The following is a 57,105-nucleotide window of genomic DNA, read 5'->3' as shown; positions in this document are numbered from 1 at the left end:
TTCTCCAGGTCGGCGCGGGCCGCCTCGGCGGTGGCCCGGGGATCCGGGTCGGCGTGCCGCTGCCGGATGTCCCAGCCGTTCGCCGTCCGCCCCATGACCCGCGGAAGCGTGTCGGAGTCGGCCGCCGTGTAGAGCGGTTTGAGCGGAACTCCGTCGTACCCCGTGGTGGTCAACAGCTCCACCGCCTGGGCGGGGGTGGTGTCCTCGGTGGCGGCGCCCGACTTGCGCAGGACACCGAGCACCAGCTTCTGCCACTCCTCCGTCATTAACGCATGTTAAGGCGGGCTCCGCCGGGTCCCCTATCTTTGTGACTTATTCGCTCGTGACCTACTCGGCCCGCACGTTGTCGAGGTCGTGCGTGCCCGCGTTGAAGAACAGGTACAGCGCCTTCACGTCGGCGAGGTTCGGCGCGCACGACATCTCGGTCAGCAGGTCGAACGAGACGGTCGTCGTGGTGCCGGCGTTGATCCACGGGAACGGGCTCTGGCACCAGGTGTAGTCGGCGCCGGTCTGCACCGCGAGCGACACCGACGTACCGGTCGCGCCGGTGTGCAGTTCGAACCGCACGAACTGCTTGCCGGTGAGGTCGAGCGGCGTCGCGAGCGCCGGTCCGAACCAGTGGTCGGCGGTCACGGTCAGCTTGAGACCGTAGTCGCCCTGCGGGTGGAAGTCCTGCGTCTGCGCCACGGTTCCGGCGTCCGGCAGCCAGCTTCCCGGCCCCCAGTTGTCGGTCCCGGACTCGAAGGTCGAAATGACCACCGCCGCACCGGGGTCCGGCTTCACGGTGACGATCAGGTCGGCCACGTTCGACAGCCGCCCCGCCGCGTCGCGGATCGTGTAGGTCGCCTTGTTCTCACCCGTGACGCCGGAGGTCGGCGTGAAGGTCACGGTGCCGTCGGCGTTGAGGGCGAACGCGCCGCCGGTCGTGCTCTTCGTCTTCTGCTGCCCGGCCGTCGCCGGGTCAAGGTCGATGGTGGACGCCTTGACGGTGCTCCGGTAGGCGACGTCGTTCGCGGCCGGGGTCAGCGTGGCCGGCTGGTTGAACTCGGTGACCTTGACGTCGTGGTCGGCCACCGGCGGGCGGGACTGCTGCGGCCCGAGCAGTTCGTCGCGGGCGTTGGTGAGCGTGGTGCAGACCGGGCTCGGGCAGTAGACGGTGAACCCGTCGTAGTCCGGGTACGGCGTGCCGTCGTCCTGCACACCGGACAGGATCCAGTACAGCCAGCCGTCGCCGCCCTCGGCGTCGACCAGGTCGGTCCACTGCTTGTAGACGGGGTTGCGGGTGGCCTTGTCGCGCCAGCCGAACTCGCCGAGCAGCGACGGCTTGCCGATGCGGTTCGCTTCCCGGATGTGCCGCTTGATCCAGTCGAGCGTCCACGGCAGGTCCTTGCCCCACCCGTCCGGGTAGAGGTGGAACGACATGATGTCGATGGCGGCCAGTCTCGTGAGCGCGAGGTTGTCGACGCCGTCGGCGCAGTTCGCGGTCCAGTCCGGGCTCGTCGGGTCGTCGCAGAAGAAACCCTCGTCGCCGACGCCCACCAGGTGCTTGCGGTCGACCGACTTGATGTGGCGGCTGACCTCGTCGGCCCACGCGGTGAGCGTCGCCGGGGTGCAGTTGGGCGAGCGCGGGTACGCGCCGGCCGACAGGCACCGCGGCTCGTTGCCGAGCTCCCAGGCCATCACCGTCGGGTCATCCTTGTAGGCGACGCCGGTGAGCGGGTTGACCCGGTTGAGCACGTGGCTGATCCAGTCCTTGTACCAGCCCTTGATCGTGGCGTTCGTGTAGAAGTCGTCGTGGTAGCTGCCGCCGGCCCAGCGCACGTACTGGTCCATGCCGCCGAAGTCGTTCCAGTTGTTGGTCAACGGGATGATCAGCTTGATCCCGTGCCGCTTGGCGCTCGCGAGCACGTAGTCGAGCCGCTGGAGGCCGTCGGGGCCGTCGTTGTAGGCGGGCTTCGTGCCGTCCCAGTACTGGAAGTAGACGCCGTCGGCCTTGCCGCGGATGCTGTTCGTGCCATCCTGGTTGCCGATGTCGAGGAAGCCCCAGGTGCGCAGCACGTTGAACTTCGCGGCCCGCGCGTCGGCGAACACGTCGTCCACCATCAACGGCGACTTGTACATCAGGTAGTAGTTGTTCGAGCCGGCGAACCGGAACGTGCGGCCGTCGAGCCGCAGGTCGCTACCCGCGCGCGTGACAAACCCGCCGCCGCCCTGCGTTTCCTGAACCGGCTCAGCGCGTGCGGACGCCGCGGGTGCCGCCGCGACAACGAGAGCGAGCAGAGCCGTTACCACACCGAACCGTCGGGCCATGCCCGCCTCCCACACTGGAGACTTAACCGATTAAGTGGCACCGAACCTACGATCGGGCCACGTCGATGTCAACAATCGAAGTGCATCGACCACGTTCGACCCGGTGTTCACAGCGCACCGATCATGCCCTCAATGCACATGGCCGAGATAACGACCGCACAGAAACTGGCCCCCGCCGCCAGGAACGCAACGGGCCACGGCTTGTGATCCGACGCTCGAACGATCATCGCGGCCACGATGACGACCGCCAGTCCGATCAGACCATTCAAGATGTACAGGTCTGGCGGAGCGTCCGCCTCCTGGTGCGCCCGGACGAGTGCGATCAGCGCGGCGAACACAGCGATCCCGGCAAGGGCGGACTGGCTGACAGTCGCCCCGTTCGAGTTCGCCGCGATACCCGCGAGGGCGCTCAGAATGCCCAACGCGAGAATGATCGCCGCGACGTCAGATCCGTCAAAGCGCTGATCCGCCGCCGAGGCAAGGGCGTGGCTGGCGAGAAACACGGCTGGGCTCCCATGAACGGCGGGAGTCCAGCGTCAGGCAGTCGCGAACTCCCGGAAGACGAGGGCAAATGGCGTCATGCTGGTCGTCTTCCGGGCACGGTTGGGCCCACGGATGCGGTACTGGTCGACAACGTGCTGGTGTGTGAGGGCCTCGGGCTGCTCCTCGACGCGCTGCTGCCGGCAAATTGGAAGCAGCCTCGCGATCGCGCTCCTGATCAGCCGCCGGACGTGGCTCGCGATCCTGAGCCGGGTCAGATGACCGGAACCCTTCGCCAGGACACGCGATGTACGGCGGACCACCTGGTCCGCAAGCCGGGCGATCAAGGGTCGAAGGGCGTCGCGGTCCGCACAGGACGAGACCTGTCGAACCTCTCGCACTCCGGCCGCACGTTCGACGTCCGTCAGCCCGCGCGATGCGGATTCGTCGCGACTCGCGGCTGCGCACAGCAGCGCGCGATGGTCCGCTCGGCGGTACCGCCGGCCGGTCTCGTCGACAAGACCATCCCAGACGACCTCGAACCGTCGCCCGTTGATCTGAAGTGAGGACGACGGCTCCAGAACGAAGACACGACCGAGCTGTTCGAGCACGATCGTGCGCAGGAACGCACTATGGCCCGCGCTCCAGGACGCGAACACGTCGGATTGATGCGGGGTCTCGCCCGTGTCGATTACCCGCACGCGTGGCACGGTACGGAGAATACCGGACGCCCGACGCACCACGCAGGCACGTCGGGCGTCCACTGTGGATCTTCTCCTGCTAGGCGGGCACCTCGGCCGGAGCGGTGAACTGGGCGTTGTGCAGGCGGTGGTAAGCGCCCTCCGCGGCCATCAGTTCGTCGTGGGTGCCCTGCTCCACGATCCGTCCCCCCACCATCACCAGGATCAGGTCGGCGTCGCGGATGGTGGAGAGGCGGTGGGCGATCACGAAGCTGGTGCGACCCGACCGCAGCTCTGCCATCGCGTGCTGCACCAGTACCTCGGTGCGGGTGTCGACGGAGCTGGTGGCCTCGTCGAGGATCAGCAGGGACGGGTTGGCCAGGAACGCCCGCGCGATCGTGATGAGCTGCTTCTCGCCGGCGCTGACGTTGCTGCCCTCCTCGTCGATCACGGTGTCGTAGCCGTCGGGCAGGCTGTGGACGAAGCGGTCGACGTACGCCGCCCGCGCCGCGGCGAGGATCTGCTCCTCGGTGGCGTCGGGGTTGCCGTAGGCGATGTTGGCGCGGATCGTGCCGCCGAAGAGCCACGTGTCCTGCAGCACCATGCCGATCTCGCTGCGGAGCGCATCGCGGCGCATGGTGGCGATGTCGACGCCGTCGAGCGTAATGCGTCCGCCGTCGAGCTCGTAGAACCGCATGATGAGGTTCACGAGCGTGGTCTTGCCGGCACCGGTCGGCCCGACGATCGCCACCGTGCGGCCCGGCTCGGCCACCAGCGACAGGTCGTCGATCAGCGGCTTGTCCGGCACGTACCGGAAGGACACGTTCTCGAACGCCACCCGACCGTGGGTGTGCTCGACGACGCCCGGCTTCGCGTGGTCGGGCGTCTGCTCGTCGGCGTCGAGGAGGTCGAACACCCGCTCGGCCGACGCCACGCCACTTTGCAGCAGGTTCGCCATCGACGCCACCTGCGTCAACGGCTGGGTGAACTGCCGCGAGTACTGGATGAACGCCTGCACGTCACCCAGGCTCATCGACCCCGACGCGACCCGCAGCGCACCGACCACCGCGACCGCGACGTAGCTCAGGTTCCCGATGAACATCATCGACGGCATGATGATCCCGGAGATGAACTGCGCCTTGAACGCGGCGGTGAAGAGCTTGTCGTTGCGGTCGGCGAAGATCGCCTCCGACTCCTTCTGCCGGCCGAAGACCTTCACCAGCTCGTGGCCGGTGAACGACTCCTCGATGTGCGCGTTCAGCGTGCCGGTGTACTTCCACTGGTTGATGAACTGCTTCTGCGACCGCTTCGCGACCTGCTTGGTGACCACGAACGACAGCGGCACCGCCACGAGGGCGATCAGCGCCAGGATCGGTGAGATCACGAACATCATGACCACCACGCCGACGACGGTCAGCAGGCTCGTGAGCAGCTGGCTGAGCGTCTGCTGCAGGGTCTGCGCGATGTTGTCGATGTCGTTGGTGACCCGGCTGAGGATCTCGCCCCGTTGCTGGGTGTCGAAGTACGGCAACGGGAGCCGGTTCAGCTTGTCCTCCACGTCGGAGCGCAGCGTGCGGATGCTGCCCTGCACGACGTCGTTGAGGATGTAGCCCTGCAGCCACAACAGCAGGCTCGACCCGACGAACAGCACCACCGCCAGCGACACGATGTGCGAGAGCCGGGTGAAGTCGATGCCCTCGCCGGGCACGAAGTCCATCCGCTTGAGCATGTCGGCGATGTTGTCGTTGCCGGCGGCGCGGGCACCGGCGACCGCCTGTTCCTTGGTGGTTCCGGCGGGGATCCGCTTACCGATCACGCCGGCGAAGAGGACGTCGGTCGCGCGGCCGAGAATCTTCGGGACGACCACCGAGAAGACGACGCTCGCGGTGCCCAGCGACACCACGGCGATCAGCCGCGCCCGGTACGGGGCGAGCCGGCGCATCAGGCGCTTGGCCGACGGCCAGAACCTCATCGACTTCTCCGCCGGCATGCCGGCGCCCATCCACGGCGGGCCACCCTGGCGCGGGCCCGCACCCGGAATGCGCGCGGCGGTCTTCTTCGGCGCGCCGCTCCCGGGCTGTACGCCCGGCGGTTTGGCGCCGTTTCCTTGTTGACTCATGCCGCGGCCCCCACGGTTTGCTGCGATTCCACGATTTCCCGGTAGGTCTGGCAGGTCTCCAGCAGTTCCTGGTGCCCGCCGGTGCCGACCACGAGCCCGTCCTCCAGCACGACGATCCGGTCGGCGTCGACGATCGTCGACACGCGCTGCGCCACGATGATGACCGCCGCCTCGGCGGTGACCGGCTTCAACGCGGCCCGCAGGCGGGCGTCGGTGCCGAGGTCGAGCGCGGAGAACGAGTCGTCGAACAGGTAGATCTCCGGCTTGCGCACGAGGGCCCGCGCGATCGCGAGGCGCTGCCGCTGCCCGCCGGACAGGTTGGTACCGCCCTGTGAGACCGGTGCTTCCAACCCCTCCGCGAGTTCCTCGACGAAGTCGCGGGCCTGCGCGATCTCCAGGCACCGCCACAGTTCCTCGTCGGTGGCGTCGGGCTTGCCGTAGCGGAGGTTGCTGGCGATCGTCCCGGAGAACAGGAACGGCTTCTGCGGCACCAGCCCGATCCGGTCCCACAGCACGCCGAAGTCGAGCTCCCGCACGTCGACGCCGTCGACGAGCACCGACCCGCCGGTGACGTCGAAGAGCCGCGGGATCAGTGACAGCAGCGTCGTCTTGCCGGCGCCGGTGCTGCCGATGACCGCGGTGGTGCGGCCCGGTTCGGCGTGCAGGCTCACGTCATTGAGGACGGGGAACTCCGCGCCCGGGTACTGGAACCGCACGTTGCGCAGTTCCACCTCGCCGCGTCCCGCCACCTCCAGGACCGGCTTCGCCGGCGGCGTCACCGTCGACTCGGTGTCGAGGACCTCGGTGATGCGCTCGGCGCAGACCGCGGCGCGCGGCACCATCATGAACATGAACGTCGACATCATCACCGCCATCAGGATCTGCACCAGATAGCTGAGGAACGCGGTGAGCGCACCGATCTCGATCGCGCCGCTGTCGACCCGGAACGCGCCGAACCACAGCACGGCGACGCTGGAACTGTTGAACACGAACATGATCGTCGGGAAGATCATCGCCTGCAGCCGGCCGACCTTCAGCGCGGTGGCGGTGAGGTCGGCGTTGGCGCCGCCGAACCGCTTGGTCTCGTACGGCTCGCGGACGAACGCCCGCACCACCCGGATACCGGTGATCTGCTCGCGGAGCACCCGGTTCACCGTGTCGATGCGCTCCTGCATCAACCGGAACTGGGGAATCGCCGAGCGCATGATGAGACCGACGGCGAGCACCATGACCGGCACGCACACCAGCATCAGCCAGGAGAGGCCGACGTCTTCGCGCAGCGCGAAGATGATGCCACCGATGCACATGATCGGCGCGGCCACCAGGATCGTGCAGGTGACCACGACCAGCATCTGCACCTGCTGGACGTCGTTCGTGGTGCGGGTGATCAGCGTCGGTGCGCCGAACCTGCCGACCTCGCGTCCGGAGAACTCACCGACGCGGTGGAAGATCGCCGCCCGGAGATCGCGCCCGAACCCCATCGCGGCGCGGGCACCGTAGTAGACCGCGACGATCGAACAGACCATCTGGACGGCCGTGAACAGCAGCATCCACCCGCCGGTCTTCATGATGTAGCCGGTGTCGCCGACCGCGATGCCGTGGTCGATGATGTCGGCGTTCAGCCGGGGCAGGTAGAGCGAGGCCATGGTGCCCACGAGCTGCAGCACCACGACGATGGCCAGCTCCTTCTTGTACGGGCGGAGGTGTGTTCGTAACAGTCGGATCAGCACCGGGGTCCCCCATGATCGGGTGTGTCTGGTCGGCGGCGCACGCCGTCGAGAACGGTCGAGGTGATCTGCTCGGCGGTCAACAGGTTTCCGTCGGAGATGTACGGGTGCGAGCCCGAGAACGTGAGCAGGCGGAGGATGTTCGCCACGTCCTTCACCGGGCTGGTGAACCGGGCGCTGTCGGGTTCGAGCAGGCGCACGATCTCGTGGAAGATCTGCTCGGTGCGCGGGTCGAACGAAGCACCCGGTGAGCCGGGCGGCCCGACCTGGCCGGGGGTATTCCCCTGTTTGGGCCGGTACTTCGGTTGCCCGGGGGCCATCCGCATCGCGATCATGATCTTGAAGACGGTGACCAGGCGGTCCTGCAGCACCCGGGTGATCGCCAGGCAGCGCTCGAACAGCGGCAGCCCGATGTCGATCGCGCCCAGTTCGGCGAGGGTGCGCTCGGGGTCGAACGCGGTGTTGATGGCGGCCTGGATGAGCTCGGTCTTGTCGGTGAAGACGCGGAAGATCGTGCCCTCGGCGACCCCGGCCGCCGTGGCGATCTGCTTCGTCGTCACCTTGAGCCCGTGCTCGGCGATCAGCGGGATCGCCGCCGCCACGAGCGACGCCCGCCGCTCGTCGGGCGGCAGCGGCCGGGCACGTTCGCTGTTCAGCACGGCAGGAACTGTAACTGAGTGAGTCACTCACTCACTAGCGATTTTCGGAATTTCGCTAGCGGCGAAGATCACGGAAGTAGATCAGCGGCCCTGCCTCGCCGGCAGCGGCCCCTTCGCTGAACACGAACAGCGTCACCACCAGGGCGGATCCGCCCCGCGGCGAGCGCAGCGCGGTGACGGTCGGATTGGCGAAAGCGGTGCTTCCGCCGTGCGTCCGGATGGCCAGCGGCGATGCCCGTTTTGTCACTGAATCGTATTTGAAGACCCGCCATGACCCCCAGTCGCCCGGTCGCAACTGACCCTCGATCAAGATGATCCGCTCACTCGCCACGCCGTCACTCAGAATCAGGGCGCTGTCGCGGCCGCCGATGTTGCCCCGCACGCCCCACGCCTCGATCGCGGCGTCGAGGGCCGGTTCGGGGGCGCACCGCCAGTCGCGGAAGTCGGTGAGCCGGCCGCGCCCCTGCCGGTCGACCGTCCCGTCGCGGAAGTAGTGGAAGCCGAGGTCGATCACCGAGCCGTCGGGCGACGCGTGCTCGATGTGCGGCGTCCCCTCGGCGTACCGGTCGGCGGGCACCAGCGTGTGCGGCGCGTCGAACGTCCGGTCGGGGCGCGCGTCGAGCAGGCTTTCCCGCGTGGGGTAGCGGCACACGCGCAGCCACGCCGGCCGGCCCGCGCCGCCGGCCTCCACCGCCACCAGGAACCCGCCGTCCGCCAGTGGCGTGATCATGGGTTGGCTCGCGTCGTGGTCGAGGTCCGCGCGATGGTGCCAGGTCATCAGGTCGCGCGAATGCGCGAGGTGGACGGTGAAGGCGTTTTTTCGTGGACGCGAGTGGTAGACCGCGAAGTAGCCGCCGGCCGGGTCCTCGACGACCTTCAGCGTGTCCATCGACACGCCGCGGTCGTCGACCACTCCGTACCGGTAGGTAGCGGCGGGAACATCGGTGAGCAGGTCGTCCACACCGTCCAGTGTGGACCTGTTCGCGCGTCGGGCGGTGGTCCTGTTCACCCGCTCAGGAAGCGCGCGAAGGTAGGGCGTGACCTCGTTCCAGCACGCCAAGGACCTGCGCGCCGACTTCCCCGACCTGGTGGCCGGCGTGCTCGCCGTCACCGGTGTCACGCCCGACGCCGACGTCACCGAGCCGGTCGCGGTGCACACGACCGCCGCGCTCGCCCGGCTCGGAACCGGGCCGCTGGCGGAGTTCCCGGAGATCCAGGCGTGGCGCCGCACGTTCTCCCGGATGGGGCTCAAGCCCACCCAGTACCGGTGCGCGTCGGAGGCGTTGCTGCGGCGGCTGTCCAAGGAGGGCTCGGTCGCCCGGATCAACGCCCTCGTCGATCTGTGCAACGCGGTCTCGATGGCGTACGCGATCCCGGTCGCCGCGCTCGACCTCGACCGCGTCGACGGCGACCTGGAGGTGCGCTACGTCGACGGCACCGAGAACTACGAGACGTTCGCCGGCGGCACCGAGCACCCCGACGCCGGCGAGGTGTCGTTCGTCGACGACGCCGGCCGGTCGCACGCGCGCCGCTGGACGAACCGGCAGAGCGGGTACTCGGCGGTCCGGGAGAACACCGCGAACGTGCTGATCGTCGCGGAGGCGCTGCACCCCGGCGCCCACGCCGACGTCGAACGGCTCGTCGCCGCCCTGTCGACGGCGATCGCCGCCACCTGGGGCGCGACGCCGCGAACGGCGTTGCTCAGCACCGCGTCCCCTTGCTTTTATCTCTGAATGGCCGAGCTCCAGTACGAAGACGCGGAGATCGCCGGGCGGTACGACACGTTCTACCCGCCCGAGCGGCGCCGTGACTTCCGGTTCTACCTGCCCTACATCATGCGGGCCGGCGCCGTGCTCGACATCGGCTGCGGCACCGGCGCGCTGCTGGGGCTGGCGCGCGAGCGGGGGCACACCGGCCGGCTGGTCGGGCTCGATCCGGGTGCCGGGATGCTGTCGGTGGCCCGGCGGCGGTCCGACGTCGAGTGGGTGCACGGCGATCTCACCGAGGCGCGGTGGGACCGCGAGTTCGACTTCGCGGTGATGACCGGCAACGCGTTCCAGACGCTCGTCACCGACACCGAGATGCGCACCGCGCTGGCCACCGTACGGGCCGCGCTCCGCGACGGCGGCCGGTTCGGGTTCGAGACCCGCAACCCCGCCGCGCGGGCCTGGGAGACGTGGACGCCCGACTCCGTCGAGGAGGCCACCGACGCCGACGGCCGCACGATGCGGGTGTTCCACACGGTGCACGAGGTCACCGGCGACCTGGTGACGTTCACCGGCACCTACACCGCCGACCACTGGCCGGAGCCGCGCCTGAGCACCGCGACGTTGAGGTTCCTCGATCTCCCGACGCTCGACCGGTTCCTGGCCGGGGCCGGGCTCACCGTCGACGAGCGGTTCGGCGACACGGCGGGGCGTCCGATTACCGACTCAAGCCCGGAGATCGTCACCATATCCCGCCGTTGACCTGCGCCTTTATCGTCGTTGGCGTGCTACGCCGACTCGCTGTTCTTGCCCTCGCCGGGCCGCTCGCGCTGATCAGCGCCTGCGGCGGGATCGACCTGCCGTCCGTCTCGGCCCCGTCCGACCCCGAGAACGACAAGCTGGTCGGTTCGCTCACCACGCTCGTCGACACGCTGGGCCGGGGCGAGTACGCCGCCGCGGCGGCGCTCCTGTGTCCCGACGCCGAGCAGCAGGACGAGGCCGCGCTGCGGACGGAGTTCGAGCCGCACCCGCGTCCCTGGAAGCAGTTCGTCACGTACACCAGCCGCAGCGGCGACTCCGGCGACGCGAACATGGACCTGACCCCGTCCGGGACATCGGTCGTGCGGTACACGTTCTCGTTGAAGAAGACCGCCGACGGGTCCTGGCAGGTGTGCGACGTCCACCGCGGCTCGGTTCAGGTCGACGTAGGCTGACGCCCATGAAACTCGGCTACACCATCGGCTACTGGTCCGCCGGCCCGCCCGCCGGAATTCCGCAGGTGCTCGCCGAGGCGGAGAAGCTGGGCTTCGACTCGGTCTGGACCGCGGAGGCGTACGGGTCCGACTGCCTCACCCCGCTCGCCTGGTACGGCTCCGCCACGACGACGCTGCGCCTGGGCACCAACATCATGCAGATGTCGGCCCGCACCCCGGCCGCGGCCGCCATGGCCGCGATGACGATCGACCACCTCTCCGGCGGCCGGTTCGTGCTCGGCCTCGGTGCCTCCGGCCCGCAGGTCGTGGAGGGCTGGTACGGCCAGCCGTACCCCAAGCCGCTGGCCCGCACCCGCGAGTACATCGCGATCGTGCGGCAGATCGTCGCCCGCGGCGGCCCGGTCGAGTACGACGGCGACTTCTTCCAGCTACCGTTGCGGGGCGGCACGGGCCTGGGCAAGGCGCTGAAGTCGACGCTGCACCCCCGCCGCACCGAGATCCCCATCTTCATGGGCGCCGAAGGCCCGAAGAACGTGGCCCTCGCCGCCGAGATCGCCGACGGCTGGCTCCCGTTCCTGTTCTCCCCCAAGGCCGACGACTTCTACCGGGCCGCGCTGGCCGAGGGTTTCGGACGCCCCACGGCGCGCCACTCGCTGGAGACGTTCGAGGTGGCCGCCGCGGTGCCCGTCATCGTCCACGACAACGTCGAGGAAGCGGCCGACTTCATCCGCCCGTTCGTCGCCCTGTACGTCGGCGGAATGGGCGCCCGCACGGCCAACTTCCACCGCGACGTGGTCGCCCGCCTCGGCTACGAGCAGGAGTGCGACACGATCGCCGACCTCTACCTGGCCGGCAAGAAGAAGGAAGCGATCGCGGCGGTGCCCACGGCGCTGATCGAGGACCTCGCGCTGATCGGTTCGCCGGCAAAGATCCGGGACGAGCTGGAGCGCTGGCGCAGCACGGTGATCACATCCCTCCTGATCCAGGGCGACCCGAGCCAACTCAAGGTGATCGCCGACCTGTTGAGCTGAGCCGATCACGTGCCGAGACTCAGCCGCCCTGGGTCCAGTACTGATTCAGCCTCGCGATGGCTTCCTCTTTGGTCATGCGGGCAACGTCGGCTTCGGCAAGGCGGACCCGGGCGACGAGCATGTGCACCACCTCGGCCGGAATCGGGTCCGCCGTCGGCGCTTCGGGTTGGCCCCTGGCCGGTTTGACGCCGTTGCGTACGCACTCCCAGAAGACGTCCTCGGTAACGTCGAGCTGGTCACGCAAGATGTGCCTCCAGATGCCCGGGCCGTATGTGCTGCGGTCGGGCGGATGCGAGATCCGGGTTCGCAGGATCCGGCCATCCGGCAGCGCCAGTTCGTACGTCAGATGGTGGGTACCGGTCCGGCCCCGTGCGGTCCGGACCGGTTCCCATCCTTCGGCCTCGCAGAATTTCTGGTGATCCTGCCGGGTGGGCGTGGGCCAGGTCATCGGGGCAGGCCCACCAACCAGTCGCGAAGCTGGGCGTCGTCGCTGAGTTCCACGACCTGGACCAGCGCCCAGTTGTTCCGATGGTTCGGCACGTCCAGCAGTCGCTCCTGCCAGTCGTCGGCGTACTCGCGCAGCGCCATGATCATTTCCTCGATCGCCTCGTCGAACGAGGACGCGTCTGCGGCCACCGGCACGCCGGGAAGGAATACCGACCATCCGCCGTCCTCGGCCACCACCTGCGGCGACGGCAGTACGCCGACCAGGCTGACCCGCAGACGGTCGGCGTCGACGACCGCCGCCCGACCGGTGTCGCGCCGCACGGTCGCAACCCGGCCTCGACGGGCGGCATCAAGGAGATCCTTGAAGTGCGTGCGAGCGGCGCTGTAGCTGTCGAAATGCGCGCCGATGGTCATGGGCAGCTCCCTACGCTCCTGACTAGGATGCGCGCTCTAGGCACGTACGTCAAGTACGTCAAGTACGTAGGCTGAGCCTTACTTTCGGCAGGTCCGCGTGGGATCTTGGGTCGGTAGCGTACGTCCGTATGAGGAGGTACCTGGCCGACGTCGCGTTGTGGGGAGCGCTGGCCGCACCCATCGTCGCCGGGCAGGCGCTGCCGCCTCGGGACGATGGCTGGGCGTTACGGGTGGGGCTCGAGGTGCTCGCCCTGGCGCTCGCGGTCTGGTTGGCCCGGCAACCGGCGCGGTTCGGGGGGCCGCTCGCCGGGTTGGTGATCGTGATCGCGGGGTGCCTGGTCGACGGGAACTTCTCGTTCTCGATCCCGGTGCTCAGTTACCTGGTCGGGCGGCGGGAGACCCGGGCCTGGCCGGCCGCCGCCGTGTTCGGGGGCATCGGGCTGTTCGGGTCGGCGCTCAGTGTCGGATTGTTCGACACCGGCATCGCCACGTGGTTCTTTCTCGTCACCACGTTGCTGTTCGCGGGCGTGTTTCCGTGGCTGGTGGGGCGGTACCGGCGACAGCACCACGAACTGGTCACCATGGGGTGGCAGCGGGCCGAGCACCTGGAACGGGAACGGGGCATGGTGACGGCGCAGGTGCGGCTGCGGGAGCGGGCGCGCATCGCCCGGGACATGCACGACTCGCTCGGACACGATCTCAGCCTGCTGGCCCTGCGGGCCGGTGCGCTCGAACTGGCCGCCGGACCGGAGAGTGCGGCCGCCGCGGAGATCCGGGCCGGGGCGGTCGCGGCGACGGCGCGGCTGCGGGAGATCGTCGGCGTGCTGCGGGAGGACGACTCACCGGCGCCGCTGGCCCCGCGCGACGAAAGCATCGCCGCGCTGGTCGAGCGCGCGCGGCGGTCGGGTCTTTCCGTGACGCTGACCGGCGACCCGGTGCCGGAGCACGTCGAGCGCACCGCGTACGGGATCGTCCAGGAGGCGTTGACGAACGCGGCCCGCCACGCGCCCGGAGCGCCCGTGAGCGTCGAGATCGCCGGCGCAGACGGGAGCACCACGGTCACCGTGACGAACCCGGTTCCGCCCGGAACGGTCGTCGTCGAGGGGTTCGGGCTGGCGGGGTTGCGGGAACGGGTCCGGATGGCCGGCGGAACCGTGCACATCGGCAGCGGCGACGGTGCTCACCGCGTCCAATCGCATTTGCCACATGATGCGCGACCACCGCGACCACCGGCTCCGCCCTTGCGGACGGCCCGGCGCAGGGTCCGCCGCAGCCTGGTGACGGCGTTGGCCGCGCCCGCCGCGATCGCGGCGGTCATGTCGCTCACCTACTACCCGGTGGCCGCGTTCGACTCCGTGCTGGCGGAGGACGCGTTCGACCGGATGCCGATCGGCGCGACGCGCGACGACCTGGCACTGCCCGGACGCCAGGTGCTCAATCCGCCGAACCTGGCCGACCCGAGCGGCCTCACCTGCGAGTACTACAGCGACGGCAACTTCCCGCTGGCCAACGCGACGTTCCGGCTGTGCTTCCGGGACGGAAAACTGGAACGGAAGGAGCGACTGTGATCCGCGTGCTCCTCGCCGACGACGAGGCGATGATCCGGGCCGGGGTCCGCGCGATCCTGGCCACCGACCCGGCGATCGAGGTGGTCGCGGAGGCCGGTGACGGGCGGGACGCGGTGGCGAAGGCGCAGGCGCACCGGCCGGCGGTGGCGCTGCTCGACATCCGGATGCCGACGCTCGACGGGCTGGCCGCCGGCGCCGAGATCCGCCGCACCGTGCCGGAGACGGCCGTGGTGATGCTGACGACGTTCGGCGAGGACGAGTACGTCGAGCGGGCGCTCGGCGACGGCGCCAGCGGGTTCCTGCTCAAGGCCGGCGACCCGCGGGAGCTGATCGCGGGCGTCCACGCGGTCGCCGGTGGTGGCGCCTACCTCTCGCCGGCGGTGGCCCGGCACGTGATCAGCCGCTGGACCGACGGCCGGCACGACCGCGACCGCGCCGCCCGCCACCGGATCGCCGACCTGACCGAGCGCGAGCAGCAGGTACTCGCGCTGGTGGGCCAGGGGCTGTCGAACGCCGAGATCGCGCGGCGGCTGTTTCTCGTCGAGGGGACGGTGAAGGCGTACGTCAGCACGCTGCTGACCCGGCTCGGCGTGCGGAACCGCGTGCAGGCGGCGATCGTCGCGTACGAGGCGGGGCTAGGCGTCGCGGTTCCGGAGGACGGTTCGGCCGGCTGACAGCGCGGCCACCGACCACGCCGCCATGACGAGCGCGCCGACCAGCGGCGGGTAGGGGTCGTGGTCGCCGGCGAGGAAGTGCGTGCCGGCCGGGCCCGGGGTGAGGTCGGCGATCCAGGTGAGCGCGGCGACGTCGGGCGTGGCGAGCAGCGGTGGGATCACGAACAGCAGCAGGAACAGCACCACGAGCGTCACCACCGCGCCGCGCAGGGCCGTGCCCAGGCCCAGGGCCAGCAGCCCGAGCAGGCTCGAACTCACCGCGATCGCGGCGAGGTCGCTGATCTGGATCGCGGGCGCGTCGGTGAGTATCGGCGCCGCGGTGAGCGTCCCGGCAACAGCGAGCCCGGCGCCGGTCGCGGCCGTCACAGCCGCGACCACCGCGGCCTTGGCCAGGAGGACGCGGGTGCGCGCGGGCGTCCACTGCAGGGTCGCCCGGATCGTGCGGTGCGAGTACTCGCCGGTGACGGCCAGCATCGCGACCGCCAGCACCGCCAGTTGCGCGACCGCGAACGCGCTCGCCGCGACGTCGCTGGCACTCTCCGCGGTGGCGGAGGTGTCGCCGTTGTCGACCCAGTACGCCACCTGCATGCTCGACAGCAGCATCAACGCGAGCGCCCCGACCAGCGCCCACCACGTGGACCGCACCGACCACAGCTTCGTCCACTCGCTCGCGACGGTCGCGCGGATCATCGGACCAGCTCCATGTAAGCCTCCTCCAGGGACGCCCGGCCGGGCGTGAGTTCGTGCAGCCGCACACCGAGCGTGTGGGCCAGGTCGCCGACCTCGGCGGCGCTGATTCCGGTGAGGTGCAGGCCGTCCGCCCCCTGCGGGGCGACGGCCACGTGCGGGGCGAGGTGACCGCGGAGCGCGGCCAGCGCGGCGGGTTCCGGGCTGCGGACGACGACGTTGCTCTTCGCGCCGATCACCTCGTCGACGGTGGCGTCGGCGATCAGCCGGCCCTTGCCGATCACCACGAGCTGGTCGGCGGTCTGCTGCATCTCGCTCATCAGGTGGCTGGAGACGAACACCGTGCGGCCCTCGCGCGCCAGCGACCGCATCAGCTCCCGGATCCAGCGGACGCCGTCCGGGTCGAGACCGTTCACCGGCTCGTCGAGGAGCAGCACCCCGGGGTCGCCGAGCAGCACGCCGGCGATGCCCAGCCGCTGCATCATGCCCAGCGAGTAGGTGCCGGCCCGTTTACCCGCCTTGTCGGCGAGGCCGACCGTGGCGAGGACGGCGTCGACCCGTTTGCGGTCGATCCCGTTGCTCTGCGCCATCGCGACCAGGTGCGCCCGGCCGCTACGCGCCGGGTGCACGCCGTTCGCCTCCAGCAACCCGCCCACCTCGTGCAGCGGGAACCGGAGATCGGCGTACCGCCGGCCCTTGATGAGCGCGGTGCCGCGGTCGGGCCGGTCGAGGCCGAGGATCATGCGCATCGTGGTGCTCTTCCCGGCGCCGTTCGGCCCCAGGAACCCGGTGACGCGCCCGGGCAGGACGTCGACCGTCAGGTCGTCGACGGCGGTGTGGTCGCCGTACCGCTTGGTGAGCGAACGCAGCTCGATCATGGCTGCGACGCTATTTCCTCCGCTGTGCCGGCACAGCCGCCATAGGTAACGCCCGCGACCCGACTTTCGTCAGGTCAGCCCCAAATCGCCACGACCCACTCCGGGTGGTCGATGAACGGGTTCCGGTTGTGCTGCCAGGTGCTGAAGATGACGTCGTTGCGGCGGCGTTCGACCGCGTCGGGCGGGTCGGCCCGGTGCCACTGCAGCAGCACCGACAGGCGACCGGTGCGGGGCGCCGAGCCGTTGGTGACCGAGTCGTTCAGTTCCAGGTCGGGCCAGCCGTCGCCGCCCTCGTAGCGGATCGCCATGTACATGAGCATCCGGGCGACGTCGCCCTTGACGGCGTCGCGGGGCTCGAACGAGTCGGCGTCGGTGCGGCAGCCGGGGCACTCGGCGACCGTCGACCCGCCGGTGTCGAAGTCCTTGTTGCCGCGGGTCGAGTTCACCGTGACATCCTCGGGACGCAGGTGGTGCAGGTCGGTGCCGGGGCCGGCGGCCGTACCGAAGTCGCCGTGCGACTGTGGCCAGACGTGTTCCCGGTTCCAGTCGTTCGCGTTGCCGCCGTTCGAGGACTTGCTCTGCGACCTGCCCGAGTACAACAGAATCACGTTGGACGCGTTGGCCGGGTCCTGGTCGGTCTGCTGCAAGGCGGTCCACACCTGGGCGTAGGAGATCCTGGTCTGGTTGGCGATGATCCCGTGCAGGGCCGCCCGCAACGCCGGACCGGTCCTGCCCGCGGCCGCGGCATAGTAGTCACCGGGTTCTGTTGCGCCGGCGCTCATCGACGTCGGTTCCTTCAGCCCGCCGTGCGCGAAGTACGCCGTCAACTGGCCGGCGACGACGATCCGCCGGCCGAGGAGCCCCGGGTTGGTCCGCAGGCCGAACGAGGCCCGGAATCCGCTGGTGACCTGCACGTAGAGCATCCGGGTCGTACCGGTCTCGGTGGCCTGGTCGGCGATCGCGATCGCGGTGTCGGCGGTGAACCCGGACCGGAGCACGGAGTCGGTCGCCACCGGCTGCCCGACCACGTACCCGGCGACCGACGCCGATCGGCCGTCCTGCGCGGCGAGCGCCGCCGCGACCGTCAGATCGGCCGCCGCACTCGCCGGCGGGATCATGACCATCCCGGCTGCGCCTGTGACCAGCGCCAACACCAATCCGAAGCGCCGACTACGACCCACGACGATCACCCCACCCGATCGAGGACGAGCATGATGATCGTAAATGTCTTATGCCGGATGGCCTAGGCCCGCACCGGCTGCCCCTCAGTCGATCTTGCAGTTGTGTTCGCTCGGAATTCCGGATCTTGGACTGCGTGAGGTGCCATAACCCCTTCGGGAGTCCAAGATCCGCAAATCGGGCCCCGTGCCGGGTGCGGCAGCGGTCAAGGTCGCTGTTTCAGGAAGAAACCCGCGATCGGGCACAGCGTCGCGGTACTAGGGTTTGCGGGCGACGATGGCGTACATCGAGACGTCGCGGGCCGGCGGTGGCTCGTCGCCGCTGTTCGGGCGCCACTCCGCGACCGGCACCATGCCCGGCTCCAGCAGTTCCAGGCCGTCGATCATCTCCTCGAACTCGGCCTTCCCGCGCGACCAGATGTCGATCTTGCCGGAGTCCCGCAGTTCCAGGTAGCCCGCCTTCACGTCCGGCGGGCTGAAGTCGTAGGTCGACCCGGTGATCACCACGTAACTGCCCGGCGCCAGCCCGTCGATCAGGCGCCGCACGATCGGCGTCGCCGCGCCGTCGCCGGGGACGAAGTGCAGGACGGCGACGAGCATCAGCGCGACCGGCTGCTCCATGTCGAGCGTGTTGTGCAGTTCGGTGCGGCGCATGATGCGGGCGGGGTGGCGCAGGTCGTCCTCGAGATACGAGGTGGCGCCCTCGGGCGTGCTGGTGAGCAGCGCGCGGGCGTGCACCATCACCATCGGGTCGTTGTCGACGTACACCACCCGTGACTCCGGCGCCACCGCCTGCGCCACCTGGTGGGTGTTGTCGGCCGTCGGCAGGCCGGTGCCGATGTCGAGGAACTGGCGGATGCCGCACTCACCGGCGAGGAAGCGCACCACCCGCTGGAGGAACCGGCGGTTCTCGATCGCCGACGTGCGCACCGTGGGGAACCACTCGATGAGCTGATCGCCGGACGCGCGGTCGGCGGCGAAGTTGTCCTTGCCGCCCAGGAGGTAGTTGTACCTGCGGGCAGGATGCGGGACAGATGTATCGATGGGGCCGACCACGTGGGAATTCCTATCAGATCCACTGTGGGCGCCTCGAGGCGCCCCTACCCAGCGTCACGAATTGAGGTAGGCGAGCACCGCCAGCACGCGCCGGTTGTCGTCGTCGGACGGCGGCAGGCCGAGCTTGGTGAAGATGCTGTTGATGTGCTTGCTGATCGCCTTCTCGGTGACGAACAGCTTGCCGGCGATCGCGGCGTTCGACCGACCCTCGGCCATGTGCCCGAGCACCTCGCGCTCGCGCGGGGTCAGGTCGGCCAGCGGGTCGTCGTGGCGGCGGCGGGCCAGCAACTGGGCCACCACCTCGGGGTCCATCACGGTGCCACCGTCGGCGACCCGCCTGACCGCGTCGATGAACTGCGCGACGTTCGACACCCGGTCCTTCAACAGATAGCCGACGCCGCCGGTACCGTCGGTGAGCAGTTCGCGCGCGTACAACTGCTCGACGTGCTGGGACAGCACCAGGACGGGCAGCCCCGGAATCTGTGCGCGGGCGGCGACGGCGGCCTGCAGCCCCTCGTCGGTGAACGTGGGCGGCAGCCGGACGTCGACCACCGCGACGTCGGGCCGGTGCTCGATCAGTGCCGGCAGCAGCGCCGGCCCGTTGTCGACCGCCGCCACGACCTGGCAGTCGAACGCCTGGAGCAGGCGCGTCAGGCCGTCCCGGAGGAGGGCGAGGTCTTCGGCGATGACAACGTGCACGGAAGCTCCATGGTGACGACGGTGGGTCCGCCCGGCGGGCTGGACACCATCATCGTTCCATCGAACGCCGCGAGCCTGCGCTCGATCCCCCGCAGCCCCGTGCCACCGGCCGGATCGGCCCCGCCCTCGCCGTCGTCACCGACGCCGATCGTCAGCAGTCCGTCGTCGTGCCGGATGTGGATCCACGCGGTGCGCGCCGCGCTGTGCTTGACGATGTTCGCGAGGATCTCGGCGACGGCGAAGTAGGCCGCCGACTCCACCGGCGCCTCCAGCCGGCCGGGCAGTTCGACGTCGACGGTCACGGTGGCCGGCACGGTGAGTGCCAGCGCCTGCACGGCGCCGTCGAGCCCGCGTTCGGCCAGCACCGGCGGGTGGATGCCGCGCACCAGGTCGCGTAGTTCGGTGAGCGCGGTGCCGCTGGACTCGCGGGCCTCCGCCAGCAGCTTGATCGCCATGTCCGGGTCACGCCGGATCAGCTCCTCGGCGAGGCCGATGTTCATGCTCAGCGACACCAGCCGGGCCTGCGCGCCGTCGTGCAGGTCGCGCTCGATGCGACGCAGTTCGGCGGCCTGCGCGTCGACCGCTTCGGCCCGGGTGTCGGTGAGCACCTGGACCCGCTCGACGAGCTGGCTCTTCTTCGTGGGAGCCAGGAAGAAGCTGGTGAACCGCATGTGCACCCACATGAGGAACGGCGACGCCGTGAGCCCGATCGTCAGCAACAGCGCGCCCTGCGGCACCGCCGTCCAGGCCTCGAACCAGTTGTCGAACGGCCAGACGACGCCGTACCCGTAGCCGCCGGTGAGCCCGTAGATCAGCAGCGGGACGTGCAGCACACCCTCCAGTCCGTAGGTCGGCAGGATGAAGGCGACGAGACCGAGGACGAAGCCGCTGATCGCGCCGGGGATCAGCCAGGCGAAGTCGAGCCAGGTGGCCGGGTCGGTCATCGCGTGCTTGAAGCGGCGCAGCGTGCCGAGCGGGGCGGTGGACGGCACCGGCCGGTACGGCCGCGGGATGTCGACCCCGACCCAGCCGGCCATCCGGCGATGCACGTCCATCACCGCCCGGGTGACGAGCGTGACCAGCGGGAACAGCGTGAACCCGATGAACGGCAACGGGATCAGCGCCAGCGACACCACCGTGAGGACGAACAGGACGATGTTGCCGGCGAGGCTCAGCACAGCCACGGGCAGCCCGATGAGGGCGATGCGGAAGGTCTTCCACAGCTCCGCCGGCCGGAACACGTGTGCCGGCAGTTCCAGCCACCAGAGTCGGTTCATGCCGTCCATTCTGGCCGGGGCCACCGCCGGTGGCGGTAGTGCTGGCCCTACCGGCCCCGGGGACGTGCCACCAGTGAATCGCGACGCCGCAGCCCGTTTGATCGACATGTGACGACAACGATTGTTCCCGAACGGCGCACGGGCAGTGACTTCGCGACGCTGTCCCGGCGGATCACGGCGGCCGGCCTGCTCCAGCCGCGTCCCGGCTACTACGTGGCCCGGCTGTCGATCGTCGCCCTGGCGCTCGTCGGCGGCTGGGTCGCCTTCTTCCTGCTCGGCGCGTCGTGGTGGCAACTCCTGGTGGCCGTGCTCATGGCGGTGGTCTACGCCCAGGTGGCGCTGGTGGCCCACGACCTGGCCCACCGGCAGGTGTTCCGGCGGCGACAGCCCAGCGAGGTGGCCGGGCTCATCGCCGGCAACCTGGCGATCGGCATGAGTTACGGGTGGTGGATGGACAAGCACACCCGGCACCACGCCAACCCGAACCACGACGACCTCGACCCCGACGTGGCGCCGGAGATCCTCGTCTGGACGCAGGAGGCCACCGAGGGACGGCGCGGGCTCAAGCGCTTCATAAACGCGTACCAGGGCTACCTGTTCTTCCCGCTGCTCACCCTGCTCGGGCTGAGCCTGCGCCGGAGCAGCGTCCGGGCCCTCGCACAGGGCGGGATCCGGCGGCGCGGGCTGGAATCGGTGCTGCTCGGCGTCCACATCGTCGGGTACCTGGCGGCGCTCGCCCTGGTGCTGAACCCCGTGCAGGCGCTCGTGTTCCTCGTGGTGCACCAGGCGCTGTTCGGCGTCTACCTCGGGTGCACGTTCGCGCCCAACCACAAGGGGATGCCGACCCCCGACGGCACCGAGGACTTCCTCCGCAAGCAGGTGCTCACGTCCCGCAACGTCACCGGCGGGCACTTCATCGACAACGCACTCGGCGGGCTCAACTACCAGATCGAGCACCACCTGTTCCCGAGCATGCCGACGCCGAACCTGCGCAAGGCCCAGCCGATCGTGCGCGAGTTCTGCGCCGAGATCGGGGTGGCGTACTGCGAGACCGGGCTGATCGCCTCGTACGGCGAGGCGCTGCGCCACCTGCACGAGGTCGGCGCGCCGCTGCGGCGTGAACGCGGCGTTGAACCGCGGCGTTGAACCGCGGCGTTGAACCGCGGCGTTGAACCGCGGCGTTGAACCGCGGCGTCAGACCGCGGATTCGACCATGAGACGCGCGGCGGCCAGCCGGCCGGTCTCGGCCTCGGAGAGGTTGGGATCGGCCCGGCGCATGGCCACCGCACCGTCCATGTCGGACAGTGGGTCGCCGGCCGCCCGCAGGAACGCCGTCAGGATCTCGCGGGCGGCGGTGCGGGCCGGGTGCTCCGGGTCGACCGCGACCTGGGCCAGGATCAGCGCCGTCAGCGCGACGTCAAGACCGGGCGGGCCGGTGCGGGCGTTGCGCCAGTCGATGACCACCGGCCCGCGCGCCGTCATCATCACGTTCGCGGGGTGCAGGTCGAGGTGCAGGATCCGTCCCGGAACGCCGCGCAGCCGGTGGTGCAGGTTCGCGAGAACGGTGCCGGCGTCGTCGTGGGTGAGCTCCTTGCGGGTGACCGCGAGCAGCATGGTCTGCCCGTGCAGCCGTTCGAGCCACAGGTCGCGTCCGCCGGCGCCGAACACCTCGGGCACCGGGAAGCCGTGCCGCCCGACGTGCCGCATGATCGCGGCCTCGGTGGTGACGTCGCCGCCCGCGCGGTAGGTGCGGAGCACCAGCGCGTCACCGAACGCGTACACATCGGCGTCACGACCGCTGTCGAGAAGGCTCACCCGGCCGAGGGTAGTGCGGAGGGGGATCGAGCGCTGTCGCGATCGCGCCGGTGCCGTTACCGTGCCACGGGTGACACCTCGAATCTCCCGGCGCACCGTCATCGCCGGCGCAGCCGCCGCGGCGGCCGCCGGTCCCCTGATCGACCCGGCGGCAGCCGGCGCACACACCGGCGCCAACCGCACCTGGGACCTGACGGTGCTCGGCACCTCCGACACCCACGGCAACGTCTACAACTGGGACTACTACCGCGACGCGGAGTACGACGACAGCGCCCACAACGACATCGGCGTGGCGAAGGTCGCGACCCTGGTCAACCAGATCCGGGCGGAGCGGCGCGGCAAGGCGACCGTCGTGCTCGACGCCGGCGACACCATCCAGGGCACGCCGCTGGCGACGTACTACGCCAAGCAGGAGCCCATCACGACCACCGGTGAGACCCACCCGATGGCCCGGGCCATGAACGTCATCGACTACGACGCGGTCACCCTCGGCAACCACGAGTTCAACTACGGGATCCCGCTGCTGCGGCTGTGGATCCGCCAGCTCGGCTTCCCGGCGCTCGCCGCGAACGCGGTCGACGCCCGCACCGGGTTGCCGGCGTTCACGCCGTTCGTGGTGAAGAAGGTCAGCCTCGGCCGGGGCGCGCCGACGCTGCGGTTGGGCATTCTGGGCCTCACCAACCCGGGCGTGGCGATCTGGGACCGGGCCAACGTCGAGGGCATCCTCCGGTTCGAGGACCTCGTGAAGACGGCCCGCAAGTGGGTGCCGATCATGCGACGGCTGTTCGGCGCCGACATCGTGCTCGTCTCCGCGCACGGCGGCGACAGCGGCGAGTCGAGCTACGGGCCCGAACTGCCCAACGAGAACCCGACCGCACTCATCGCCGAGCAGGTCCCGGGCATCGACGCGATCCTGTTCGGCCACGCCCACCGCGAGGTGGTCGAGCGCTTCGTCACGAACAAGGTGACCGGCGAGCAGGTGCTGCTGACCGAGCCGTCGCGGTGGGGCCAGCGCGTGTCGCGCATGGACTTCACGCTGAGCCGCGGCCACGGCCGCTGGCGGATCGACAGCAAGCACTCGACGATGCTCAACACCAACACGGTCGTCGAGGACCCGGCGGTGGTGGCCGCGGTACGCGCCCAGCACGCGAAGACGGTCACGTACGTGAACCAGGTCGTGGCCACCTCCGTGGTGGAGCTGTCGGCGGTCGAGAGCCGGTACAAGGACACGCCGATCCTCGACTACATCAACAAGGTGCAGACCGACACGGTCACCGCGGCGCTGGCCGGCGGTTCCTACGCCGGGCTGCCGGTGCTGTCGATCGCGGCGCCGTTCAGCCGCACCGCGCGGTTCCCCGCCGGTCAGGTGAAGATCAAGGACGTCGCCGGTCTCTACATCTACGACAACACCCTGGAAGCCGTGGTCCTCACCGGCGCGGAGGTGAAGGCGTACCTGGAGTACTCGGCGAAATACTTTGTGACGCTCGCGCCCGGCGCGCCCGTCGATCCGAACACGATCAGCGACCCCGCGGTGCCGGACTACAACTACGACACGCTGTCCGGCGTCACCTATGACATCGACATCAGTCGACCGGTCGGCGACCGGATCACCCGGCTGGAACGCGACGGTGTCCCCGTCGACCCGGCCGCGCAGTTCGTGGTGGCGGTCAACAACTACCGGCGCAGCGGCGGCGGCAACTTCCCCGGGATCGTGAAGGCCCAGGTCTACAACGCGCAGCAGGAGATCCGCCAACTCCTGATCGACTGGGCGCAGGCCCGCGGCGTCATCGACCCGGCCGATTTCTACGTCGAGAACTGGAGACTCGTCCGGGCCGGCGTTCCGGTTTTCTGAGCAAGATCGCGGAATGGGATGATGAACCCCGTGGATCAGGAACTCCCTCTCGCCGTCGTCCGGGCCGTTGCCCAACGCCGGGACGCCAAGGTGATCGAGACGTCGGTGAGCCCGATCGTCACCGGAAACCTGGGTGTGGCCACCGCGAGCGTCGAACGGGTGACCGGCCTGGTCCGCTCCGGAGCCGGCGAGCAGCGGTTCTCGTTGATACGCAAGGCGTTCCAGCCCGTGCGCAGCGGCCGCCACACCGAGTCGGCCGGCGACCCGCGGCACTGGGCGTACTGGCGGCGCGAGCCGCTCGCGTACGCGTCAGGGGTGCTGATCAACCCGCTCGGCGCCGGCCTGGTCGCCCCGTACTGCTACGACATCATCGACGACGTGGTGTACCTGGCCGACGTCGCCGGACCACCGGAGCAGACCGACGTGGCCGCCCGCCGCCTCGGCGCCTGGCAGGTCAGCGCCCCGATCCCCGAAGCACCGTGGTTGGCCGGTGACCAGTTGTCCCAACGCATCGCCGTCACCGATCTGGACTGGTCCACAGTGGACGCGCCAGCGGAGCTCCAGGCAATCTGGGCCCGCCGGCACGACCTGCTCCAGGTGCTCGACGCCGTGCCGATCGCCCTCTGCCACGGCGACTTCCACCCCGGCAACCTGATCGACACCGGCACCGACACCACCACGGTCCTCGACTGGCAGACGCTGGGCACCGGCCCGGTCGGCGGCGATCTGGCCCACTTGGCGCTGGCAACCCTGACCGACCCGTTCCCGTCCTACCTGGAGGGCCTGCAGGGCAAGGTCGACGCCGAGGCGGCCCACCTGGGCTACTCCGTGGCCCTGGCCCTGACTGCCACCAGCCGCCTGCACTGGATGCAGGTCAACGGCGTGCCCGTCCCCCCGACCTACACCGACTTCGTCCTGAAAACCGCCCGCCTCCCCCTCTGACGGATCGTGGAATCGGCCGCCTCGCCTACTGGGCCGGCGGCTGCGGCTGGGCCGGGGGCGCGCCAGGGGCCTGGCCCGGCTGGGGAGCGAACACGTCGGGCTGCACGAGTTGGCCGGTCGGGCTCACCTGGGCCGCACCCGTGCGCTGGACGAGGTCGTTCGCGTGGGCCATGAACGCCGGGTGCGTGCCCTGCATGACGAGCCACATGTTGTTGCCGGTCAGCTTCGCCTTCGCGAGCCCCGACGGAGTCACGTACCGGAGCAGCAGGTACCAGAACACGATGATCCCGGCGCCGAGGAACACCCAGATGACGTCCGTGAACGTCGCGAGGGCGACGGCGTCGTTGTGGAGCACCCCGACGCCGACGAACGTCACGAGGAAGGGCAGCGCCAGCACCGCCACGGCCAGCGCCAGGTTCGCCTTGCGGGACTTGACGCACTCCGGGCAATACGGCCAGTTCTGGACCGCGCCCCGGTAGAACGACATCCGCACCGACGCGGGCGCTCCGTGGCGCACGCACAGGTCAGGGACGTGTCCGGCCCACAGCATCTGCGTCGGCAGTGTCACCACATTCACGCGGGCAAGCTAGTGCACGCAATCCGGTTACCGCAACGGGAACCTGCTCGGCGCCCGCGCCGCTCCCCGGAGCCACGCCCAGCCCGCGTCCCATAGTCCTTCCGCGCCGGGGCGGAACGCACCGAAATGACCGAGCCCGCGGTGCCGCCCGGCCAACGTGTGCACCTCGCTGGCGGCGCGTGGGTACAGGGTCGGAAGCCACGCCACGGCCGTCTCCGGAGCGAAAGGATCATCCGGGACGCTCACCGCGAGCAGCCGTCCGGCGAATCGCCGCTCGGGCGGTAGCGCCCCGGCCCCGTCCACGAAGTCCCGCCGCCGCCCCCAGCGGGCCCAGTCCTTCGCGACGCCGCCCGGAAGCGTCTCGCCGCCGAAGTACCGGCCCGGCAGCACGCCGGTGAGCCCGGCCACGGCCGGGAGCGCGACGTGCCACTGCACGTAGCGCGCGGCGCGGGCGCGTCCGGTCCACTGTCGCCAGTAGCCGTTCTGGCTGCCGACGGTGAGGGCCGCCGACACGAGTTGGGCGTTGGGCGCCAGCGACAGCAGCCACCCGCCGGCGCTGTGCCCGACCACCGCGATCGGCCGGTCGGGGTCGCGGTCGGCGAGGTGACCGATCGCCTCGTTGAGGTCGAGGCTGCCCCACTCGCTCATGGTCGCCCCGTCGTGGCGCGGGCCGCCCGCGTGCCGGGAGCCGCCGACGCCGCGGTAGTCGAACGTGAGCACGGTCGCGCCGCGCTCGGCGAGGTGGGTGGCGAAGCGCCGGTAGAACCGTTGCGGCACACCGGTCGCGCCGGCGATGACCACGGCCGGGCCTTCCTCGCGGTACGGGTGGTACAGGTGCGCGGCCAGGGCGCGGCCGTCGGAGGCGATCAGGGTGACGTCCATGCCCGCTCCAAACTATGACGACTGTCCGAGTCTCCGCGAGGATAGTATGACGAGTGTCCGAGTCGATAGGTGGGAGTGACCCATGCCACGCACCAACGACAGCCGGGCCCGCACCGTACGGGCGGCCGCCGAGCTGATCAGCGAGCGCGGCGTCGCCGGCACCGGCCTGCGTGACGTGGTCGCGGCCGCCGGCACCCCGCGCGGCTCGCTGTCCCACCACTTCCCGGGCGGCAAGGACGAGCTGGTGATCGAGGCGGTGACGTGGAGCGCGCTGAAACTTCGCGAACGCCTCGACGCGCTCGCCGGCGGCGATCCCCCGGCCACCGTGGCGGAGGTGCTCGCCGCCATGGTCCGGTGGTGGGAGCGCGGGATGCTCGCGGTCGGCTTCAACGGCGGGTGCGTGGTGGCCGCCACGGTCGTCGACGGCACCGGAACCGACGTGCGGAGAGCCGCCCAGCGGGCGTTCGAGTCGTGGATCGACCCGCTCACCGACATCGCCGAGGTTGACGGCCTCGCACCGGTGGACGCCCGGCGGTTCGCGGTCACCGTGGTCGCGGCCGTCGAGGGCGCGCTGCTGCTGTGCCGGTCCGGCGAGACGCTGCAGCCGCTGCACGACGTCCAATCGACGATGCTCACCCTCGCCGAAGCGTTGAAAACGGCCCCGGAACCACGCGGTTCCGGGGCCGATCAGCGGGAGAACAATTAGCGCAGCGCGTCCGGCTCGGCGTAGAGCAGGTCGTCCATCACGACGAGGTCGCGCTTCTTGTCGTCCTTGACGTTCTTGCCCAGCGCGGCGTTGCCGGTGGTGATGCGGACCTCGTAGACGTCGGCGTTGGTCTGCACGCCCACGAACGACAGGCCCTTGTCACCGATGGTGGCCTTCGGCGCGTAGGCGACGAACAGGCGCTTGCCGTACCGGTCGAGCAGTTCCAGCTTCGTCACGTTGGCGCGGTCGACGTCGGTGAAGACGGCGCCGAAGCCCTTGACCGTGGCCGGCTTGTTCGTGCCGGGCACGAAGAACCGGACGCCCATCACGTTGGTGCCCAGCGGGGTGAACAGCCGCTGCGGGCTGAACGTGGCGAAGATGTCGTCGTACTGCGGGTTGATGTCGGCGAACCGCGGCGGGGTGTTGGTCGGGTTGTCGTCGTCGGCGCTCACCGAGAACTTGTTGTTCTTCGAGACGAACACCGCACCGCGCGGCACCGTCGTGTTGAAGAAGTCCGGCGGCAGCAGGTTCGGCGCCGACTGCGCGTCGGGGGTGCCGTCCCAGTTGATTTCCCGGCGACCGTTCTGCGCCGGCGGGTTGCTGGCGTTGTTCGGGTCGCCGAGCAGCCCCTGGAACGCCTTGACCGTGGGGGTCAGCCCGGCGACGTCGCCGGCGGCCCCCTCGACCTTGGTGAACGAGAAGGCGCCGGTCGCGGCCGATGCCGGCGAGCCGGTCGCAGCCAGCACGGTCGCCGAGACGGCGGCGGCGAACGCGGTCACAACGACCGCGGGCCGGCGGAGAGCACGGTAAAAGGACATGGCAAAGCCTTTCGTTTCAAGGGAATCGGGCCGTTGTGCGCCCGGTAACCGAACAGAACGGCGGCCACACCGCACCGGTTCGGAGTTATCAACTTGCCGACGCAGGCTTGTAAAGTGACGCCCGTGACTGAAGAACGCGAGGTGCTCGGCTGGGACGCGTTCGGCGTCGCCGGCCGGGAGTTGGCCGAGCAGGTCGCGGCGAGCGGGTTCGTGCCCGACGTCGTCATGGCCATCGCCCGGGGTGGGCTGTTCATCGCCGGAACGCTCGGCTACGACCTCGACGTCAAGAACCTGCACGTGGTGAACGTCGAGTTCTACACCGGTGTCGACGAGCGGCTCGACATGCCGGTGATGCTGCCGCCGGTGCCGGCGGCGGTCGACCTCGCGGGCGCGCGGGTGCTCATCGCCGACGACGTGGCCGACACCGGCGAGACCCTCAAGCTGGTGCGCGACTTCTGCCGCGACCACGTCGCCGAGGCGCGGATCGCGGTCGTCTACGAGAAGCCGCGCTCGATCGTCAAGTGCGACTACGTCTGGCGCACCACCGACAAGTGGATCACGTTCCCGTGGTCGGCGCTCCCGCCGGTTGCCCGCCGGGAGTAAGCCCCTCCCAGCGTGACGAGGCTTACCTTGACCCAGGCTGACCTGGGCATAGGGTTGGAAGTAATGCCTTCATCAGCTCAACCCGGTCGGCTCCGTCTGCTGCTGATCCTCGGCGGTGTCACCGCCATCGGTCCCGTCTCCATCGACGCCTACCTGCCGGCGTTCCCACAGATCGCCGACGACCTGCACGCCTCCGAGTCGGCGGTGCAGCTGACCCTCGCCTCGTTCCTCGTCTTCATGGCCATCGGTCAGCTCACGCTCGGCCCGCTCAGCGACGGCTGGGGCCGGCGGCGCCCGGTGATCATCGGGCTCGGCGCGTACACCCTGGCGTCGCTCGCGTGCGCGGCGGCGCCGTCGGTCGAGATGCTCGTGGTGCTGCGCGCGGTGCAGGGCCTCGCCGGCGCCGCCGGTGTCGTCATCGCCCGGGCGGTGATCCGCGACCTGTTCAGCGGCAGCGACCTCACCCGGTTCTTCGCCCGACTCACGCTCGTGTTCGGGCTGGGGCCGATCGTCGCGCCGACGCTGGGCAGCCTGCTGCTGGAGGTCACCGGGTGGCGCGGCGTCTTCGTGATGCTCGCCGGGGTCGGCGCCGCGGCGACGATCGCCGCGTTCGCGTGGCTTCCCGAGACGCTGCCCGCCGACAAGCGGCGCACCAACCGCCTGCCGCAGATGGCCCGCACGATGGGCGGCCTGCTGCGCGACCGGCGGTTCGTCGGCTACTCGCTGGCGATGGGGCTCGGGTTCGGCGGGATGTTCGCGTACATCGGCAGCTCGTCGTTCGTCATGCAGGACGTCTTCGACGTCCCGGCACTGACGTACGGGGTGCTGTTCGGCGCCAACGCGTTCGGCTTCGTGATGGTGGGCCAGCTCAGCGCGTACCTGGCCGGCCGGGTGCCGGAGAAGGTGACGCTCACCGCCGGGCTCGCCATCAGCACGCTCGCCGGCGCGGCGCTGGTAACGGCGAGCATCGTCGGGGTCGGCGGGGTGGTGGCGGTCGCCGTGCCGCTGTTCTTCTTCATCGCGTCCCTCGGCCTGGTGATGCCGAACGCGACGGCGCTCGCGCTGAGCGGTCACCCGGAGTCGGCCGGGTCCGGGTCCGCGCTGCTCGGTTTCCTGCAGGCACCGATCGCCGCGCTGACCGCGCCGCTGATCGGCCTCGGACCGGCGCACAGCGCCGTACCGATGGCGCTGGCGGTCGCGGTGTTCGCGGCGGCGGCCCTGTTCGCGATGACCACGCTCACCCGTGGCGGGGCTCGAACCGCATAGCGCTGCCGCGTAGCCTTGCGGCGGTGGATGTCACGGTGCGGCGGGGGTCCGCCGAGGACGCGCCGGCGCTCGCCCGGATGCGGTGGCGCTGGCGGGTCGAGGAACGCGGACAAACCCCCGACGTCGACCGCGAGTCGTTCGTCGACTTCTTCACCCACTGGGTGCTCGACCACCTCGCGACCCACCGGCCGTTCGTGGTCGAGGTCGACGGGGCACTCGCCGGGATGGCGTGGCTGATGCTCGCCGACCGGGTTCCCGCACCCGGTCTCATGTACCGGCGCTTCGCCGACGTGCAGTCGGTGTACGTCCTGCCCGAGCACCGCAACTCCGGTGCCGGCGCGAAGCTGATGGAAGCCGTCCTCCGGGAGGCGCGCGACCGCGAGCTCGAGTTCGTCACCGTCCACTCCAGCGAGCGTGCCGTCACCATGTACCAGCGGGCCGGCTTCGGTCACAACCCGCGGTGGCTCGAGGTCAGAGGTCGCTGACGGGGCGGCGGGACAGCCGGCGCCAGATCCAGCTCGACGGGACGTGGTTCCCGGTCACGACGTACGACAGCACACCGTCGACCGTCAGGGTGGTGTCGAGTTCCCGGCGGGCCAGCGGGTCGCCGGCGAGCAGGATCTCGTCGCCGTCGGCGAGCAGGTGGTCGTCCGACGGGGTCAGCACCAGTTCGTCGCCGTGCTTCAGCAGCAGCACGGCGGCGGTCAACGGGACGTCGCGGTTGTCGGGGTCGCGCAGCAGGTCACCGAGCCGGGCCTGGCCGCCGGACAGCCAGCGGCCGAGCGCCGACGAGCCGCTGTCGTCGAGGCGCACCGTCCACAACGTCTGCAGGCTGCGGCCGCACCGGTGGTGCAGGCGCTCGATGACCCCGGCCGCCCACTCCTCGCCCTGCGCCGGCACCTCCTGCAGGAACCGCCACAGCAACGGGGTGCTCAGCTTGACGTAGACCTCCTGCGCCACCACCTCCGCGAGCACGAGCAGCGAGTCGGGTTCGAGGGCGGCGAACAGCGCGGCGTTCGCGGGCCGGTTCTGCCGGGCCGCCACGAACAGGTCCGGGTTGATCCGGCGCGCGGCCGCGATCAGCGACAGGTTCGTGGTGTCGTTGTCGGTGCCGGCCACGAACCCGACGGCGCTCTCCAGGTGGGCCCGCGCCATCACCTCCGGGTCGGACCCGTCGCCGACCACCACCAGGTCGTTGCCGTTCGGACCGGCCGCCGGGTCGATGACGGTGACGGTGAGGCCCTCGGCGCGCAGGTCGTCGGCGAGTTCCCGGCCGAACCGCCCGTACCCGCACAGCACCCAGCGGCCCTGCGTCGGCGGGCGGCCCCGGCGCGGCAGTTCGGCGCCCGGTCCGCTCTCCAGCCAGGTCAGCAGCTGATGGGTGGCCGGCGCGCGGAGCGCGAGCCGCAGATGGTCACCGAACCGGTCGAACGGGTTGATCACGGTCGGGGTGCTGAAAGCCTTCATGCGGTGCTCGATCGCCGGCGACACGGTCCGGGCGATCACCGGCAGGTCCGGCCGCAGCAGGGCGGCGGCCATGGTGATGGCGAGGTTCACCTCGTCGTCGTTGGTCATCGCCAGCACGCCCTCGCAGAGGCTGTGGCCGAGACCGGCGACCGCGAGGTGGTCGGGGCTGCGGGCGTCGGCGGCGAGACCCGGCACGTCGAACCGGTACGCCTCCAGGTCGAGCGCGTCCATGTTCTCCTCGGACGCGTCGATCACCACGAACCGCCGGCCGAGCGAGTCGAACGTGACGCCGACCCGGCGCCCGGTCTGCCCGTAGCCGGCGAGCAGCAGGAACGGCTCCCGCATGCGCTTGACCTTGCGGGTGAAGTGCTGGAGCGCCAGCGCCCGCCGGAACGTGCGGTCCTGGATAAGGGTCAGCAGCGAACCGAGCGCGTACGCCCAGCCGATCACCGAGAACAGGATGCTGATCGTCACCCACAGCCGCTGGCCGTCGGTGAACTCGTGCGGCAGTTCGCCGAAGCCGATCGTGGTGGCGGTGTAGCTCATCACGTAGAAGGCATGGAAGAAGCTGATCCGCGTCGGGTTCCCCTCGCCGTCGAGGCCCGGGATCACGGTGAGCCCGAACGTGCTCACGGCGAAGATCACGATGATCACGATCAGCGGCAGCCGCATCCGGCGCAGCACCAGGAACACGGTCGCCGAGGCCTGCAGCGCCGAGTCGACCGGCACCCGCCAGCGGGACTGGCGCGCGTAGTCCTTGCCGGTCCCGAACATCAACCGCCAGAAGATGACCACCGCATTGGCCATGACCTCACCGCCGCTGGAAGGAGACGGTCTCGATGACCAGCAGGATGACGGAGACGACGTTCGCGAACAACGCCCCGCCCGACAGCGACACGATGCCGGCCGTCGCCTCGCCGGTGAGCCCCTCCGAGGAGATGTGCTCCGCGTAGGCCCAGAAGATCGTGGCGGCGATCAACTGGAGGTCGGCGACGAGGCTGGTGGCCAGGTGCACCGCGCCGATCTGGGTCCGGTCGCCGAACTTCAGCACCGTCGCGATGAGGTTGATCACGACCGCGGCGAACAGTTCGTAGACGTTGTGGACGGTGGGGTCGGAGAGGTCTCCGATGAAGAACCCGAAGTTCAACGTGGCCGCGAGCAGCACGAAGAACCCGAAGATCACCTTCTCGAGATTCACGGATCACACCATAAGCGGCGCTAACCGGGCACGCCCGCCAGGCTGGCGGCGGCGAGCAACGGCGGGAGCACGTCGAGCGCGTGGTACGGCCACTCCGACGGCTCGATCTGGTCCAGGAACCCGGCGTACATCACCGCGTTGCGCAGCTCGGCCACCGGCCGCAGCAGCTCGACCACCCGGCGCGGGTCGCAGCCGGGCACCGCGGCGCGCCACTCCCGCGTCCACGCCCCGATCATGACGTCGGCGTCGGCCGGCGCCAGGCCCTCGGCGGCCCGTAGCAGGTCGAACGCCGGGTGGCTGAGCACCGAGTCGCCCCAGTCGAGGATCACGTCACCCCGCAGGTTCCCCGAGTGGAAGTCGCCGTGCACGAGCGTCATCGGCACGCCGCAATCCCTGATCGCCGCGAACCGGTCGTCGAGGCCGTCGACGAGCGCGTCCAGGGCCGCGAGGGCGTCCGCCGGCGGCTCACCCGCCGCGCGTCGCGATGCCTCGCCACCGCGCCGCGCGACCACATCGGCGGCCGCGGCCTTGAGGTCCGCAAGACCACGTTCGGGGACGCCCGCAGCGCTCAGCACGTCGCGTGACCCGAGCGCCGCCACCTGGATCTCGACCAGGTCGACCAGCGCCGCGACCCGCTCGTCGAGTCCGGCGTCGTACCGGTCGTCGCCGGCCACGCGGTCCATGATCACGCGGCCCGGCGCGCCGACCAGCGGAACCGGCGTGCGGCCCGGCACCGCCTTTCGCAGCCACGCGAGCACGGCGGGCTCGTGCGCGAAGAACGGTGGCACCACCTTGAGCCAGGCGGGACCGGCGGGGGTGTCGAGGCGCCAGATGGCCGAGAGGTTCCAGGTGCGCTGCTGCTCGGCGCGCTGCACCGGCCGCCCGATCGCGGCCATCCACTCCCCCGCCCAGGCCAGGATCTCCTCCGGCCCGCCGGGCCGGGCCCAGGGCGCGCGCAACGGGTGGTCGGCCAGGTCGGGCGGCGCGCCGTTCGCGCTGGTTCCGGTGGACGCGAGATACGTGACCCGCCCGCCGTTGCGCCGGCCGGGCTCGGTGCCGAGCAGGCGGAGCACGGTGATCTCCAGCCCGTGCTGCGCGCGGGCCCCCTCGACCACCGCCGTCGCGTCGGGCCACCACGGGACCTCGACCTCGAACGGCGGCAGGGTGCCGAGCGGGTTCCCGGCGGGGTCGACGAGGACGAGGGTGACGACGCGGCTCACGCCCGCAGGGTAGTGAGGTCCGATGACCGAACAAAGTGCTTTCTTTCGGACACGGACGGTCCACGAAACGCCGCCACCTGCCGCCCTCGCGGTCACCTACCGTCAGGGGAAAGCCGCACTCTGTCCATGGAGGTATCCGATGAGACGGCGGATCAGATTTGTTCTGGCAGCCCTGGCGACCCTCTTACTCGTAGGCGCCGGTGCCGGGTCGGCGATCGCGAGCAGCGCCACCCGAGCCGCGCCCTACTGCGGGATCACCTGGGGCAGCCTGCCGAAGACCGGTGGCTCCCTGTCCCCGACGGCGCTGCTCGAGGTGCGCACGGGGAAGCACGAGTGCTGGGACCGGGTGGTGTTCGAGTTCACCGGCCCGGCCGACGGGTTCAACGTCGAGTACCGCAACGTGTACACCGAGGCCGTCGGCGACCTCATGAACCCCTACGTCGCCGGTGGCGCGGTCCTCGGCGTCCAACTGCTGGAACCGGCGTACGACCACGACACCGGCTGGGCGTTCCCGGCCCGCTCCGGCGCGCACGTGGGCACGGTCGTCGGCTACCAGACCCTGCGCGACGTCATGTTCGGCGGCTCGTTCGAGGGCTACAGCACGTTCGCGGTGGGCGTGCGGGCGAACCTGCCGTTCCGGGTGTCCGTCCTCGCCGGTCCGGGGACGCACAGCCGCATCGTGCTCGACATCGCGCACCGCTGGCAGTAGATCGGTCTCGCCCGTCGCCGGCATCGGCCAGTTTCGCGCCGCCGGCTCCGTCAGTTCGCCGCGCCCGCGCGGACGGCCGGATCGACCGCCGCCCACCACGCGGCGCTGGCCCGGATCGCCACCGGGACCTGAGAATCGCCGGCGAGAGCGGCCAGGAGCCCGCGCTCGCCGGCCCGCTCCTCGGCGACGCCGAGCGCCTGCACCAGGCGGCGCAGCGTGGTCAGCGTCGTGGCCGAGCCGGTGACCTGCCAGGCGTCCAGGTGCCGGCGCAGCGCGACCGCCCAGAACCGGCCGCTGCTGCTGCCCGACACCAGGCCGAGCGCCCGGGCGGCTGCCTCGTTCACCGCCGGCCGCACCGCGGGGGCGAGCACCAGCCGTTCGAGCAGCCCGCGGTCCGGTCCGGCGCCGAGCGCGCCCAGCGCCGTCAACAGGGCCACGGCCCGGGGCGGGTCGCCGTGCACGGCGCCGGGGATCTCCGCGGTCACCGCGGCCGCGACCGGGTCCCGGTACGGGGTCGCCGCGATCAGGAAGCCGGCGTCGAGCCGGGTCACCGGGTCGGGCGCGAAGAGCATCTCGTCGACGAGCACCGCCAGCACCGGGTCGACCTCCGCCATGTCGCACCGGGCGAGCGCACCGAGCACCACGCGGGTCACCACCACGCCGGTCGTCCCGGCCGGATGGGTCCGGCCCCGGCCCAGCACGTGCGGCCCGACCACGTCGGCACCGGCGAGCCGGCGCAGCCGGGCCGCCGCGGGGCCGTCGGTACCGGCCGGCAGGCCGGCGGCCAGCACCGGGAGCAGGTGGTGCACCTCGTCGGGCATCCGGGGATCGGCGGCGACCTCGCACAGCAGCCGCGGCAGCGTCGCCACGTCGGCGGGCGTGAGGTGACCCCGCTCGAGCTTGCGGACGATCGCGAGCATCGCCCCGCACAGCGCCCGTCCGCTGGACGGGTCGGCGAGCTGGGCGAGCACCCGCCGGGACGCGTCCGGGTGCGGCGTGACGTGCAGCGCGGCCAGCGGCTCCACGAACACCTGGTGGGCCGGGTCGGCGGCGAACGACGCGCAGGCGGCGATCGCGGCGGCGGCGCCGCTGGGGTGGCGCAGCAGCCGGGCCAGCGCGGAGTTGCGTTGGATCCACGGCAGGCCGTCGGCGACCACCATCTCGGTGAGCAGCCGGTGCGTCAGCCGCTCCCAACTGGTCCGCGGATGGATCAGCACGTCGGGCCGGTCCTGGAGCAGCGCCGTGAGGTCGTCCCAGCCCGGGCCGGTCACCGGGTCGCCGGACAGGCCGAGGTCGAGCAGGTCCGGGAGCCGGTCGGGGTCGCCTCCGGTGGGCGTCACCCCCGCATCGGGCAGGATCGCGGCCATCGCCGCGAGCCGGTTCACCGGCAGCCCGAGCAGCCGTTCGTAGCGACGCACCGTGCCGTGCCCGACACGCGCGGCACCGGTCTCCCATTTCGACACCTGGGCGGGGCTCGCCGCACCGCCGCCGAGCGACCGCAGGGCGGTGACGAACCGGGCCGCGGTGGCCAGCTTCCGGTCCGGCCCCAGCACCCGGTTGACCCGCAGCAGCCAGCCCATTCTCAGCCGGCCAACACTGACCGCCAGCATGGCCGGATGGTAGGCCCACCCACCAAACGAGGTCATCAACCGGGCGGGGCGGGACGAGACCGCCGAACGTGGCCGAACCGTACCGGTCGGATCCGGGCGGCACTTGTAGGCTTACGTCGCCCGGGCCCGCCATCGGCCAGGCCGGGCCACGAGTGCGACGTTCGGCGGAGGGGCGGTCGGTTGACTGGGCGTACCGGCGCACCTCCGCCTGCGGAAAACGGGATGCGGGCGGCGTTGCGGGCCGGCGGCGAGGTCGGTCACGACCTGCTCGCCGTCGACTGGTCGGCCACCCCGCTCGGGCCGCCGGAGACCTGGCAGCAGAGCCTGCGGACGATGGTGCAGGTGCTCGTCGCGTCGCGGTTCTCGATGTGGATGGCGTGGGGCCCGGAGCTGACGTTCTTCTGTAACGACGCCTACCGCCGCGACACCCTCGCCAAGAAGTACCCGTGGGCGCTGGGCCGGCCGGCCCGGGAGGTCTGGGCCGAGATCTGGCCCGACATCGGCCCCCGGATCGGGTCGGTGCTCGCCACCGGCGTCGCGACCTGGGACGAGTCGCTGCTGCTGTTCCTGGAGCGCAGCGGCTACGTGGAGGAGACGTACCACACGTTCTCCTACAGCCCGCTCGTCGACGACGCCGGACAGGTGGCGGGCATGCTGTGCGTCGTCAGCGAAGACACCGACCGGGTGATCGCCGAGCGGCGCATGAGCACCCTGCGCGACCTCGGCGCGGTGCCGACCACCGCGCGCGTCGACATCGAGGTGCTCCGCGCCGCCGCCCTGCAGATGGGCAACGAGAAGCGCTGCCTGCCGTTCACGCTCACCTACCTCTTCGACGCCCCCGCCGCCTCCACCACGACCACCGCCCGTCTGGTCGCCGCCACCGGCGTGCCCACCGGACACCCGATCGCGCCGGCGACGATCACGCCCGGCGACCCGGAACAGGTCTGGCCGCTCGCCGAGGTGCTCGACGGTGGCGGCACGATCGTCGGCGGGCTCCCCGAACGGTTCGCCGCCCTGCCCACCGGCGCCTGGTCGGAGCCGCCCACCCAGGCCGTGCTCATTCCGCTGCCCGACCAGGGCGGCGGGGGTCCGTACGGGTTCCTGGTGGTCGGTCTCAACCGGTACCGCCCGTTCGACGAGGCCTACCGCGGCTTCGTCGACCTGATCGCCGGCCAGCTCGCCGCGGGGATCGCCAGCGCGCGGGCCTACCAGGCGGAGCGGCAGCGGGCCGAGTCGCTGGCCGAGCTCGACCGGGCGAAGACGGCGTTCTTCACCAACGTCAGCCACGAGTTCCGCACGCCGTTGACGCTGATGCTCGGCCCGGCCGAGGACGCCCTCACCGACACCGCGCACCCGCTGCCGCCGGGGCAGCGGGAACGGGTCGAGGTGATGCACCGCAACGCGCAGCGGCTGCTGAAGCTGGTCAACACGCTGCTGGACTTCTCCCGGCTGGAGTCGCAGGGCATCTCCGCCCGGTACGAGCCGGTCGACCTGTCGCGGTACACGGCCGAGCTGACCAGCATGTTCCACCCCGCGATCGAACGGGCCGGGCTGAGCCTCACCGTCGACTGCCCGATGCTGCCCGACCCCGTGTACGTCGACCGCGAGATGTGGGCGAAGGTCGTCCTCAACCTGCTCTCCAACGCGTTGAAGTTCACGTTCACCGGCGGCATCACGGTGCGCACCCGGCTGCGGGACGACCGCGTGGAGCTGGCCGTGATCGACACCGGCATCGGCATCGAACCGACCGACCAGGCCCGCCTCTTCGAGCGGTTCCAGCGGGTGTCGGGGGTCCGGTCGCGCAGCCATGAGGGGTCCGGGATCGGGCTGGCCCTGGTGTCCGAGCTCGCCATGCTGCACGGCGGCGGCGCGTCGGTCACCTCGACGCCCGGTGCGGGCAGCACGTTCACCGTGCACGTCCGCACCGGCACCGCCCACCTGCCGGCCGACCAGGTCGTGCGCGGGCCGGGCGGATCGACCACCACCAGCGGCGAGCACGTCGAGGGCTTCCTGGCCGAGGCGATGCGGTGGATGGCCGACGACGCCGGCACGTTCGAGGAGCTGCAGTCTCCGACGCGCACCGCCGGCGGCGCGCTGGCGCACCGGCCGCACGTGCTCGTCGTCGACGACAACGCCGACATGCGCGAGTACCTGGTGCGGTTGCTGTCCGACGTCTACGAGGTGAGCACGGCGCCCGACGGCGCGTCCGCGCTCGCCGCCGCCCGGCACCGCACGCCCGACCTCGTGCTGACCGACGTGATGATGCCGAACCTCGACGGCTTCGGGCTGCTCCGGGAGATGCGCGCCGACCCGGCGATGTCGCTCGTGCCGGTGGTGATGCTGTCGGCCCGGGCCGGCGACGAGGCCACCGTCGAGGGGCTGGAGGCCGGCGTCGACGACTACCTGGTCAAGCCGTTCGCCGCTCGGGAGCTGCTGGCCCGCGTCCGCGCGAACCTGGAACTGGATCGGGCCCGGCGGGCCCGGTCGGAGCTGGAGCGCAACCAGCAGCTGCTCGACCAGGCCCAGAAACTGGCGGGGGTCGGCAGCTGGGAGCTCGACATCGAGTCCGGCGCGATCGTGGCGTCGGACGAGTTCATCCGCCAGATCGGAATCAGCGCCGACGACCTGCGCACGAAGGGCTACGAGGCCACGCTCGGTCGCGTGCACCCCGACGACTTCCCCCGCGTCCGCGCGGCGATCGACGCGGCGATCACCACCGGGGCGCCGCTCGACTACGAGGTGCGCGTGCTGCTGCCCGACCGGGGCGAGCGCGTGTTCCGCACGCTGGGCGTCCTCGAACGCGACGCTGAGGGCCGCGCGGCCCGGCTGCGCGGCAGCAACCAGGACATCACCGAGCAGCGCCACGCCGACGCGGCGATGGCGGCGGTCGCCGCCGCGCAGGAGGTTGCGGCCCGCGAGCACCAGATCGCCGACGAGTTGCAGCGCAGCCTGCTTCCCGAGCCCCGGTTCACCCCGGACCACCTCGAGGTCGCCACGTTCTACCGCGCCGGTGTCGAGGGGACGCAGGTCGGCGGCGACTGGTACGACGTCATCGAACTGGGTGCCGACCGCACGGCGCTGGTGATGGGCGACGTCATGGGCCGCGGTGTGCGCGCCGCCGCGGTGATGGGCCAGCTCCGGGCGGCCGTCCGCGCCTACGCCCGGCTCGACCTGGCCCCCGCCGACGTCCTCGAGTTCCTCGACGGCGTGGTACGCGACCTCGGCGACGACCAGATCGTCACCTGCGTGTACGCGGTGTACGACCCGGGCGACCGGACGCTCGTGTACGCCAACGCGGGCCATCTCCCGCCGCTGTTCGTCACACCGGGCGGCCCCCCGCGGAGGCTGACCGGTGCGGCCGGTCCCCCGCTGGGCGCCGGACCGGTGACGCTGCCCGAGGAGCGGATCACCCTCTCCCCCGACGCCCTCCTCATGCTCTACACCGACGGCCTGGTGGAACACCGCGACCAGGCCATCGACGAGGGCATCGACCTGCTCAGCACGGTGCTGGCACCGGTGGCCGGCCCGCTGGCCGACGTGCCCGACCACCTGGTGTCCCGCCTCCTGCCGGGCGGCCCGGCCGACGACGTGGCCATCCTGCTGGCCCGCATCACCGACGAGGCCGAACGCACCCGGTCGGTGATGCACCGGGTTCCGGCGGAGGCGAGCGCCGTTCCGGAAACCCGCGAGTTCGTCGGCCGCACCCTCTCCGACTGGGCGGTGTCCGCACCGGTCACCGCCGACATCGTGCTGCTGACCAGCGAACTCGTGGCCAACGCCGTACTGCACGCCCGTCCCCCCATCGAACTGCGCCTGCGGCGCACCGCGAACCACGTGATCGTCGAGGTCTTCGACGCCGCGCCCTTCCTCCCCCGAAAACTGCGCCCGAGCCCCGACGACGAACGCGGCCGCGGCCTCCAACTGGTCGCGATGCTGGCCGACCGCTGGGGCACGAGACCGACACCGGGCGGCAAGGCCGTCTGGTGCATGTTCACCCCCTGACCCGGCGGGCCGCGGCGGCCGTCAGCGGCCGGTGCGCCGGCGGTCAGCGGGCGCGCTGATGCTCGTCCCATGCAAACCCCTAGCCCCGCGACCAGCCTGGCGGCCGGCGCGGCCGCGACCGCGGGCGTCGCCATCGAGGCGGTCGGCCTCCGCAAGCGGTACGGGACGACCGACGCGCTCGACGGCTTCGACCTCAGCGTGCCGGCCGGAACCGTGTACGGCCTGCTCGGCCCGAACGGAGCCGGCAAGACCACGGCCGTGCGCATCCTCGCCACGTTGCTGCGCTTCGACGCAGGTCTCGCCCGGGTCGCCGGCTTCGACGTCGTGCGCCAACCCGGGGAGGTGCGCGCCCGCATCGGCCTGACCGGCCAGTACGCCGCCGTCGACGAGATCCTCAGCGGCCGGCAGAACCTCGTGCTGTTCGGCCGGCTCTACCACCTGAGCCGGCGACGGGCCCGCGAACGCGCCGACGAACTGCTCGACCAGTTCGGCCTCACCGACGCGGCCGGGAAGTCGGTGCAGCAGTACTCCGGCGGCATGCGGCGACGACTCGACCTGGCCGCGAGCCTGATCCTGGCGCCGAGCGTGCTGTTCCTCGACGAACCGACGACCGGGCTCGACCCCCGCAGCAGAAATGCTTTATGGGACGCCGTGCGCTCACTGGTCACCGGCGGTGCCACGGTGCTGCTCACCACCCAGTACCTCGACGAGGCGGACCGGCTCGCCGACCGGGTGTCGGTGGTGGACTCCGGCCGGGTGGTGGCGACCGGAACTCCGGACGAGCTCAAGTCGACGATCGGCGGCGACCGGGTCGAGGTGGTGGTGCGGTCTTCGGACGATGTCCAGCGGGCGGCCTCCCTGCTGGAGCGGGTCGGGTCGGGGTCCATTGATCTTGATCTTGAACTTCGCCGCCTCTCCGTTCCCGTGCGCGATCGGGCGGCAGCGCTGATGGGCGTGGTGCGCGCCCTGGACGACGCGGGGATTCCGGTGGAGGACGTGGCGTTGCGACGGCCCACGCTCGATGAAGCTTTCCTGAGCCTGACAGGACGAAAAGCATGAGTACAGGTCTGCGATGGACGTTCAGGGATTCCTTGACGATGGCCGGGCGGAACATGTCGCACGTGGTGCGGGCGCCCGAGGAACTGATCCTCTACTTCTCGTTGCCCATCATGTTCGTGCTCGTCTGGGGCTACGTGTTCGGCAGCGGGATGTCCGGCGGCGCCGACGCCTACCGCGAGTACCTGCTGCCCGGCATCTTCGTGATGACCATGCTGTACGGCCTGGGTGCCACCGCGACCTCGGTCGCCAACGACGTCAACCGCGGCGTGGTGGACCGGTTCCGGTCGATGCCGGTGGCGCGCAGCGCGCTGGTGACCGGTCGCAGCATCGCCGACCTGCTACGGGCGGTGCTGGAGATGGCGACGTTGCTGGTGTGCGGCCTGCTCGTCGGCTGGCAGTGGAACAACGGCTGGGCCGACGCGCTCAGCGCGATCGGGCTGATCCTGCTGTTGCGGGTGGCGATCACGTGGATGGGGATCTTCCTGGGCCTGATCGTGCCGAACCCGGACGCGGTCGGACTGATCGTGTTCCCGGCGGCGTTCCCGCTGAGCGCATTGTCGAACGTGTTCGTCGCACCCGCCCAGATGCCCGACTGGCTGGGCACGGTGTCGGAATGGAACCCGCTGTCGTCGACGGCGGCCGCGGCGCGGACGCTGTTCGGCAACCCGGACCTGACACCGCCGTCGGGATGGATCGCCGAACATCCGGTGCTGATGGCGGTGCTGTGGCCGGTGGGGTTGACCGCGGTGTTCGCGCCGCTCGCCGTCCGCCGGTACCGCAACCTGGGCCGCTAATAGACGTTCATGGACGAGCTGGGTGTCCCGTGGTTGCAGATCGGGCGTGGTCGGGGGTTCGCCCTAACGCCCGACGCGGCGCATCCGATGTCGAGGGCATGCCGAACTCTGTCATCGCCCGTTCCTGGCGCTGGCTCGCTACCGCGCTACCGCGCGGCAACCGCCTGCCCGAGAACGACTGGGAGGCCCGGCACCGTGCCATCGTCGCCATCCTCTGGCTGCACGCCGGCGGCATCCTCGGATACGCGTTCTACCAGGTGGTCACGCCGCTGAACATCGCGTCCGCGACGCTGCCGGTCGCGGTGCTCACCGGCCTGGCCGGCGTGTCGCGGCTGCCGCGACGGTTGCGGGCCGCGCTCGCCACGCTGGCCGCGCTCTTCTCGTCGGCCGCGCTGGTGCAACTGTCGGGCGGGTTGATCGAGACGCATTTCCACTTCTTCGTCATGGTCTTCGTGATCACGTTCTACCAGGACTGGGTGGCGTTCCTGCTGGCCATCGCGTTCGTGGTGGTCGAACACGCGATCGTCGGCGTGGTGGCGCCGCACGCCGTCTACAACCACTCCGAGGCGTGGAGCAACCCGGTTCAGTGGGCCATCATCCACGCGCTGTTCCTGTCCGGTGCGGCCGCCGCCGCGGTCGTCAACTGGAGTCTGAACGAGCGGGCCCAGGCCGCCGAGCGGGCGATCGCCGAGCGCCTCGCCTACGAGGCCAGCCACGACCCGCTCACCGGGAACCTCAACCGGCGCGAGTTCGACCGGCAGATCAGCATGCTGCTCGGTGACCCGCGCAGCCAGATCGCCGAGCACGCGGTCTGCCTGATGGACCTGGACCAGTTCAAGATCGTCAACGACAGCTCCGGCCACGCCGCCGGTGACGAGGTGCTCCGCCAGGTGACCGGGCTGATCCGCGGCCGGATGGGCGCGAACGACCAGTTGGCCCGCATCGGCGGAGACGAGTTCGCCGTGCTGCTCGCCGACCGCAGCCTCGCCGACGCGGCCGCGTTCGCCGAGGAACTGCGCACCCTCGTCAGCGAGCACCGGTTCGCGGTGGCCGGGCGGCTCTACAGCATCGGCCTGAGCGCCGGCCTGGTCGCGCTCGACCCCGTGAACGACCCGGACGGCGTCGACGCCCTCGGCGCCGCCGACGCGGCCTGCTACGTCGCCAAGGAGAGCGGCCGCAACCGCGTGCACGTCGTCACCGTCGACGACGAGCAGTTCGCCCGCCAGCAGGGACAGGCCCACTGGGCCGAGCGCCTGCAGGCCGCGATCTACCACGACGACCTGGTGCTGTACTACCAGCCGATCGAGTCCACCGACCCGACCCGCCACGAGCGCTACGGCGAGCTGCTGGTGCGCATGCGCGACGACGACGGCTCGCTGATCTCCCCTGGCGTGTTCCTTCCGGCCGCCGAGCGCTACAACCTGGTCGGCACCGTCGACCGCTGGGTGGTGCAGGCAGCCTGTGCCGCGCTCGCCGGCCGGTACACGCCCGGTGCGGAGCCGTCGGAGCACTTCTCGATCAACCTGTCCGGCGGGTCGCTCGGCGACCAGTCGCTGCTGACGTTCATCCGCGACCAGCTCGACCGCAACGGCATCCCGCCGTCGGCGATCTGCTTCGAGGTCACCGAGACGGTCGCGATCAACGACATCACCGCGGCGATCGCGTTCATCACCGAGCTCAAGAACCTCGGCTGCCGCTTCGCGCTCGACGACTTCGGCAGTGGTCTCTCGTCGTTCGCCTACCTCAAGCGCCTCCCGGTGGACATCGTGAAGATCGACGGCTCGTTCGTCCGCGGCATCACGACCGACCCGGTCGACTACGCCATGGTGGAGTCGGTCAACCGGATCAGTCAGGAGATGGGGCTGCAGACGGTGGCCGAGTTCGTCGAGAGCGAAGACATCATGGCGAGTCTGCGGGCCATCGGCGTCGACTACGGGCAGGGCTGGGCGATCGGCGCACCCGAGCCGTTCGAGCCGTGGCTGGCCCGCAACCCGCTAGTTGAACCCGTCGCCGCTCTCAGCCCGGCGCACCAGTGACTCGGGTGGCGTGAACCGGTCGCCGTACTTCCCGGCCAGTTCGCGCGACCGGGCGACGAACCCCTTGAGACCGCCGTCGTACTGGTTGATGTACTGCAGCACGCCGCCCGTCCAGCCGGGGTACCCGATGCCGAGGATCGACCCGACGTTGGCGTCGGCGACGCTCGTCAGCACCCCCTCGTCGTAGCACTTCACCGCTTCGAGGGCCTCGACGAAGAGCATCCGCTCGATCAGGTCTCGCAGGTCGATCGTTGTCGGGTCGAGCCCTTGTTTGCCGAATGCTTCCTTCAGGCCGGGCCAGAGGCGGGTGCGCTTCCCGTCTTCGTACTCGTAGAAGCCGCGGCCACCGGAGCGGCCGGGACGGTCGAACTCGTCGACCATCCGGTCGATCACGGCTTCGGCGGGGCTCGGCGTCCACATGCCGCCGGCCGCCAGCACCGCTGCCATGGTCTCCTTGCGGACCTTCCGCGGCAGGGTGAGCGTCAGCTCGTCCATCAGCTGCAGCACCGGCGCCGGGTATCCGGCCTGGCTGCTGGCCTGCTCGATGGTCGCCGCCGGAATGCCCTCGGCGAGCATCGAGATGCCCTCGTTGGTGAACGTGCCGATCACCCGGCTGGTGAAGAAGCCGCGACTGTCGTTGACCACGATCGGCGTCTTGCGAAGCTGCTGCACCACGCCCAGCGCCCGCGTCACGGCCTCGTCGCTGGTGTTCTCGCCCTTGATGACCTCGACCAGCGGCATCTTGTCGACCGGCGAGAAGAAGTGCAGACCAACGAAGTCGGCCCGCCGCTTGACGCCCTCGGCGAGCACCGTGATCGGCAGCGTCGACGTGTTGGAGCACAGCAGCGCGTCGGGCGCCACCACGTCTTCGATCTCGGCGAAGACCTTGTGCTTCAGGCCCGGGTCCTCGAACACGGCCTCGATGACCAGCTCCACGCCGGCGAGCGCGGCGGGATCGGCGGCCGCTGTGATGCGTCCCAGAAGCTCTTCTTTGCCTTCGGCGGTCTGCCGGCCGCGACCGATCGCCTTGTCGAGCAGGCGTTCCGAGTAGGCCTTGCCCTTCTCGGCCGCCTCGACGGTGACGTCCTTGAGGACCACGCGCATGCCGGCCCGCGCGCACACGTAGGCGATCGCGGCGCCCATCATGCCGGCGCCGAGGACGCCGACGCTCGTCACCGGTGGGGCGCCCTTCGGGGCGCGCGAGTTCGCGGCCTGCAGGTCGAAGAAGAACGCCTTGATCATGTTCTGCGAGATCTGACCGGTCGCGAGTTCGGTGAAGTACCGGCCCTCGATGCGGAACGCGGAGTCGATGTCGACCTGCGCGCCCTCGACCGCGGCGGAGAGGATCGCGCGGGGCGCCGGGTACGGGGCGCCCTTGAGTTGCTTGCGCAGGTTGGCCGGGAACGCGGGCAGGTTGACCGCGAGTTTGGGGGTCGACGGCGTCCCGCCGGGGATCTTGTATCCCTTGACGTCCCAGGGCTGCGCGGCCTCGGGGTTCTCCGTGATCCACTGCTTCGCGTGGCCGATCAGCGTGTCCCGGTCTCCGACGATCTCGTGGACCAGGCCGGCCTCCAGCGCGGCGGCCGGCCGCAGCCGCTGCCCCTGCAGGAGCACCTTCAGCAGCGCGTCGACGATGCCGATCAGGCGCACCGTGCGCACCACGCCGCCGGCGCCGGGCAGCAGCCCGAGCGTCACCTCGGGAAAGCCGATCTCGATCTTCGAGTCGTCGAGGACGATGCGGCGGTGGCAGGCGAGCGCGATCTCCAACCCGCCGCCCAGCGCCGAGCCGTTCAGCGCCGCGACCACCGGCCGGCCGAGCGTCTCCAGGCGGCGCAGCATGGCCTTGATGCGGGCGGTCCGCTCGAACACCTGCGCCGGGTCGCTGCCCGGGCCGAGCGCACCGAGCGAGTTGAGGTCGCCGCCGGCGAAGAAGGTCTTCTTGGCCGAGGTGATGACGACGCCGGTGATGTCGTCGCGCTCGTCGGCGAGCCGGTCGAGCGTGGCGTTGAAGTCACGGCCGAACGCCTCGCTCATCGTGTTCGCCGAGTGGGCCGGGTCGTCGAGCGTCAGGGTGACGATGCCGGCGTCGTCGCGCTCGTAGCGGATCGTTTCGGTCATGTCGGGTCCCCACTTCGTGGTGACCCGCCCTGACCGGGAGGGCTCTGTCTGATGATGCCCTCGCACAAGTGCTCGGTCATTGTGCTCTCCTCAGATCCGCTCGACGATCGTCGCGATGCCCATGCCGCCGCCGATGCACAGGGTGGCGAGGCCGTACCGGAGGTTGCGCCGCTCGAGTTCGTCGACCAGCGTTCCCAGGATCATGCCGCCGGTGGCGCCGAGCGGGTGACCCATCGCGATCGCGCCGCCGTTGACGTTGACGATGTCGTGGGAGAAGCCCATGTCGGCGACGTAGTGCAGCACCACCGCGGCGAACGCCTCGTTGATCTCGACCAGGTCGATGTCGTCGGCCGTGAGGCCCGCCTTGGCCAACGCCTTGCGGCTGGCCGGTGCCGGGCCGGTGAGCATGATGGTCGGGTCGGCACCGCTGACGGCGGCGGAGACGATGCGGGCGCGCGGCGTGAGCCCGGCTTCGGCACCGGCGCGTTCGCTGCCGACGATGACGAGGGAGGCTCCGTCGACGATCCCGGACGAGTTGCCCGCCGTGTGCACGTGGTCGATGCGCTCGACCCAGTGGTACTTCTGCAGTGCCACGGCGTCGAAGCCGCCGAGGTCGCCGATCGTGGCGAACGAGGCGGGCAGTTTGCCGAGACCTTCCAGCGTCGACTCCGGTCTTATGTGCTCGTCTCTTTCGAGAACTGCGAGCCCGTTGCGGTCGCGCACCGGTACGACGCTGCGCGCGAAGTACCCGTTCGACCATGCCTTCGCGGCTCGCGACTGGCTCTCCAGCGCGTAGGCGTCGACGGCCTCGCGGCTGTAGCCGTCGAGGGTGGCGATCAGGTCGGCGCCGACGCCCTGCGGCACGAACCCGGTCGCAAAGTTGGTCTCCGGGTCCATCGCCCAGGCGCCACCGTCGGACCCCATCGGCACCCGCGACATCGACTCGACGCCGCCGGCGAGTACCAGGTCTTCCCAACCGGAGCGGATCTTCTGGGCCGCGACGTTCACCGCCTCCAGACCCGAGGCGCAGAACCGGTTGAGCTGCACACCGGCGACGGTTGTCGGCAAACCGGCGGCGACGGCCGCGGTCCGCGCGATGACCGAACCCTGGTCGCCCAGCGGCGAGACGACGCCGAGCACGATGTCGTCGACGGTGGCCGGGTCGAGGCTCGGATACCGGCGGCGGATCTCGTCGATCAGCCCGACCACCAGCGAGATCGGTTTGACCTCGTGGAGCGAACCGGTCTGCTTGCCGCGGCCGCGCGGGGTGCGCACCGCGTCGAAAATGAAAGCGTCAGTAGCCATGAGAACCTCCGGCGGGTTTGCTACTCGTCGGTTAACTTACCTGTGCGTGCGCCCGCGTGGCGGAATGTGAGCCTTCCCACAAAGTTAACGAAGGTTTACAGTGCCGGCATGGTTGAGCAGACCCCCACCGAGCTCGCCGACCGGTACGCCAAATCCACCAACGGCCTCACCGTGCCGGCCCTCGTCCACCGCAACGCCACCGAGTTCCCCGCCCAGCCGGCCCTCACCGCGCTGGGCTCCGACGAGCACATCACCTGGGGCGTACTGCGCGACCGGGTCGCCGCCATCTCCCGAGGGCTGGCCGGCCTGGGCCTCTCGGCCGGCGGACGCATGCTCGTCATGATGTCGGGCCGGCCCGAGCACTGGCTGGTCGACCTCGCCGCCGCGCACCTCGGCGCCGTGCCGTCGACCGTGTACGCGACGCTGAGCACGGACCAGTTGCGCTACCTGGGCCAGCACAGCGCGGCGAGCATCGTCGTGCTGGAGGGCGCGGCGCAGTTCGAGAAGTGGCAACCGATCCTCGACCAGTTGCCCGCGCTGAAACACATCGTGCTGGTCGACGACGCCCGGGTCTCCTTCGAGGGCGCGGTTTCGTTGCGAGACCTCGAAGCGGCGGGCAGTGCCTCTCATGATGCGGATCCTTCCGTCTTCGAGCGGACGTGGCGCGCGGTGACGCCCGATCAGCCGGTCACCATGCTCTACACCTCGGGCACCACCGGTGATCCGAAGGGTGTGGTGATCAGCCACCGCAACGTCATCTACCAGTCGGTGGCGCTGGAGAACGTCGTCGACATCCCCGACCACGCGCGGTCACTTGCGTATCTGCCGTTGGCCCACATCGCCGAGCGGATGCTGGGCATCTACAACCCGATCTACCGGGCCGGACACGTCACCATCTGCCCTGACCCCACCCTTCTTCTGGGGGCGCTGAACCAGGTGCGCCCGGTCGGCTTCTTCGGCGTCCCACGGATCTGGGAGAAGATGGTCGCCGGTATCCAGGCCAAGATCTCCGCGGCCGAGCCACCGGTCAAGGCCGCGTTCGAAGCTGCGACGTCCGTCGCAATCGAGGTCTTCGAACTGCGTGCCGACGGACGCAGCGTGCCCGCCGACCTCGCAGCGAAGCGCGCCGCACTGGACGACCAGGTGCTCCGCCCGATCCGCACGATGCTCGGGTTGGAGAACGCGTTGTGGGCCGGCAGCGGTGCCGCGCCGATCCCGGTGGAGGTGCTCCGGTTCCTGGCCGGAATCGGCATCGACGTCATCGAGGTCTGGGGCATGACCGAGACGACCGGCACGGCGACCACGAACACCCCCGACGTCTTCCGCACCGGTTCCGTCGGCAAACCGGTGCCCGGCATGGAGATCCGCCTGGCCGACGACGGCGAGATCCTGATCCGCGGCCCACTCGTGTGCATGGGCTACCTGAAATCCGACGGCGGCGTCGAGTCGGCCGTCGACGAGGACGGCTGGCTGGCCACCGGCGACGTCGGCACGATCGACGAGGACGGCTTCCTCTTCATCACCGACCGCAAGAAGGAAATCATCATCACCTCCGGCGGAAAGAACATCCCGCCCGCCCGTATCGAGAGCCTGCTGCGCGCACACCCACTGGTGGCACAGGCCGTCGCGATCGGCGACCGCCGCCCCTACATCACTTCCCTCATCGTCCTGGACGAGGACATGGTCCACGCCCGCTTCCCCGCCACCACCTCGCCGGCGACCGACCCCGACGTGATCGCCGAGATCCAGCGGGCGGTCGACGAGGCCAACACGAAGCTGTCGCGGCCGGAACAGGTCAAGAAGTTCACGATCCTGTCCACCACCTGGACCGCCGAGTCCGGTGAGCTGACGCCGAAACTCTCCATGCGGCGCCGGGTCATCAACGAGCGCTACGCGCAGGTCATCGACGCGATGTACTGACGTACCGCTTCTGCCACGGTGTCTCCACGGCGTGGCGGTCGTAGTGCGCCCGCACGTACGCGACCGCCTCGTCGGGCGGCACCCCGTCGAGCACCGCGATGAGCGCGAGTGCAGTGCCGGTGCGCCCCCGCCCACCTCCGCAGGCGACCTCCACCCGCTCCTCCTCGGCGACGCTCCATGCGTGGTGGAGGATCGCCCTCGCGTGCTCCTTGTCGGTGGGTAACCGGAAGTCCGGCCACTTGATCCAGTCGGCCCGCCAGGTGACCGCGGGCGGCGGCTTTCCGAGCAGGTAGACGCCGTAGGTCGGCTCCGGGCCCGACGGCAGCGGCCGCCGCAGGCCCCTGCCACGGATGAGCCTGCCGGACGGCAGACGCATCACCCCGGGGGCGGCGGGGTCCCAGAACTCGGCCATGGATCATCTTTCCTTTCTCGGAGCTGCCGGCCCGATCGTATCGATCGACCGGTGCGGCGAATGTACACAGTGGATGTTCGCGCCACCATTGGGGATTTCCCCACGGTCGTCGCAGGATTTCCCCACTCCCGGGATCGAACGGATGTGCGAAAGTGGCCCCCGGAGAAAGGAGCAGTGACGTGGCCATCACCAGGCAGCACAGCACACAGCCGGTACTCAAGTGCCGGTGCGGAGGGCTGTACCGCAATCCCGACGCGCACCATGACGCCTTCGGACACCGGCCCGATCCGGTGTACGCCGACCTCGGGCACGAGCCCGACCCGATGTTCGACCCGCTGCGGTACGAGGCCGGCCCGCCGCACGACGCGTTCGGTCACCAGCCCGGCCGGGTGGCGGCATGAGGGCCCGGCACGCGGCCGGCTGCACCTGTGATCAGGTGTGGCACCACCGGCGTTCCGGTGTCGCGGCGCACGTCGATCGTCGCAACGAACGCGAGCGCATGGACGCCGCACGGTTGGTCGGCAAGACCATGAACAACCTCGCCCGCGAGCGCCGCGCGTGGGCCGAGGAAGACGCCGCCGCCCGCGCCGTTCCGCCGTGACGCCACGGTCGCTGAAGCCGTCCTGACAGCGGCCGCTGCCAGCGTTTGCGCGTTCCCACCGGTTCACATCGAAGGAGTTGTCATGCGTGGAACGTGGAAAACACGGCTGGCCGCCGCGGCCGGAGCCGCCTCGATGATCGGCGCCGCGGTCGCCTCGCCGGCGATCGCGGCAGGCCCGGACACGGAGCGGCAGCTCGGCACGGCGGGTCTGGTCCAGTGGTGTGCGCGGAAGTTCGACGAGGCGCAGCGGCATGACATGGAGTCGTTCCGCGACTTCGACCGGGCGGGCTGGGAGGCCGGGCACGACGACGACGCCATCACGATCTACAGCGGTGGGCAGATCGTCCAGGGGCGGGCGGCCATCGGGGAGTCTCAGCGCAACCACTTCAACAACCGCAACGCCACCTGGACCTGGACGGAGAAGACCCGCGCCGTCGACGGCTGCAGCACCGGAACGATCGTCTACGACGCGACCTACGCCATCCCGTCGCAGGGGTTCGTGATCCGGCAGATCATCAGCGTCAGCTACACGTTCAAGCACGGCAAGTGGCTGACGGTCATCGACCAGGGGACGCAGATTCCCGTGTCGTAGGTGTCAGAACCGGGAAGTGCGGAGGCGGGTGGTAGCCCGTCTCCGCCTGGATCTCGGCCGCGCGGGCGCCGTGGGCGGCTGCGGCGTCGCTGTCGCCCTCGCAGTCGCTGATGGCGGCCAGCAGGTGCGACGCCTGGCACTGGACGAGCCTGAGGCCGGCCCGGTCGGCGATGTCGAGCGCCACGTGAACGCGTTCGCGGGCGCTGGCCGTGCGCCCGTTGGTCAGGTCGGCGACCGCGAACGACAGCCGTGCCTCGGCCTCGTGGATGCGGCTGCCCGAGCCGATGGCCAGCCGTACGGCGCGGGCGTACCGCTCGCCGGCGCGGGCGGAAACGCCGCGTAGCCGGTACACGTCGCCGATCGCGATCAGGGCTCCGGCCTCGAGCCAGGCGTCGTCGAGCAGTTCGGCGACGTGCAGAACGCACTCGGCGTGCTGGCGGGCGAGGTCGAGGTCGCCGTTGTCGAGCCGGATGCGGGTCAGGGTGTCGTGCGCGATGGCCTCGCTACGACGGATCCCCGAGCGGCGGGCCAGCGCCAGCGCCTGGGAGGCGTCGGCGAGGGCACCGGGGTAGTCGCCGAGGACGCGGCGCACCTCGCCCCGGTTGGCGTACAACATCGTCCGGGGTGCGCCCTCGATCTCGAGGCCGGCGGTCGCGCTGTGCAGCGCCGTCCCGAGTTCGCCCGTGTGGGTCTGCACGATGCAGCACAGGTTCAGGGCCGTGCCGAGCAGGTCGGAGCGGTCGAGTTGGCGGATCACCGTGATCCCGCGGTCCAACGTGGCGAGCGCGGCCCGCAGGTCGCCGGAGAGGAAGTGGTTGTATCCGAGGTTGCACAGGGTCACAGCCGTTGCCGCGACGGCGTCCTCACGCCGGTACCGGTCGAGGGCGGCGGTGAGGTGGTCGATGGCGACCAGCGGTCCGCTGCGGCGATGGCGGGCCGACGCGAGGCTGCGGTGCATCGCCGCCTCGCCCAGCCGGTAGCCGACCGCCTCCGCGGCCCGCAGTCCGGCCGTGGTCGCCGCCTCCCACTCGCGGATGTGCTGGCCGCGCTGGAAGTACGTCATCAACGTGTCCGCGAGGTGCCACGAGAACGGGCCGGCGGCCCGAACGGCCGCCGCCACGAGGTTCGCGCGCTCGGCGTCGAGCCAGGTGCGGGCCTGGGTCGCGGTGCGGAACCGGTCGCCGCCGGCGGGCACCGGGTGCGGCAGCGGCACCGGGTTGGGGCCGTCGAGCCGTACGGCGGCCTCGGCGGTGGCCAGGTACCAGTCGCAGAGGCGGGCCCAGGCCGCTGCGGCGTCGGGCTCGTCGGCACCGCGTTCGGCGGCGTACAACCGCAGCAGGTCGTGGAAGGCGAACCGGTCGCCGTGGCGCTGGATGAGGTTCGCGGCCGCAAGACCGTCCAGGAGGCGCTCGGAGTGGTCGCGGTCAGCGGCGCAACCGGCTGGATCCTGGTCGGTCGGCGCGTGATCGAAAGGGGCGACAACGGGAGTAGCGACGGGAGCAGCGCCCGGGCCGAGCAGGGCGGCTACCGCTCCGACCGTGACGTCCGGGCCCGGTACCAGTCCCAGCAGGCCGAACAACCGGCGGAGTTCCGGGCCCAGCGCCGCGTACGCCTGGTCGAACGCCGACCGCACAGCCGACCCGCCCGAGCCGTCGATCGCCAGCCGGGCCAGGCGGTTTCCGGTGCGCAGGCCGTCGATCCAGCGGGTGGCGGGCACGCTCGGACGGGCGACCAGCGCGGCGGCCGAGATCCGGAGGGCGAGCGGCAGTTGGCCACACAGGTCGGCCAGTTCGGCGACCGCGGCCGGCTCGATCTGGCGGCGACCGGCGCGGAGCACGCGGGTCAGGAGGGTGCGGGCGTCGGCCGGAGGGAGGAGGTCGAGGGTGATCTCGTGAGCGGGGTACCGGGCGGTGAGCGCGGCCAGTGAGGATCGTGCGGTCACCAGCACGGCGCAGCCGGAGGTGCCGGGCAGGAGTGGTTCGACCTGGTCGGCGCCGGACGCGTCGTCGAAGACCAGCAGGACCTTGCGGTCGGCCAGGCGGCTGCGGAACGCGGCGGCGCGTGCGTCGAGCCGTTCCGGGATGTCGGGTGCCTCCATGCCGGAGGTCCGCAGCAGGTCGGCGAGCACGTCGGTCGCGTCGCGGGGACCGGTGGTGCCACCGAGGCGGACGTACCACTGCCCGTCCGGGAAGCGCCAGCGCAGCCGGTGCGCGGCCCGCACCACCAGGGCCGTCTTGCCGACGCCGGGTGGGCCGGAGACCGTCACCACCGGCGTGCCACCGATGCTGAGGAGGTCGTCGATGCGGTTCAGGCCGGCGCGGCGACCGACGAAGTCGGCGAGGTCCATCGGCAGCTGGCACTCGACCGTCCACGATGGACGGACGGGCGGCACCGAGCCGGCCGCCGGCACCGCCAACGACGGGTCGCCGGTGAGCACGGCGCGGTGCAGGCGCTGCAGCTCGTCGCTGGGATCGAGGCCCAGTTCGAGGGCCAGCTTGCGGGCCAGCACCCGGTAGGTCTGCAGCGCCTCGGCCTGCCGCGACGACCGGAAGAGGGCGATCATGAGATACGCCCACAGCCGCTCGCGCAGCGGGTAACGGCTGGTCAGCGCCGTCAGCTCGGAGATCAGTTCGGCGTGCTGGCCGAGCGTGAGCCGCACGTCGATCAGGGTCTCCTGCGCGGTGAGGCGCTCCTCGGCCAGGCGGGGTACCTCGTCGCGCGCGAGCACCTCGGCGGTCATCCCGGCCAGCGCCTCGCCGCGCCACAGCGACAACGCCTGGTCGAGCAGCCTCAGCCGGCGCGTCGGGTCCTCACCCGGATGCGCCTGTTCGACCAGCGCCCGGAACCGCAGCAGGTCGAGCTGCCACTGGTCGACCTCGATCAGGTAGCCGCGCTCGTGGGTCTGCACGGCCCGGCCACCGGCGGCGAGCGCCAGCCGCAACCGGGCGACGTTGGTCTGCACGGTGCGGCGCGGGTTGCCCGGCGGCTGCTCGCCCCACATCCGCTCGACCAGTTCGTCGATCGACACCACCCGGTTCGCCTGCAGCAGCAGAGTCGCCAGCAGCGTGCGCACGCGCGGCGTACCGAGATCCACCGGCCGGCCCCGGTCGTGGGCCTCCAGCGGCCCGAGCACACGAAACTCCATTAAAAGAGGAGACCCGTGAGGTCCGTCGCCGGTTGCGCCGAAGAAAATACGCGTGGACCGTGAAGCAGTTCAGAAATAATCCGCGACGATGGGAGCACTCCTCCGGGCGAACCCCGGCTTCCGCCTGTTGTGGACCGCCCGCACGGCGAGCTACGTCGGCGACTCGCTGGGCCTCGTCGCCCTGCTGATCTACCTGGAGATGTCCACCGGGCAGGCCCTCGCGGTCGCGTTCCTCCTGATCGCGGCCGACTCCGTGCCCGGCCTGTTCGGGCCGCTCACCGGCGTGGTCAGCGACCGCTTCGACCTGCGCCGGGTGCTGGTCGGCTGCGATGTCGCGCAGGGCGTCCTGACCCTCGCGATCGCCGTGCTCCTGCCGCCCCTGCCGGTGCTGCTGCTCCTCGTCTGCCTGCGTGGCATCGCCGCCCAGGTGTTCCAGCCTGCCGCGCGCAGTGCCGTGCCGGTGCTCGTCGCCGACAAGGATCTCGAAACGGCGAACTCGACGCTGGGCGCCGGCACGTTCGGCCTGGAGGTGGTCGGGCCGCTGCTGGCCGCGGCGCTGCTACCGGTGCTGGACACGCGCGGGCTGCTGTTCGTCGACGCGGCGACGTTCGCCGTGTCGGCCGTCCTCCTCGCCCGCCTGCCGGCGCTCCCCCGGGCGGTCACCGAAGGCGAGGGGACGCGGGCCGGGCTCGCCTACATCCGGCGCGCGCCCGTCGTCAGGGCGATCGGGCTGGGGTTCGTCGCGGTCGTCGCGTTCAGCGGAGTGGACGACGTGGCGCTGGTGTTCCTGGCGCGCGACGACCTCGGTGCGGGTGACGCCGCGACCGCGTTGCTCTACGCCGGCATCGGGATCGGGCTGGCCGCCGGCTACCCGCTGATCGCCCGGTTCGGCGCCCGCACCGGCAGTGCCGTGCTCATCGTGGCCGGTTTCGGGATCAGCAGCGCCGGCAACCTGCTCACCGGGTTGGCCTGGGCGGTGGGCGCCGCGCTGGCGCTGCAGACCGTGCGCGGACTCGGCGTCGCGGCGATCGACGTCGGGGTGAACACGCACCTGCAGCGCGTCGTGCCGGCCGACCTGCAGGGCCGGGTGTTCGGCACGCTGTACGGTGCGATCGGCGTTGCTGCCGGTCTTTCTTATGCACTGGGTGGTGCTCTTTTAGCACTAACCGATGCCCGGGTGACGTTCGTCGTCGCCGGAATCGGGGGCCTGCTGGCCACCGCCGCAACGGCGGTCGCGCTACGCGCGGCAAGGCAGCACTGATCGGCAAGGCAGCGCCGAGCGGCAAGGCACGGCCGGGCAGCGCCGAGCGGCCGGGCAGCGCCGAGCAGCCGGGCAGCGCCGAGCAGCCGGGCAGCGCCGAGCAGCAGAGCAGCAGAGCAGCGCCGAGCGGCCAAGCAGCGCTCAGATCAGGCGCCTGCCCGGGGGCGGAGCCACCGGGCGTCGAGGTCACCGGGCGGTTCCGGGGCGCCGAGGTCGCCCGGCCGGTAGCCCGTCGGATATCCGGGGTACGTGCGGTTCTTCGCCTCCTGCGCCAACCGCGAGATCTTCCGCGGCCGGATCGCGCCTGCTCGGCGTCCAAGACCAAGGAGCCGGCCCCGCAACCGGAGCGTGCCCGCGCCGGCGGCCGTGACCCACCGCGGCGCCGCGCGGAACCCGAACGCGGTGAGCATCAACGGATCCAGCATGCTCCGCACACCGAGCCGGGCGAGCGGACGCAGCGGACGCGGGAACCACGCGGCGAACAGCCCGACCGTGTACTCGCCGACGCGACGGTTGGTGTCGCTGTAGATGAACTTCGATGTCTCGTACGAGGCCTTGAACTCGCGGAACTCCTCGAACAACGACGGGATCTCACGGATCCCCATCCGGTGGCCGACCTCGCGGTAGTAGTGGAACGCCGCCATTTTCTCGGCCTCGGCGAGCGGGCGCCAGCCGTACCGGGCGAGCCAGTCGATCGGGTCGTAGATGAACGTCGACAGCACGTAGAGCATGTCGTCGTTGGAGATCGCGTAGCGGCCGTGCATGCGGTTGATGACGCGCAGCGCCTCCTTGCCGCGCGGCGAATCGTAGCCGTGCGCCGCGATCTCGGCCATCAGCAGAGCGGTGTCGTCGTAGCGGCGCTGCGGCCGGTCGCGGAACTCGCGCGTCGCGTCGAGCAGGGCCGAGATGCTGGGGACGCAGTACGTGCGGAACAACGCGAACTCCAGCGCCCGCGTGTAGTCCCACGGAAACTCGTGCCCGGCCGAGATGCGGTAGATCTCCTCGTGATCGCGCACCGGATCGAGCGCCGCGATCCGGTCGGACCAGTAGCGATACCCGGACATCTAAACCCCCAATGACCGCCCGATGACCTCTTTCATGATTTCCGTCGTTCCCCCGTAGATGGTCGCGATGCGCGAGTCGAGATACGCCTTCGCGACCGGGTACTCCAGCATGTACCCGTATCCGCCGTGCAGTTGCAGGCACCGGTCGACGACGTGCTTCTGCAGTTCGGTGCACCACCACTTTGCCATCGCGGCCGTCTCCGCGGTGAGTTCCGGCTCCGTCACGCACCGGTCGACGAAGGTGCGCCCGAGTTCCAGTTCGGTGGCCATCTCGGCGAGCACGAACCGGTTGTGCTGGAACGACCCGATCGGCCGGCCGAACGCCTG

The 57,105-nt window shown here is 70.7% G+C and carries 53 protein-coding genes (2 of these 53 only partly in view); 23 read left to right on the top strand and 30 right to left on the bottom strand.

Annotation, left to right across the window (positions count from 1 at the left end; translation table 11 throughout):
• The 8 genes from Vau01_RS35415 to Vau01_RS35380 form a co-directional block, all read right to left on the bottom strand.
• Positions 1-266 carry the 5' end (the start) of a methylmalonyl-CoA mutase subunit beta gene (locus Vau01_RS35415; protein WP_204002223.1) on the bottom strand. It extends 1,390 nt beyond the left edge of the window, so only the first 266 of its 1,656 coding nucleotides appear in the window; the start codon lies at positions 264-266; its stop codon lies off the left edge, out of view.
• 61 nt (positions 267-327) lie between these two features.
• Positions 328-2,310, bottom strand: coding sequence for a cellulase family glycosylhydrolase (locus tag Vau01_RS35410; protein WP_204002221.1), 1,983 nt, complete (start codon positions 2,308-2,310; stop codon positions 328-330).
• 107 nt (positions 2,311-2,417) lie between these two features.
• Positions 2,418-2,813 (bottom strand): hypothetical protein, encoded by a 396-nt coding sequence (locus Vau01_RS35405; protein WP_204002219.1) that lies wholly within the window; start codon positions 2,811-2,813, stop codon positions 2,418-2,420.
• A 33-nt stretch (positions 2,814-2,846) separates the two neighbouring features.
• The gene (locus tag Vau01_RS35400; RefSeq protein WP_204002217.1) at positions 2,847-3,491 is read right to left on the bottom strand and encodes a hypothetical protein; all 645 of its coding nucleotides are present in this window, start codon (positions 3,489-3,491) and stop codon (positions 2,847-2,849) included.
• Positions 3,492-3,570: 79 nt separating this feature from the next.
• Complete coding sequence (locus Vau01_RS35395) at positions 3,571-5,589, bottom strand: ABC transporter ATP-binding protein (protein ID WP_373320347.1); 2,019 nt, start codon at positions 5,587-5,589, stop codon at positions 3,571-3,573.
• The gene (locus Vau01_RS35390) at positions 5,586-7,319 is read right to left on the bottom strand and encodes an ABC transporter ATP-binding protein (RefSeq protein WP_204002204.1); all 1,734 of its coding nucleotides are present in this window, start codon (positions 7,317-7,319) and stop codon (positions 5,586-5,588) included. The genes Vau01_RS35395 and Vau01_RS35390 overlap by 4 nt, the downstream gene beginning before the upstream one ends.
• Positions 7,313-7,975, bottom strand: a complete 663-nt coding sequence (locus Vau01_RS35385; RefSeq protein ID WP_204002201.1) for a TetR/AcrR family transcriptional regulator — start codon at positions 7,973-7,975, stop codon at positions 7,313-7,315. The genes Vau01_RS35390 and Vau01_RS35385 overlap by 7 nt, the downstream gene beginning before the upstream one ends.
• Positions 7,976-8,030: 55 nt before the next feature.
• Positions 8,031-8,984 (bottom strand): hypothetical protein, encoded by a 954-nt coding sequence (locus tag Vau01_RS35380; protein ID WP_204002198.1) that lies wholly within the window; start codon positions 8,982-8,984, stop codon positions 8,031-8,033.
• Between the two features lie 28 nt (positions 8,985-9,012).
• Here Vau01_RS35380 and Vau01_RS35375 point away from each other — a divergent pair, with 28 nt between their 5' ends.
• Genes Vau01_RS35375 through Vau01_RS35360 form a run of 4 tightly spaced genes read left to right on the top strand, consistent with a single transcriptional unit; the run spans position 9,013 to position 11,926 of the window.
• Positions 9,013-9,708, top strand: coding sequence for a B3/B4 domain-containing protein (locus Vau01_RS35375; RefSeq protein ID WP_204002195.1), 696 nt, complete (start codon positions 9,013-9,015; stop codon positions 9,706-9,708).
• On the top strand, positions 9,709-10,443 hold the full coding sequence (locus Vau01_RS35370; protein WP_204002193.1) for a class I SAM-dependent methyltransferase: 735 nt from the start codon (positions 9,709-9,711) through the stop codon (positions 10,441-10,443).
• A gap of 23 nt (positions 10,444-10,466) precedes the next feature.
• Positions 10,467-10,895 carry a hypothetical protein gene (locus Vau01_RS35365; RefSeq protein WP_204002190.1) on the top strand — a complete coding sequence of 143 codons (429 nt, stop codon included), beginning with the start codon at positions 10,467-10,469 and terminating at the stop codon, positions 10,893-10,895.
• A 5-nt stretch (positions 10,896-10,900) separates the two neighbouring features.
• Positions 10,901-11,926 (top strand): LLM class F420-dependent oxidoreductase, encoded by a 1,026-nt coding sequence (locus tag Vau01_RS35360; RefSeq protein ID WP_204002187.1) that lies wholly within the window; start codon positions 10,901-10,903, stop codon positions 11,924-11,926.
• Between the two features lie 19 nt (positions 11,927-11,945).
• Here the strand turns inward: Vau01_RS35360 and Vau01_RS35355 are convergent, their stop codons facing one another.
• The gene (locus tag Vau01_RS35355) at positions 11,946-12,374 is read right to left on the bottom strand and encodes a hypothetical protein (protein WP_204002184.1); all 429 of its coding nucleotides are present in this window, start codon (positions 12,372-12,374) and stop codon (positions 11,946-11,948) included.
• Complete coding sequence (locus tag Vau01_RS35350) at positions 12,371-12,787, bottom strand: RelB antitoxin-like protein (protein WP_204002180.1); 417 nt, start codon at positions 12,785-12,787, stop codon at positions 12,371-12,373. The genes Vau01_RS35355 and Vau01_RS35350 overlap by 4 nt, the downstream gene beginning before the upstream one ends.
• A gap of 128 nt (positions 12,788-12,915) precedes the next feature.
• Here Vau01_RS35350 and Vau01_RS35345 point away from each other — a divergent pair, with 128 nt between their 5' ends.
• Entirely contained in the window at positions 12,916-14,355 is a 1,440-nt protein-coding gene (locus Vau01_RS35345) for a sensor histidine kinase (RefSeq protein WP_204002177.1), read from the top strand.
• Positions 14,356-14,384: 29 nt separating this feature from the next.
• A complete protein-coding gene (locus Vau01_RS35340; RefSeq protein ID WP_444546047.1) occupies positions 14,385-15,029 on the top strand; it encodes a response regulator in 645 nt (214 codons plus the stop codon).
• Here Vau01_RS35340 and Vau01_RS35335 read toward each other — a convergent pair.
• The 6 genes from Vau01_RS35335 to Vau01_RS35310 all read right to left on the bottom strand — a co-directional run bounded on the left by Vau01_RS35335 (position 14,991) and on the right by Vau01_RS35310 (position 20,804).
• Positions 14,991-15,719, bottom strand: coding sequence for an ABC transporter permease (locus Vau01_RS35335; RefSeq protein ID WP_204002171.1), 729 nt, complete (start codon positions 15,717-15,719; stop codon positions 14,991-14,993). The genes Vau01_RS35340 and Vau01_RS35335 overlap by 39 nt on opposite strands.
• Positions 15,716-16,594 carry an ATP-binding cassette domain-containing protein gene (locus Vau01_RS35330; protein ID WP_204002169.1) on the bottom strand — a complete coding sequence of 293 codons (879 nt, stop codon included), beginning with the start codon at positions 16,592-16,594 and terminating at the stop codon, positions 15,716-15,718. The genes Vau01_RS35335 and Vau01_RS35330 overlap by 4 nt, the downstream gene beginning before the upstream one ends.
• A gap of 74 nt (positions 16,595-16,668) precedes the next feature.
• Positions 16,669-17,718 (bottom strand): endonuclease, encoded by a 1,050-nt coding sequence (locus Vau01_RS35325; RefSeq protein ID WP_204002160.1) that lies wholly within the window; start codon positions 17,716-17,718, stop codon positions 16,669-16,671.
• Positions 17,719-18,030: 312 nt separating this feature from the next.
• Entirely contained in the window at positions 18,031-18,828 is a 798-nt protein-coding gene (locus Vau01_RS35320) for an SAM-dependent methyltransferase (RefSeq protein ID WP_239152111.1), read from the bottom strand.
• Between the two features lie 54 nt (positions 18,829-18,882).
• Positions 18,883-19,527 carry a response regulator transcription factor gene (locus Vau01_RS35315; protein ID WP_204002146.1) on the bottom strand — a complete coding sequence of 215 codons (645 nt, stop codon included), beginning with the start codon at positions 19,525-19,527 and terminating at the stop codon, positions 18,883-18,885.
• Positions 19,479-20,804 carry a sensor histidine kinase gene (locus Vau01_RS35310; protein WP_204002144.1) on the bottom strand — a complete coding sequence of 442 codons (1,326 nt, stop codon included), beginning with the start codon at positions 20,802-20,804 and terminating at the stop codon, positions 19,479-19,481. Before Vau01_RS35310 ends, Vau01_RS35315 begins: the two co-directional genes overlap by 49 nt.
• Positions 20,805-20,912: 108 nt before the next feature.
• Between Vau01_RS35310 and Vau01_RS35305 the strand changes: the two genes are divergently transcribed.
• Complete coding sequence (locus Vau01_RS35305) at positions 20,913-21,950, top strand: fatty acid desaturase family protein (protein WP_204002141.1); 1,038 nt, start codon at positions 20,913-20,915, stop codon at positions 21,948-21,950.
• A 48-nt stretch (positions 21,951-21,998) separates the two neighbouring features.
• On the opposite strand, the gene Vau01_RS35300 is transcribed toward Vau01_RS35305, so the two are convergent.
• Entirely contained in the window at positions 21,999-22,619 is a 621-nt protein-coding gene (locus Vau01_RS35300) for a phosphotransferase (protein WP_239152110.1), read from the bottom strand.
• Positions 22,620-22,689: 70 nt separating this feature from the next.
• Between Vau01_RS35300 and Vau01_RS35295 the strand changes: the two genes are divergently transcribed.
• Both Vau01_RS35295 and Vau01_RS35290 read left to right on the top strand, forming a co-directional pair.
• Entirely contained in the window at positions 22,690-24,471 is a 1,782-nt protein-coding gene (locus tag Vau01_RS35295; RefSeq protein ID WP_239152109.1) for a bifunctional metallophosphatase/5'-nucleotidase, read from the top strand.
• Between the two features lie 30 nt (positions 24,472-24,501).
• Positions 24,502-25,413, top strand: a complete 912-nt coding sequence (locus tag Vau01_RS35290) for a phosphotransferase family protein (protein ID WP_204002125.1) — start codon at positions 24,502-24,504, stop codon at positions 25,411-25,413.
• Between the two features lie 25 nt (positions 25,414-25,438).
• On the opposite strand, the gene Vau01_RS35285 is transcribed toward Vau01_RS35290, so the two are convergent.
• Both Vau01_RS35285 and Vau01_RS35280 read right to left on the bottom strand, forming a co-directional pair.
• Positions 25,439-25,990 (bottom strand): hypothetical protein, encoded by a 552-nt coding sequence (locus tag Vau01_RS35285; protein ID WP_204002124.1) that lies wholly within the window; start codon positions 25,988-25,990, stop codon positions 25,439-25,441.
• Between the two features lie 27 nt (positions 25,991-26,017).
• On the bottom strand, positions 26,018-26,872 hold the full coding sequence (locus tag Vau01_RS35280) for an alpha/beta hydrolase family protein (protein WP_204002121.1): 855 nt from the start codon (positions 26,870-26,872) through the stop codon (positions 26,018-26,020).
• An 82-nt stretch (positions 26,873-26,954) separates the two neighbouring features.
• On the opposite strand from Vau01_RS35280, the gene Vau01_RS35275 reads away from it, so the two are divergent.
• Entirely contained in the window at positions 26,955-27,578 is a 624-nt protein-coding gene (locus Vau01_RS35275; protein ID WP_204002119.1) for a TetR/AcrR family transcriptional regulator, read from the top strand.
• Here the strand turns inward: Vau01_RS35275 and Vau01_RS35270 are convergent.
• The gene (locus Vau01_RS35270) at positions 27,575-28,396 is read right to left on the bottom strand and encodes a hypothetical protein (RefSeq protein WP_204002117.1); all 822 of its coding nucleotides are present in this window, start codon (positions 28,394-28,396) and stop codon (positions 27,575-27,577) included. The genes Vau01_RS35275 and Vau01_RS35270 overlap by 4 nt on opposite strands.
• A 123-nt stretch (positions 28,397-28,519) precedes the next feature.
• On the opposite strand from Vau01_RS35270, the gene Vau01_RS35265 reads away from it, so the two are divergent.
• Genes Vau01_RS35265 through Vau01_RS35255 form a run of 3 tightly spaced genes read left to right on the top strand, consistent with a single transcriptional unit; the run spans position 28,520 to position 30,750 of the window.
• Positions 28,520-28,999, top strand: coding sequence for a phosphoribosyltransferase (locus tag Vau01_RS35265; RefSeq protein ID WP_204002114.1), 480 nt, complete (start codon positions 28,520-28,522; stop codon positions 28,997-28,999).
• Positions 29,000-29,026: 27 nt separating this feature from the next.
• Complete coding sequence (locus Vau01_RS35260) at positions 29,027-30,265, top strand: multidrug effflux MFS transporter (RefSeq protein ID WP_373320346.1); 1,239 nt, start codon at positions 29,027-29,029, stop codon at positions 30,263-30,265.
• 23 nt (positions 30,266-30,288) lie between these two features.
• Positions 30,289-30,750 (top strand): GNAT family N-acetyltransferase, encoded by a 462-nt coding sequence (locus tag Vau01_RS35255; protein WP_239152108.1) that lies wholly within the window; start codon positions 30,289-30,291, stop codon positions 30,748-30,750.
• On the opposite strand, the gene Vau01_RS35250 is transcribed toward Vau01_RS35255, so the two are convergent.
• Genes Vau01_RS35250 through Vau01_RS35240 form a run of 3 tightly spaced genes read right to left on the bottom strand, consistent with a single transcriptional unit; the run spans position 30,737 to position 34,150 of the window.
• Entirely contained in the window at positions 30,737-32,539 is a 1,803-nt protein-coding gene (locus Vau01_RS35250; protein WP_204002107.1) for a potassium channel family protein, read from the bottom strand. The genes Vau01_RS35255 and Vau01_RS35250 overlap by 14 nt on opposite strands.
• 4 nt (positions 32,540-32,543) lie before the next feature.
• A complete protein-coding gene (locus Vau01_RS35245) occupies positions 32,544-32,930 on the bottom strand; it encodes a DUF6394 family protein (RefSeq protein WP_203928775.1) in 387 nt (128 codons plus the stop codon).
• A 20-nt stretch (positions 32,931-32,950) separates the two neighbouring features.
• Positions 32,951-34,150: a phosphotransferase gene (locus Vau01_RS35240; RefSeq protein WP_204002105.1), complete on the bottom strand. Its 1,200-nt coding sequence runs from the start codon at positions 34,148-34,150 to the stop codon at positions 32,951-32,953.
• A gap of 139 nt (positions 34,151-34,289) precedes the next feature.
• On the opposite strand from Vau01_RS35240, the gene Vau01_RS35235 reads away from it, so the two are divergent.
• Positions 34,290-34,859: an AMIN-like domain-containing (lipo)protein gene (locus tag Vau01_RS35235; protein WP_204002103.1), complete on the top strand. Its 570-nt coding sequence runs from the start codon at positions 34,290-34,292 to the stop codon at positions 34,857-34,859.
• A gap of 50 nt (positions 34,860-34,909) precedes the next feature.
• Here Vau01_RS35235 and Vau01_RS35230 read toward each other — a convergent pair whose 3' ends face one another.
• Positions 34,910-36,469 (bottom strand): hypothetical protein, encoded by a 1,560-nt coding sequence (locus Vau01_RS35230; RefSeq protein WP_204002101.1) that lies wholly within the window; start codon positions 36,467-36,469, stop codon positions 34,910-34,912.
• A 222-nt stretch (positions 36,470-36,691) separates the two neighbouring features.
• On the opposite strand from Vau01_RS35230, the gene Vau01_RS35225 reads away from it, so the two are divergent.
• The 4 genes from Vau01_RS35225 (at position 36,692) to Vau01_RS35210 (ending at position 44,360) form a co-directional block, all read left to right on the top strand.
• On the top strand, positions 36,692-40,471 hold the full coding sequence (locus tag Vau01_RS35225) for a SpoIIE family protein phosphatase (RefSeq protein ID WP_204002098.1): 3,780 nt from the start codon (positions 36,692-36,694) through the stop codon (positions 40,469-40,471).
• Positions 40,472-40,540: 69 nt separating this feature from the next.
• Positions 40,541-41,530, top strand: a complete 990-nt coding sequence (locus Vau01_RS35220) for an ATP-binding cassette domain-containing protein (protein ID WP_204002097.1) — start codon at positions 40,541-40,543, stop codon at positions 41,528-41,530.
• A 38-nt stretch (positions 41,531-41,568) separates the two neighbouring features.
• Positions 41,569-42,324, top strand: coding sequence for an ABC transporter permease (locus Vau01_RS35215; protein WP_204002091.1), 756 nt, complete (start codon positions 41,569-41,571; stop codon positions 42,322-42,324).
• A 98-nt stretch (positions 42,325-42,422) separates the two neighbouring features.
• Positions 42,423-44,360, top strand: a complete 1,938-nt coding sequence (locus tag Vau01_RS35210) for a putative bifunctional diguanylate cyclase/phosphodiesterase (RefSeq protein WP_204002089.1) — start codon at positions 42,423-42,425, stop codon at positions 44,358-44,360.
• Here the strand turns inward: Vau01_RS35210 and Vau01_RS35205 are convergent.
• A complete protein-coding gene (locus Vau01_RS35205) occupies positions 44,319-46,478 on the bottom strand; it encodes a 3-hydroxyacyl-CoA dehydrogenase NAD-binding domain-containing protein (protein ID WP_204002086.1) in 2,160 nt (719 codons plus the stop codon). The two genes, Vau01_RS35210 and Vau01_RS35205, sit on opposite strands and share 42 nt — an antisense overlap.
• Positions 46,479-46,568: 90 nt before the next feature.
• The gene (locus Vau01_RS35200) at positions 46,569-47,783 is read right to left on the bottom strand and encodes an acetyl-CoA C-acetyltransferase (protein WP_204002083.1); all 1,215 of its coding nucleotides are present in this window, start codon (positions 47,781-47,783) and stop codon (positions 46,569-46,571) included.
• A gap of 108 nt (positions 47,784-47,891) precedes the next feature.
• Between Vau01_RS35200 and Vau01_RS35195 the strand changes: the two genes are divergently transcribed.
• Positions 47,892-49,703 carry an AMP-dependent synthetase/ligase gene (locus tag Vau01_RS35195; protein WP_204002080.1) on the top strand — a complete coding sequence of 604 codons (1,812 nt, stop codon included), beginning with the start codon at positions 47,892-47,894 and terminating at the stop codon, positions 49,701-49,703.
• On the opposite strand, the gene Vau01_RS35190 is transcribed toward Vau01_RS35195, so the two are convergent.
• Positions 49,684-50,115 (bottom strand): phosphatase domain-containing protein, encoded by a 432-nt coding sequence (locus tag Vau01_RS35190; RefSeq protein ID WP_204002077.1) that lies wholly within the window; start codon positions 50,113-50,115, stop codon positions 49,684-49,686. The genes Vau01_RS35195 and Vau01_RS35190 overlap by 20 nt on opposite strands.
• A 179-nt stretch (positions 50,116-50,294) precedes the next feature.
• On the opposite strand from Vau01_RS35190, the gene Vau01_RS35185 reads away from it, so the two are divergent.
• The 3 genes from Vau01_RS35185 to Vau01_RS35175 all read left to right on the top strand — a co-directional run bounded on the left by Vau01_RS35185 (position 50,295) and on the right by Vau01_RS35175 (position 51,308).
• Positions 50,295-50,516, top strand: coding sequence for a hypothetical protein (locus Vau01_RS35185; protein ID WP_204002076.1), 222 nt, complete (start codon positions 50,295-50,297; stop codon positions 50,514-50,516).
• Positions 50,513-50,716, top strand: coding sequence for a hypothetical protein (locus Vau01_RS35180; protein ID WP_204002073.1), 204 nt, complete (start codon positions 50,513-50,515; stop codon positions 50,714-50,716). Before Vau01_RS35185 ends, Vau01_RS35180 begins: the two co-directional genes overlap by 4 nt.
• 82 nt (positions 50,717-50,798) lie before the next feature.
• Positions 50,799-51,308, top strand: coding sequence for a hypothetical protein (locus tag Vau01_RS35175; protein ID WP_204002070.1), 510 nt, complete (start codon positions 50,799-50,801; stop codon positions 51,306-51,308).
• Here Vau01_RS35175 and Vau01_RS35170 read toward each other — a convergent pair.
• A complete protein-coding gene (locus Vau01_RS35170) occupies positions 51,274-54,453 on the bottom strand; it encodes an AfsR/SARP family transcriptional regulator (protein WP_204002067.1) in 3,180 nt (1,059 codons plus the stop codon). The genes Vau01_RS35175 and Vau01_RS35170 overlap by 35 nt on opposite strands.
• Before the next feature lie 88 nt (positions 54,454-54,541).
• Here Vau01_RS35170 and Vau01_RS35165 point away from each other — a divergent pair, with 88 nt between their 5' ends.
• Positions 54,542-55,714 (top strand): MFS transporter, encoded by a 1,173-nt coding sequence (locus Vau01_RS35165; RefSeq protein WP_204002057.1) that lies wholly within the window; start codon positions 54,542-54,544, stop codon positions 55,712-55,714.
• Positions 55,715-55,860: 146 nt separating this feature from the next.
• On the opposite strand, the gene Vau01_RS35160 is transcribed toward Vau01_RS35165, so the two are convergent.
• Both Vau01_RS35160 and Vau01_RS35155 read right to left on the bottom strand, forming a co-directional pair.
• A complete protein-coding gene (locus Vau01_RS35160) occupies positions 55,861-56,778 on the bottom strand; it encodes an oxygenase MpaB family protein (protein ID WP_204002054.1) in 918 nt (305 codons plus the stop codon).
• On the bottom strand, positions 56,779-57,105 hold the final stretch of the coding sequence (locus Vau01_RS35155) for an acyl-CoA dehydrogenase family protein (protein ID WP_204002051.1). It continues 807 nt past the right edge of the window; 327 of the gene's 1,134 nt are visible here — the last part of the coding sequence; the start codon falls outside the window, past its right edge; its stop codon occupies positions 56,779-56,781.

This window comes from Virgisporangium aurantiacum, from assembly GCF_016863635.1.
GTDB lineage: Bacteria > Actinomycetota > Actinomycetes > Mycobacteriales > Micromonosporaceae > Virgisporangium > Virgisporangium aurantiacum.
Note: the sequence above shows the minus strand (reverse complement) of the source record. Positions and strands in the feature narration are given on the sequence as shown.

Excerpts from the sequence above, each read along its gene's own strand:
- Vau01_RS35410 (WP_204002221.1), bottom strand. The coding sequence starts at position 2,310 with ATGGCCCGACGGTTCGGTGTGGTAACGGCTCTGCTCGCTCTCGTTGTC.
- Vau01_RS35395 (WP_373320347.1), bottom strand. The coding sequence starts at position 5,589 with ATGAGTCAACAAGGAAACGGCGCCAAACCGCCGGGCGTACAGCCCGGG.
- Vau01_RS35370 (WP_204002193.1), top strand. The coding sequence starts at position 9,709 with ATGGCCGAGCTCCAGTACGAAGACGCGGAGATCGCCGGGCGGTACGAC.
- Vau01_RS35360 (WP_204002187.1), top strand. The coding sequence starts at position 10,901 with ATGAAACTCGGCTACACCATCGGCTACTGGTCCGCCGGCCCGCCCGCC.
- Vau01_RS35355 (WP_204002184.1), bottom strand. The coding sequence starts at position 12,374 with ATGACCTGGCCCACGCCCACCCGGCAGGATCACCAGAAATTCTGCGAG.
- Vau01_RS35350 (WP_204002180.1), bottom strand. The coding sequence starts at position 12,787 with ATGACCATCGGCGCGCATTTCGACAGCTACAGCGCCGCTCGCACGCAC.
- Vau01_RS35345 (WP_204002177.1), top strand. The coding sequence starts at position 12,916 with ATGAGGAGGTACCTGGCCGACGTCGCGTTGTGGGGAGCGCTGGCCGCA.
- Vau01_RS35340 (WP_444546047.1), top strand. The coding sequence starts at position 14,385 with ATGATCCGGGCCGGGGTCCGCGCGATCCTGGCCACCGACCCGGCGATC.
- Vau01_RS35335 (WP_204002171.1), bottom strand. The coding sequence starts at position 15,719 with ATGATCCGCGCGACCGTCGCGAGCGAGTGGACGAAGCTGTGGTCGGTG.
- Vau01_RS35330 (WP_204002169.1), bottom strand. The coding sequence starts at position 16,594 with ATGATCGAGCTGCGTTCGCTCACCAAGCGGTACGGCGACCACACCGCC.
- Vau01_RS35325 (WP_204002160.1), bottom strand. The coding sequence starts at position 17,718 with ATGGTCATGATCCCGCCGGCGAGTGCGGCGGCCGATCTGACGGTCGCG.
- Vau01_RS35310 (WP_204002144.1), bottom strand. The coding sequence starts at position 20,804 with ATGAACCGACTCTGGTGGCTGGAACTGCCGGCACACGTGTTCCGGCCG.
- Vau01_RS35280 (WP_204002121.1), bottom strand. The coding sequence starts at position 26,872 with ATGGACGTCACCCTGATCGCCTCCGACGGCCGCGCCCTGGCCGCGCAC.
- Vau01_RS35275 (WP_204002119.1), top strand. The coding sequence starts at position 26,955 with ATGCCACGCACCAACGACAGCCGGGCCCGCACCGTACGGGCGGCCGCC.
- Vau01_RS35270 (WP_204002117.1), bottom strand. The coding sequence starts at position 28,396 with ATGTCCTTTTACCGTGCTCTCCGCCGGCCCGCGGTCGTTGTGACCGCG.
- Vau01_RS35250 (WP_204002107.1), bottom strand. The coding sequence starts at position 32,539 with ATGGCCAATGCGGTGGTCATCTTCTGGCGGTTGATGTTCGGGACCGGC.
- Vau01_RS35235 (WP_204002103.1), top strand. The coding sequence starts at position 34,290 with ATGAGACGGCGGATCAGATTTGTTCTGGCAGCCCTGGCGACCCTCTTA.
- Vau01_RS35230 (WP_204002101.1), bottom strand. The coding sequence starts at position 36,469 with ATGCTGGCGGTCAGTGTTGGCCGGCTGAGAATGGGCTGGCTGCTGCGG.
- Vau01_RS35225 (WP_204002098.1), top strand. The coding sequence starts at position 36,692 with ATGCGGGCGGCGTTGCGGGCCGGCGGCGAGGTCGGTCACGACCTGCTC.
- Vau01_RS35220 (WP_204002097.1), top strand. The coding sequence starts at position 40,541 with ATGCAAACCCCTAGCCCCGCGACCAGCCTGGCGGCCGGCGCGGCCGCG.
- Vau01_RS35215 (WP_204002091.1), top strand. The coding sequence starts at position 41,569 with ATGGCCGGGCGGAACATGTCGCACGTGGTGCGGGCGCCCGAGGAACTG.
- Vau01_RS35210 (WP_204002089.1), top strand. The coding sequence starts at position 42,423 with ATGCCGAACTCTGTCATCGCCCGTTCCTGGCGCTGGCTCGCTACCGCG.
- Vau01_RS35205 (WP_204002086.1), bottom strand. The coding sequence starts at position 46,478 with ATGACCGAAACGATCCGCTACGAGCGCGACGACGCCGGCATCGTCACC.
- Vau01_RS35200 (WP_204002083.1), bottom strand. The coding sequence starts at position 47,783 with ATGGCTACTGACGCTTTCATTTTCGACGCGGTGCGCACCCCGCGCGGC.
- Vau01_RS35195 (WP_204002080.1), top strand. The coding sequence starts at position 47,892 with ATGGTTGAGCAGACCCCCACCGAGCTCGCCGACCGGTACGCCAAATCC.
- Vau01_RS35190 (WP_204002077.1), bottom strand. The coding sequence starts at position 50,115 with ATGGCCGAGTTCTGGGACCCCGCCGCCCCCGGGGTGATGCGTCTGCCG.
- Vau01_RS35180 (WP_204002073.1), top strand. The coding sequence starts at position 50,513 with ATGAGGGCCCGGCACGCGGCCGGCTGCACCTGTGATCAGGTGTGGCAC.
- Vau01_RS35175 (WP_204002070.1), top strand. The coding sequence starts at position 50,799 with ATGCGTGGAACGTGGAAAACACGGCTGGCCGCCGCGGCCGGAGCCGCC.
- Vau01_RS35170 (WP_204002067.1), bottom strand. The coding sequence starts at position 54,453 with ATGGAGTTTCGTGTGCTCGGGCCGCTGGAGGCCCACGACCGGGGCCGG.
- Vau01_RS35165 (WP_204002057.1), top strand. The coding sequence starts at position 54,542 with ATGGGAGCACTCCTCCGGGCGAACCCCGGCTTCCGCCTGTTGTGGACC.
- Vau01_RS35160 (WP_204002054.1), bottom strand. The coding sequence starts at position 56,778 with ATGTCCGGGTATCGCTACTGGTCCGACCGGATCGCGGCGCTCGATCCG.